This window comes from Mitsuaria sp. CC2 (assembly GCF_048957715.1).
In the GTDB taxonomy this organism is placed as follows: Bacteria; Pseudomonadota; Gammaproteobacteria; order Burkholderiales; family Burkholderiaceae_C; genus Roseateles.
This window is the reverse complement of the sequence record NZ_JARVXN010000042.1, coordinates 1-55,561: the sequence shown is the minus strand read 5'-3', so window position 1 is coordinate 55,561 and position 55,561 is coordinate 1. Positions and strand designations below refer to the sequence as shown.

Genomic DNA, 55,561 nt, shown 5'->3' with positions numbered 1-55,561 from the left:
CCGTCGTCATCGTCTGCAGCAGGTTGTTGAAATCGTGCGCGATGCCGCCGGTCAGCCGGCCCAGCGCCTCCAGCTTCTGGCTGCGCAGCACCGCCTGCTGCGCGCTGCGCGTCTGTTCGACCGCTGCGTGGATCTCCTCGCGCAGGCGGTGCTCGTTGCCCGCGCGTTCACGGCTCGCCGTGGCCAGCGCGTGCTGCACGACATCGATCTCGTCGACGCCGCCGGGAGTCTCCTCGATCGTCGCGCCGCCGCCCATGCGGATCGCGTCCTTGCGCAGACGACGCAGCGGATCGGCGATCGCCCGGCTCATGCGGCGCGCCAGGACCAGCGCCAGCACGATGAAGGCCAGCGACAGCGACAGCATCATCGCGAAGGCCGTCCAGGCGCCTTTGGCCAGCTCGGCCTGGCTGAGCCCGATCAGGACCACCCAGCCCGAATCCGGCGCGCGGCTGAAGACGGTCACGACCGACTCGCCGTCGAGCGTGCGGGCCTCCACGACGCCGCGGTCGCCGCCGCGCAGCGCGTTCAGCATGTTCGGGCTGGCCTGCTGGCCGACGCGTTTCTCCGGATCGCGGGTGCGCGCGATGACGCGGCCGTTGCGGTCCAGCACGACGCCCAGCCAGCCCTCGGGCAGCGGCTGCTGCCGGAAGATCTGCTGCATCTCGCTGACGGGGCTCCCGTAGCCGAGGTACATGGGCTTGCCCAGCACCGTCACCGGCACGCGCACGGCGAAGCTGGGCGCCCCGTTCACCGGTCCGACATAGAGGTTGGAGACCAGCAGCCGGCGCGTGGTGTCGATGCCGTCGGTGAACCCGTCCGCCCCGGGCAACGGGTGGCCCCAGGCGATCCGCGTGTTGATCAGTTGCCGGCCCTCGGCCGTCGTCAGCACGATGGTGTTGGGCGTTCCGGCGACCAGCCGGGAGGCCTCGCCGTGGAAGAGTTCCAGCCGCCCGTCGGCCAGGCTGGGCGAGACGCTGAGCGCCTGCAGCAGCGCCGTGCGCACCGCCATCTCGCGGTCGGCGACCAGGCTCAGGGCCTCGGCGGTCTCGGTGGCGGCGGACACGGCCGCGCGGCGTTCGGTGTGGAAGACGGCCATGGCCGCGACCACCGACAGCAGCAGCGTCGGCAGCACGATCAGCCACACCATCGCGCGCAGCTTCCCGCGGACGGACCCGGCGCGTGGCGCGGAAGAAGAGAGGGTCCGTCGAGGCATGGTGGGCGGATTCTAGGGGCGGGACCTGCCCCCGGCCTGACGCCGCGGGCGGCCGCCGTCCGCGGCCCGCGGCGGGCCTGGCGGGTCGCGCCGGTCCGCCGATTGCCCGGAACGCCGGATGAGGAACCCGCAATGAAACTGCTCGTCATCGAGGACGAGGGCAAGCTCGGCGACTACCTGCGCGGCGGCCTGACGCAGGAAGGCTTCGTCGTCGACCTGGTGCGCGACGGCGTCGACGGCCTGCACCAGGCCAGCGAAGGCGCGTACGACCTGGTGCTGCTGGACGGCGCGCTGCCGGGCATCGACGGCCTGGCGGTGCTGGCGGCGTTGCGTCAGCAGGACCACACGCGCGCGCTGCCGGTGCTGATGATGACGGCGCGCGCCGAGGTCGAGGACCGCGTGCGCGGCCTGCAGGCCGGCGCCGACGACTACCTGTGCAAGCCCTTCGCGTTCTCGGAGCGGGTGGCCCGCATCCAGGCGCTGCTGCGCCGCGCGGGAGGCGCGCCACCGGCGGAGACGACGGTGCTCAAGCTCGCCGACCTGGAGGTCGACCTGCTGCGGCGCAAGGTCCATCGCGCCGGGCAGCGGCTCGACCTCACGCCCAAGGAATTCAGCCTGCTGACGCTCCTGCTGCGGCGCCAGGGTCAGGTCTTGTCCCGGACCGAACTCGCCGAGCAGGTCTGGGACATGAACTTCGACAGCGAGACCAACGTCGTCGAGGTCGCCGTGCGGCGGTTGCGCGGCAAGCTCGACAAGCCTTTCGACGTCGAGCTGCTGCACACCGTGCGCGGGATGGGTTACGTGCTGGAGCAGCGCGACGCGTGAGCGGCGCCCTTGCGGCGCCACACCGCCAGCAGACCGACGCCCGCCATCAGCATCGCCCAGGTCGAGGGTTCCGGCACCGGCGCCGCGAGCTGCTCGAAGGCCAGTTGCTGCATCACCCGCACCTGCGCCTGCGAGATGCCCAGCTGCGCCGCGGCGGTCTCGTCGACGCCGAGGCTGCGCGGATCCAGGCCGGTGATCTTGCCGAAGACCGTCAGCGCCTCCAGGTAGCTGCCGTACATGCTGGCGTGATAGTTGTCGTTGGCCCAGAGCTTGACCTTGCCGGCGTCGATACCGTCGTAAGGGTTGGTGTCCGCGAAGCCCTGCGACATCGCGCGGTTCCAGGCCAGCCCCACCGGGATGACGCCGGCAATCTTGTCGGAGGCCTGATCCGCCTGCAGGTAGCCGCTGTAGACGTCCTCGGCCATCTTGTAGATCGACTGCCCGTACCAGGCGCCGCTGGGCGGATAGGTCTGGTCGGCGCGCGACCAGGTGGCCATCAGGTTGATCTTGACGTTCGCGTTCTGCGCGTGCAGCGCGTCGGCCAGCAGGCCCGAGTACTGGATCAGCTTGGCCGGATTGCCGGGCTGCGCCGCGTCCAGCGTGCTGTAACTCTGCAGCACGACGCGGTCCCAGGGCTTGTCGATCAGGCCCATCTTGGTGTTGTAGTGCAGGTCCAGCCCGCTGCCGCCGACGGTCTCCAGGCTGACGTCGTAGTTGAGCCCGGCCTGCACCGTGAAGGCCTTGAACAGCGCCGGGATGCCGCCGATGCCGGTGCCGTTGAGGTCGTTCACCGAGCCGGGATTGAAGCCCATCACCGACGAGCCGTCGGCGTAGGTGAAGCTGTTGCCGACGAACAGGATGCTTTCGGCCTGCGCCGCGCCGAAGGACAGCGCGAGCACGAGCCCGGCGAGCGGCCGCGCGAGACCGCGGGTCGGTCGAACAGGCGTCGATGCGTGGAACGTCCCTGGGAACCGGGTGGTGGATCGGATCATTGGTCTTCCTCGGTGGTAGTCGTGGTGGCGCGCGGGGACGATGCCCACGCGTCTTCCCGTTATAGGAACCGGGACGCCGTCCGGTAGGTCCGCGACCGCCCTCCCCCTAGATCGCTGTGCGGACAGCATCGATAAAGCGGTGCGCTGGCGCACGGAGTTGGGGACACATGAAACAGTGACGACGTGCGGGCCGCCAACTGCACCAGGACGACACGCAATGGCACCAAAGACACGCTCCGACACCTCGACGGGCACGGTGATTGCCATAGTGTTCCGCTGGAACGGATCTGCAGTTCCCGGAGCCTATCGATGTCCCTGTCGCTTGCCGCAAACCCTGCCGCCATGACCCCTCGCGCGAACCTGCTGCTGATGCAGTTGCCGCTCGAGGATCAGGCGCGCTGGTCCGCGCAACTCGAGACGGTGGAGCTGCTCAAGGGCCGTGTGCTCTTCGAGGCCGGCACCCCCGCCACGCATGTCTACTTCCCGATCAGCGCGATCGTCTCGCTGATCCACACCACGCATTCGGGCGACTCGACGCAGGTCGCGATGATCGGCTCCGAAGGCGCCGCGGGCCTGGCGGCGGCGATGGGCGGGGAATCCCCCGCCTGCCGCGCCGTCGTGCAGCGCGCCGGCCTGGCGTTCCGCATGCGGGTATCGCTGGTGAAGGACGAGTTGATGCGCGCCGGCCCCTCGGCCATGCTGATGCTGCGCTACGTCCAGTCCCTGATCGGCCAGATCGCGCACACGGCGGTCTGCAACCGCCACCACGCGCTCGAGAAGCAGCTGTGCCGCTGGCTGCTGCAGTCGCTGGATCGTCAACATGGGCATTGCGAGCTGTCGGTCACCCAGGAGTCGATCTCGAATCTGCTGGGCGTGCGCCGGGAAGGCGTCACCGAAAGCGCCCAGCGCCTCCAGGCCGCCGGCCTGATCCGTTACTCCCGCGGACATATCGCGGTGCTGGACCGGCCGGGGCTGGAAGCCCGGGCCTGCGAGTGCTACGCCCTGCTCAAGCAGGACTTCCAGCGCTTGCTGCCTCAGGACCCGGACGGCGGGAACGCGGCCACCTCTGCCACCTTCGCGCCCGTCGCCGTGCAGGCCTGAGGGCTCTGCATCGCTGTTCAAGCACCGCAGCGAGCCACCCGTCGGGGACGGGGGACTCGTCGACGTGTCGTGAACACGTTCGTCGCGCCTGAATGCGCCAGCTCACGCCGGCGCGTTCTTGCGCGTCTTTCCTGTCGAGGTCCGGAATCTCCGGGCACCCGCATGCCCTCGGATTCCGACGCCTCTGACCGGCCCCGAGGGACCGGTCATTCCGATCACTTCTCCGAACGGGTCCGGCGACGCGCGACGAAACCGATGGCACCCAGACCGGCGAGCAGCATCGCGTAGGTCGAGGGTTCCGGCACCGCCGAAGCGAAGTTGATCGAGCCGCCGCCCTGACGGATACGGAAGCCGTCGGCCGTCTGCTCGACCTGCGAGGACGTGTTCGAGAACGACGTCAGCGCGAGGTTCTGGGGCAGCGTGGAGCTCTGGAAGCCCGGCTGCAGCCAGTCGATCGTCAGCTTGGCGTTGGCCGACGGGCTGAAGCTCGTGCCGTCGCCCAGGGGGATGGTGGACACGGTGCCCAGCACCAGCGAGCCGGTGGCCAGCGCCACTTCGCCCGTCGCGGTTTCCGTCGGCGTGTTGCCGGAGAAGCCGAACGACGAGGTGCCGTTGTAGCCGTACAGGGTGTAGGTCAGCGAGGTCAGCGTGCCCAGCGTCGGGATGGTGCCCGGGTTGCCGCCCGCCGTCAGCGTGCCGGCGCCGCTGAACTGGATGTAGAAGCCGTAGTCCGAGTTCAGGCCGGCCGAGGGCAGCGTCAGGCCGCCCAGTTGGGCCGCGCTGATCGAGAGGTAGCCCGACTCGGTGAACGTGGCACCCGAGAAGGTGACGGTCGAGTAGTTGGACACCAGCAGGTTGTCGGCGGTGAACGCAGAACCGTTCAGGCCGGCGGCACCCGGGTCCCAGGTGAACTGGGGTAGCGCATTGGCGGTGGCACTGGCGGCAAGCAGGGCGAGAGCCAGCAGGGTACGCTGGAACGCCACGGGCTTCCGGGAGAGCAAAGGCAGGGTCATGGTGGTTGCTCCGAAAGAGAAAATCCGCACATCGCGGACATCGCAGTTCACCACCCCGTGCAGAGGGAGTCTGTTCGTCCACCCACATAAAAACTTCCCCTCTTCCGCATGTACCAGGAAGGTGCTACGAAAAGGGGTTTCCGTGCCTGAAAACACCCCGCGAACAGGGGGTGCTGCGGTGCAACAAAAACACGGAATTCTCGATGGCATCGAGGGGAGCGTCGGCCACACCGCCCCCCCTCGATGCGGCGTGAAGCGGCGTGAAGCCGCGTGAAGTGGCTCGACGCGAATTACTGCCTTGGGTGGACGCTTTTCGGAGGCATGCCCGCGCGGGCACGACCGGACAATCCGGCATCGCCTCCCGACGACGCCACGAGCCCCGCACGCCATGTCCCAGAACCGCCAGCCCACCCGTTCCGCCGCCAGCGCGGCCTTGTCCGCCACCGCCGTGTCCGGTGTGGCGGGACTGATGCTCGGACAGATCGTGCTGGCGCTGGCGCTGCACCACGGCCGTTCCGTCGAGGGGCTGGGTTACGCGCTCGTATTCCTGCTGGCCGGCGGCGCCGCCGTCGCCTGCCTCCTCACCCATCGCCACCAGCAGCGCCGACCGCGCGACGAACCCGCGCCGTGGCGCCTGTGGGTAGGCGCGCTCGCACTCGGTGCGTTCGCGTCGATGGCGGCCATCGGCTCGTTCTGAGCCGCCGCGGCGACGCCTCCCGGCGTCGCCGCGCTCAACGGTCGACGCGCTTCGTCGACCTCATCCAAAGACCTCCTTCAAAGACGTCACTCATCGACGTCTTCATCGACGTCTTCATCCTCATCCGCATGCTCAGGATCGGGCCCCGCCGACGGATCGTCGCCGCTGGCCAGGTCCTCCACATCGATGCTCGCGTCGATATCGTCCGGCGACGGCTCGCCGCTGACGCGATCCGGCGAGATGTCGGCGGCCTCGTCGTCCCGGCCCGGCGTCGCCGAGGCGCGCTCCCCGGTGCCGAATCGGTCGGTATCGCTGCCCGGATTGGACGGCGTCGCGCCGAGTTCATCCGGGTCGTCCGGACCGGTGCTCATCTGACGCTCGCCCGAGATGTCGCTGCCGCTGTCGGAACTGTCGCTCGGTCCGAGGGAATCGGTGCCGCGCCCCTTCGCCTGTGCGGGCGCCTGCGTTCCGCCGAGGATGCTGCTGGTGGCCATGGTGCTTCTCCTGTGAGACCCGGTGCGGGTCGATGCAGGAATCTGGCAAACCCCGAGCCCGAGCAGCGTTCACGACACGCGCCTCTCCCGTCTTGCCCCCTCTCCCGCCCTGCGGGAGAGGGGCTTCAGGCCGAGCGCTTCTGGTAGATGCGTTCCTTCGCGGCGATCTCGACGAACTCGCCGGCGTGCGCCGAAAAGCGCAGCGTTTCGCGCGCGCCCAGGCCGAGGAATCCGTTGCGGCACAGCGCCTCGGTGAACAGGCCTAGCGCGCGGTCCTGCAAGGCGCGGTTGAAGTAGATCAGCACATTGCGGCAGGACACCAGCTGCACTTCGGCGAACACGCTGTCGGTGGACAGGCTGTGGTCGCTGAAGACGATGCGCTCCTTGAGCGCCTTGTCCATCAGCACGTGGTCGTACGCGGCGGTGTAGTGCTCCGACAGCGAGCCGTGTCCGCCGGAGGCGCGGTGGTTCTCGGTGTACAGCGGCACCTGGTCCACGCGGTACACCCCCGCCTGCGCCTGCGCGAGCGCCTCCTGGCTGATGTCGGTCGCGTAGATCAGCGTGCGGTCCAGCAGCCCCTCCTCCTTCATGAGGATGGCCATGGAGTAAGCCTCCTGGCCGCCGCTGCATCCGGCCACCCAGAGGCGCAGCGAGGGGAAGGTGCGCAGCACCGGCACGACCTGCTCGCGCAGCGCGCGGAAGTATTCGGGGTCGCGGAACATCTCGCTGACCTGCACGGTCAGGTCGGCCAGCACCGAGCGGAAGACCTCCGGCTCGTGCAGCACGCGGCCCTGCAACTGCGACAGGTTGGCGCAGCCGAAGCGCTGCTGCCCCGCCTTCAGCCGGCGCCGCAGCGAACTCCCCGCATAGTCGCGGAAGTCGTAGTGATAGCGCGCATAGATCGCCTCCAGGATGAGCCGGACCTCGAGGTCGTCCGCATGCCTGCCGTGCCCGTCGTGGGGATGGGCGGTGTCGTGCGGATCCTGCGTCATCGTCGGGCGGTCCTCAGCGCGGCATCCACACCCGCACCAGCGAGAGCAGCTTCTCGATGTCCAGCGGCTTGGCGATGTAGTCGTTGGCGCCGGCGGCCATGCATTTCTCCTGGTCGTCCTTCATCGCCTTGGCGGTGAGCGCGATGATGGGCAGCCGCTTCATGTCGGGCCGCGCGCGGATCTCGCGCATCGCGGTGTAGCCGTCCATCTCCGGCATCATGATGTCCATCAGCACCAGGTCCACCGGCGGCATCGCGCCGGGCCCCTGCAGCGGCGCGGACAACCGCTCCAGCGCCTCGCGGCCGTTGCGCGCGATGTCGACCTTCACGCCCTTGGGCTCCAGCACCGCCGACAGCGCGAAGATGTTGCGCACGTCATCCTCGACGACCAGCACGCGCCGGCCCTCGAGCATGTTGTCCCGCGCGCGGACTTCCTTGAGCATCTTCTGGCGCTCGGGCGGCAGCTGCGATTCCACCTGGTGCAGGAACAGCGTCACCTCGTCGAGCAGCCGCTCGGGCGAGCGCGCGCCCTTGATGATGATGGAGCGCGAGTAGCGCCGCAGCTGCTGCTCCTGCTGCGGGCTCAGCGTGTGGCCGGTGTAGACGATCACCGGGGGGAAGGCGACGTCGTCCTGCGCCGCCATCTGGTCGAGCAGGTCGTAGCCGCTCATGTCGGGCAGGTTCAGGTCCATCACCATGCAGTCGAAGGTCGAGCGGCGCAGCGCCTGCAGCGCTTCGGTCGCGGTCGCCACGCCCTCGATGCGGACCTCGTCGGCGGCCAGCAGGTGGCGGATGCTCTCGAGCTGGCGCGCGTCGTCCTCGACCACCAGCACCGTGCGCAGGCGTTGGGAGAACTTGGCCTCGAGCCTGTGCAGCGCGACCTCGAGTTCCTCGCGCTTGACCGGCTTGAACGCGTAGCCGATCGCGCCGCGCTCCATGGCCTCGTGGGTGTAATCGGCCACCGAGATCACGTGCACGGGGATGTGGCGCGTCAGCGGCTCGCGCTTGAGCTGGTCCAGCACGCCCAGGCCGGAATGGTCCGGCAGGTTCATGTCCAGCAGGATCGCGCTGGGCGCGTAGCGCTGCGCGATGGACAGGCCGTTCTCGGCCGTGTGGGCCATCAGGCAGACGAAACCCATCTCGCGGATCAGGTCGCGCAGGATCAGCGCGAAGCGCTGGTCGTCCTCGATGATGAGGATCGCGCGGTCGCCAGGCACCCAGGACAGGCGGTCGTCGTCGAGCTGGGGCAGGCGCGGCTCGGGAGCGGCGGGCGCGGGCTCGCGCAGCAGGGACTCCGACGTGGCCGTCGCCTCCTCCATCGCGCCCGGGGACGGCAGCACCGCGTCGAAGGCGGGCACGGCCGGCGGCGGCTGGACGTCGCCGTGCAGCGGCGCGCGCGCCGGCATCGACGGCCGCGGACGTCCGCCGTCGACCGGCGTGTCGATCGTCAACGGCAGCACCAGGCTGAAGACCGAGCCCTGTCCCGGCGTGCTCTGCAGGTGGATGTCGCCGCCGAGCAGCCGCGCGAGGTCGCGCGAGATCGACAGGCCCAGCCCCGTGCCGCCGTACTTGCGATGGGTGCTGCCGTCGGCCTGGCGGAAGGCGTCGAAGATCAGCGCCTGCTGATGCGCCGGGATGCCGATGCCCGTGTCCTTCACGGTGAAGGCCAGGCGCCCGTCGGTGGTGGCGCCGACCTCCATGCGCACCGAGCCGCGCTCGGTGAACTTGAGCGCGTTGGACAGCAGGTTCTTGAGCACCTGGCCCACACGCGCCTCGTCGGTCTCGATCCATTCGGGCGCGCCCGGCGCGAGCTGCAGGCCGAAGGCCAGGTTGCGCTGCGCCGCGACCGGAGCGAAGGTCTGCGTCAGCTGCTGCAGCAGACGCGGCACCGACACGCGCTCGACCACCATGTCGACCTTGCCGGCCTCGATCTTGGACAGGTCCAGGATGTCGTTGATCAGCATCAGCAGGTCGTTGCCGGCCGAGCTGATGGTCTGCGCGAAACGGACCTGCTCCTCGCTGAGGTTGCCGTCCTTGTTGTCCGCGAGCAGCTTGGCCAGGATCAGCGTGGAGTTGAGCGGCGTGCGCAGCTCGTGGCTCATGTTGGCCAGGAACTCGCTCTTGTACTGGTTGGAGCGTTCCAGCGCCTCGGCGCGTTCGGTCAGCAACCCCTGCGCGGCCGTCAGCTCCGAACGTTGCAGCTCCAGCTGCCGCGCCTGCTCCTCGAGCTGGGTGTTGCTTTCCTCGAGGTCCGTCTGCTGCTTCTCCAGCCGCAGCTGCGAGTCGCGCAGCGCGTTGCCCTGCTCCTCGAGCTCCTCGTTGCTGGCGCGCAGCTCTTCCTGCTGCATCTGCAGTTCCTCGGCCTGGCGGCGGCTCTCCTCGAGCAGCGCTTCCAGCCGGCTGCGGTCCTTCGCGGCGCGCAGCGCCATCGCGATCGGCTCGGCCACGCGGGTCAGCAGCTCGCGCTCGGCCTCGCCGACGTGGTGGAGGAAACCCAGCTCGATGACGCACTGAACGCGACGGTCCAGCCCGGCCGGCGCGATCAGCAACTCGGCCGAGTCCGCCTTGCCCAACGACGAGGTGACGGGCAGATAGTCCGCGGGCAGCTTCGTCACATGCACCGGCCGGCGGTCGCGCGCGGCCTGGCCGAGCAGCGTGTCGCCGCCGCGCACCACCGGCGGCGCCGCCTCCGTGCCGGTCGCCACCGGCAGCGCGTAGCCGCCGACGCGCAGGAAGCTGCCGTCCTCATGCGCCACGTAGAAGGCGCCCACGCGCGCGTCGGTCCAGCGCGCGAGGAAGCTGGTGGCGATGTCCGCGAGCCGCTCGACATGCGGATCGCCCTGCAGCTCCACGCCCAGGCCGGCCAGGCCGGCCTTCAGCCATTCCTCGGTCTTCGCGGCGCGGTAGGCGCGCGACGTCAGCATCGCGGCGACGCCGGTCAGCACCAGCAACAACGCGGACCCACCCCACATCACGCCGACCGTCTGCTGCACCGCGGCGTCCCAGACCGCACGGCGTTCGGCGGCGCGGTCGCGCTCTTCGCGTTCCATCTCGCCCAGCAGCGTGCGGATGCGCTCCATCAGGATCCGGCCGCGATCGCCCTGCACCGTCTTCACGGCCTCCGCCGTGTCGCCCCGGCGCCGCATGACGATGGATTCCTCCATCTCCGTCAGCTTGGCCTTGAACAGCTGCTCTGCAGTCTCCAGCCGCGCCAGTTGCGGGCGGTAGTTCTGGAAACTGGCGCGCAGGCGCTCCGCAGCGGCCGGGATCGTCACCTGCGCCGTGTTGAAGGGCACCAGGTAGGTGTCGACGCCCGTGATCAGGTAGCCGCGCTGGCCGGTCTCGGCATCCTTCATCGCCGAGCCCAGCGTCTGGATCTGCTCCTGCACAGTGAGCGTGCGCGCCATCGCGTCGGCCGATTCGGACTGCGCCTGCTGCGAGCGCCACGAGAACCACGCGGTGATCAGGATGGTGATCACGGCCAGCAGGAAACCGAGCGCCGTGGACAGCGGCAGCCAGTCCCGGCGGCGCACGCCGTGGGCCAGGTGGAGGTGGGTGCCGGAAACGGCTGTCGAGGCCGCGGTGGTCGTTCTGTTGGGCATAAAGGCGGAAACGGGTCGGCCGGGTCGGGGGCGCATGCTACCGCGTGGCGCCCCCTTCCCGGCCCGCCCCGGCGCACTCGCCGGGGTCATCGATCGATGATCGCGTCCGTCTACTCGCGCGGCTCGCCGCGTGCGTTGACGGTCACGGTCGCTCCCGGCGGTCGCCGGGTCTGCATGTAGTGCTCTTGTCCCTTGAATCGATAGGTCACGTCCCAGTACTCGGGATTGCCGTTGTTGTTGCCGTTGCCGCAGCGCTGCACGTTGCGGACGTCCTTGTCGCGGTTGACGTTGCTGCCGACCACCGCGCCGCCGACTGCGCCGGCGGCCGTCGTCACGGCCTGCCCGGAGCCGCCGCCGAACTGGTGGCCCAGGATGCCGCCCAGCACGCCGCCGATGACGGCGCCGCCGACGTTCGGGCGGTCCCGCACTTCCTTCTGTTCGATCCAGCAGCGCTGCTGCTGCTCGCCCATGACGGCCCGCACGGAAACGACCTGGGCCTGATAGGTGGACTCGTCGCCGCGCCGGTAGTAGGTCGGCTGGGGATCCGGGCCGTAACGGTCGCGGCTCACCTCGCCGCCGCCGACGCGGCGCGCCGAGCTGATGCGGTCGTTCAGCCCCATGGACTCCAGCGACGGATAGCTGCCCGGCTGCAGCACGCGGCAGCGGCCGGCGTAGCCGGGATCCGCGCACACTTCCCAGCGCTCGCCGCGGACCTCGAGCGACGACGCGCGGTCATCGAAGCCGAAGTCCTTCATGGAATTCACCTGCGCGTCCGTGCTGGCCGAGCGGCCGCGGAAGCTGTCGTGCTCGTAGAACGTGATATCGGCCATCGCGTGGCCCGCCAAGACGCAGGCGGCCGCCGCGACCGCCGCCTTCATGACGGTGCGGGCCGGGCGCTTGATCGAGGGAGCGGAGGAGCGGTTCATGGCAGTCCCCATCGTGGTTGCTGTGATGCCACCACTGTGGGCCGGCGCGCGCGCCGGGTCTGTCGGGCCGTGCTGGGACCGCGTGTAGGACAACATTCCGTGGACGTCCTCAGCGTTCCGCCTGGAGCCGCGGCAGCAGCAGTTCGAACATCGTGCCCTGCCGCGCCCGCGACACGCCGATCAGCGATCCGCCGTGCGCCCGCGCGACGCGTTCTGGCTCCTGCAGGCCCGGGCCGACCTGCGCCGAGGACATGCCCGACACCGGCTCGTTGCCGCCGAACAGGTGGATGGAGGCTTCCGGCGCCAGCACCGTGTCGAAGCTGATGCGCAGCATCAGCGAGCGTTGCGCGCCGCCGTCCACCTGGATGCGGATCGCGCTGTCGCCGGCATGCGTGGCGGCCTGCATCAGCAGCTGATCGAGCGCCTGCGCCATCAGCTCGGGATCGAAGTCGCCGCTGGTGTCGCCCACCCGATCGAATTCCGGCGGTGCCCACATGACGGCCTGGTTGCTCTCGACGTCCAGGCGCTGCGCGGTCAGCGTGGCGAGATCACCGCGCACCGGGTGCACCTGCAGCAGCTCGCAGGGCCGGCGCGCCAGGCTGCCCAGGTGGTCCACCTGCCGGCCCAGCAGCGTCGCCGCGGCCTTGACCCGCTGGCCGGCCTTCTGCAGCGACGGCGACTCGGTCTGGCGGATCAGCAGTTCCGCATTGAGCATCATGACCGACAGCGGACTGCGGATGTCGTGGCTCAGCGCGCTCAGCATCAGCGCGTTGACGCGCGCCAGCCGCTCCTGCTCGACGATGCGCTCGGCCAGCAGCAGCCGCTGGCGGTGCAGGTCGGCGAAGACCGCCACCTTGCTGCGCAGCACGTGGGCGTCGACGGGCTTGTAGATGAAGTCCACGGCGCCGGCCTCATAGCCCTTGAAGCTGCGCTGCGCTTCCTGCGAGCCGGCGGTGAGGAAGATGATGGGGACATGACGGGTACGCTCCGTGCCCCGCATGAGCTCGGCGAGGGTGAAGCCGTCCATGCCCGGCATCTGGATGTCGAGCAGGGCCAGCATCACGTCGTGCGTGAGCAGCAGTTCCAGGGCGGCAGGTCCGGAATCGGCCGTCAACACCTCCAGGCCCGAATCGGCCAGCAAGGCCCTCATCGCGAGCAGGTTCTGCGGCTTGTCATCCACCACCAGCACGCTCATCTGATCCGCCACATCGTTCTCCCAATCATGATCATCTTGGTCTTGAGTCTCCGACAGCGCCATTGGGCAACCGGCGTGCCCGCGCCACCCTGGTAGATACCCTTCCCCAATCCTCGCCCAAAGATGCCTTTGGGCGAATGTCGCCTAGCGTACGATCGCGCCGCCGTGAGGTGGCTGCCATCCCCTCCGATCCCCCATTTCCAGCGCCCCGAGAGGACCCGATGAAACAGAACAGCGCCGCCGTCGAAGAACTCCTGTCCGTCCATCGCGACCAGGTCCTGGCCGAATGGCAGGCCGAGCTGGCGTCGGTGACCGGTGGTCGCGCCCTGGCCAGCGAAGGCCGCGAGACCGGCGAGCTGCTGACCGCCCTGCTTGCCGGCTTGCGCGCCGACGGCACGGACAATCTCGACGATGCCGCCTGGTCCGACGTGCGGGCGACGCTCGCCCAGCTGTCGGCCTCGCGGGCCGCGCAGGGATCGACCGCCGCCGACACCAGCCGCTTCGTGCTGGCGCTGAAGAGACCCCTCTTCTCCGGCGTGCAGCGCAAGTTCGCGGGCGACGCCGAGGGCCTGGCCGACGCGACCTGGGCGGTGTCCTCGCTGCTGGACAGCATGGCGCAGTACACCGTCACGACCTACCAGCGCAGCCGCGAGGAGATCATCGGCCGCCAGCAGCAGGAGCTGCTGGAGCTGTCGACCCCGGTCGTGAAGCTGTGGGAGGGCGTGCTCGCGGTGCCGATGATCGGCACGCTGGACAGCGGCCGCACCCAACTGGTCATGGAGGCGCTGCTGCAGCGCATCGTCGAGACCGGTTCCGCGCTGGCCATCATCGACATCACCGGCGTGCCCACCGTCGACACGCTGGTCGCGCAGCACCTGCTCAAGACCGTCACCGCCATCCGGCTGATGGGCGCGGACGCGATCATCAGCGGCATCCGGCCGCAGATCGCCCAGACCATCGTCCATCTGGGCATCGACCTGGAAGGCATCACCACCAAGGCGACGCTGGCGGACGCGCTGTCGCTGGCGCTCAAGCGCACTGGTTTCGTCGTCAGCAAGGGCCGCACCGCCGGCCCGACCGGCGGCGCCGGCAGCCTGGGCGCGGCATGACGACGCGCATCCCGATCCTGCGCATGGGCAGGACGCTGCTGGTGACCATCCAGGTCGACCTGCAGGATCAGACCGCGCTGGCGCTGCAGGACGACCTCGCCAACAGGATCCAGGACACCGGCGCCACGGGCGTGCTCATCGACATCTCCGCGCTGGAGATCGTCGACTCCTTCATCGGCCGCATGCTGGCCGGCATCTCCAGCATCGCCAAGGTGCTGGGCGCGAATTCCGTGGTCGTGGGCATGCAGCCCGCGGTCGCGATCACGCTGGTGGAACTCGGACTGACGCTGCACGGCGTGCGCACCGCGCTCAATGTCGAACGCGGCATGGCGTTGCTGCTGCAGGCCGACGGCGCCGACGACGACGCCGACCTCGCCGACGGGTCCTCCGAAGCCGACGGCGACGACGCCACCGGCCAGGGGCGCGGACGGTGACGGCGTCCGCCGCCACGTCGGGCTCGCTGCCCATCGGCAGCGAGCCCGACATCGTCCTGTCGCGCCAGCTGGTGCGCAAGCTCACGCAGGAGCTGAAATTCTCCCTGGTCGACCAGACCAAGATGATCACCGCGGCCAGTGAGCTGTCGCGCAACACGCTGGTCTACGGCGGCGGCGGCGCGATGGAATGGGCCATCGTCCAGTCGGGCGTGCGCACGGGATTGCGGCTTGCCTTCGTCGACCAGGGACCCGGAATTCCGGATCTGGAGCTGGCGATGAAGGATGGATGGACCTCGGGCAGCGGCATGGGCATGGGCCTGTCGGGCAGCAAGCGGCTGGTGAACGATTTCGAACTCGATTCCGCGCCCGGACGCGGGACGCGCGTGACCATCACGCGCTGGAAGTAGTCGTGCGCGCCTATCGACGCTTCCCCATCGACGACGCGAGTCAGGTGGGGGAAGCCCGCCGTGCCGCCCAGGCGCTCGCGACCGAGCTCGCCTTCGACGAGGAATCCGCCGGCCGGCTCGCGCTGGCGGTGACCGAACTCGGCACCAACCTGTTCCGCCATGTCGGCCCCGGCCGGCACGCCGCGCTGCTCATCGGCGTGGACGAGACGGACGGCCTCGGCGTGCAGGTGCTGTCGCTCGATCAGGGCGACGGCATGGACCTGCCGCGCTGCCTGCAGGACGGCTACAGCACCGGCGGCACGGCCGGGACCGGACTCGGCGCGATCCGCCGGATGGCCGACCGCTTCGGCGGTTTCTCCGCGCCGCAGCGGGGGACCGTCCTGGCCGCCCGCTTCGGACCGCGCGCCGACCGGAGCCGGGCTTCCGCCCCCGCCGCCTTGTCGACGGGCACCGCGCCCCCGATCAACGTCGCCGCGGACACCGCCTTCGACGTCGCCGGCCTGTCGCTGGCCGCGCCGGGCGAGACGGTCAGCGGCGACGCCTGGGCGCTGAGGTGCGACGCGGGTCAAGGTGGCGAGCGCTGGACGCTCGCCGTGGCCGACGGTCTGGGCCACGGCGTCGACGCGGCCGAGGCGGCGGACAAGCTCATGACGCTGCTCGCGCGCGCCGAGCCCGGCCACCTCGCCTCGCCCGCCGCCTTCCTGGAACGGTCCCACGATGCGCTGCGCAGCACCCGCGGCGCGGCGTCGGCGGCGCTGTCGCTGGTGCCGGGGGGACCGCTGCTGTTCGCCGGCGCCGGCAACATTTCGGGACGCCTGATCTCCGGCGTGTCGGACCGCGCGCTGCTGTCCCAGCACGGCACCTTGGGCGTCCAGATCCGCCGGCTGCAGGATGTCGTCTACGATTGGCCGCCGCATGCGATCCTGGTGCTGTTCTCCGACGGCATCGTTTCCCGCTGGACGCTGGAGGAGACGCCGGGTCTGCTGCAAGCCGATCCGGCGGTGATCGCCGGCTGGATCCTCCGCGACCACCTGCGCGGCAGGGACGATGCGACCGTGGTGGTGGTCCGCCGTCAGGATCGCGCATGACGCTCAGGAAGGACACGATGCCCATCGACGACACCGTCGCCCTGCGCGACGCGCTGACCAGCTCGCAGGCGCAGGTCGAGGCGCTGCAGGCGGAACTCGACGAGACCAATCGCGGCGTGCTCGCCCTCTACGCGGAGCTCGACACGCAGGCGCAGCAGCTGCGGCAGGCCACCGAGCTCAAGAGCCGCTTCCTGGCCTACATGAGCCACGAATTCCGCACCCCCATCTCGTCGATCCGCAGCCTGACGCGGCTGCTGCTGGACCGGGTGGACGGCCCGCTGACCGACGAACAGGAAAAGCAGATCAATTTCATCCGCACCACGTCGGAAGAATTTGCCGACATGGTCAACGACCTGCTGGACCTGGCCAAGGTCGAGGCGGGCCGCATCGACGTGTCGCCGGGCTGGTTCGAGCTGGTCGACCTCTTCGCCGCGCTGCGCGGCATGTTCAAGCCGGTGCTGGTCAATCCGGAAGTCCAACTGATCTTCGAGGAGCCGCAGGGCATCGCCCAGCTCTTCACCGACGACGCCAAGCTGTCGCAGATCCTGCGCAACTACATCTCCAACGCGCTGAAGTTCACCGCGCAGGGCGAGGTGCGCGTCAGCGCCGTGACCGCGCCGGCCGCGTCGGGCGTTCCGGGCGAGGACGAGATCACCTTCTCCGTGGCCGACACCGGCATCGGCATCGCGCCGGAGTTCCACGACGCGATCTTCCAGGACTTCATCCAGATCGGCTCGCCGATCCAGAAGCGGCTGCGCGGCACCGGCCTGGGCCTGTCGCTGAGCAAGCGGCTGGCGGAGCTGCTGGGCGGCCGCGTCGGCCTGCGCAGCGAACCGGGCGTGGGCTCGGTGTTCTCGGTGACGCTGCCGCTGCGACTGCCGGGCGCCGCCGCGGAGGTGCCCGACGCATGAGCGAGGCGCGCTTCATCGATCGTTCGCAGCATTGCGTGCTGGTGGTCAACGACGATCCGATCGGCCGTTACACGACGGTGCGCCAGCTCCACGCGGCGGGGTTCCCGACGGTGGAGGCCGCCACCGGCGCGGAGGCGCTCCGGATCGCGGACCAGGGCCTGTCGGCGGTCGTGCTCGACATCCATCTGCCCGACATCGACGGTTTCGAACTCTGCCAGCGTCTGCGCGCGCAGGTCAGCACCTTCCGGCTGCCGGTGATCCACCTGACCGCCGCCTACCTCACCGACGAGGACAAGGTACGCGGCCTGGATGCCGGCGCGGACGCCTACCTGACGCATCCGGTGGAGCCGGCCGTGCTGGTCTCGACGATCCAGGCGCTGGTGCGCACGCGCACCGCCGAGGACGCGATGCGGCGCAGCGAGGCCAAGTTCCGCGCCGTCTATGCGCAGGCGCCCGGCGGCATCTGCCTGCTCAAGGCGGGCGACGGCACCGTGCTGGACGCCAATCCGGCGATGCTCGCACTGCTCGGCCTGCAGCCCGACGAGGGCGAAGCCGTGATCGGCCGGCCCCTGACGGACTTCGTCGGCGATGCCGACCGGGCCGCCGCGCTGGCCTTTGTGACGGCGCTGGGCAGCGACGGGCTGCATGCCGAGTTCCCGCTGCGATCCCACGACGGGGCGCAGGTGCCGGTCGAATGGACCGCCTCCGCGCCGATCGAGCCCGGCGTGTGCATGGCGATGGCCGCGGACATCTCGCAGCAGCGGCGCCTCGCCCGGCAGCGCCAGGAACTGCTGGACCGCGAGCGCAGCGCGCGCGGCGAGGCCGAGGCGCTGTCCCGGATGAAGGACGACCTGATCGCGGTGCTCTCGCACGAATTGCGCACGCCGCTCAACGCGATCATGGGCTGGACGCACGTGCTGCAGCGCCACAGCCCGCCGGAGCTGCTGGTCAAGGGACTCGCCGCGATCGATCGCAACGTGTCGATCCAGGCGCGGATGATCACGGACATCCTCGACATGTCCCGCCTGAACGTGGGCAAGCTGCCGCTGACGCGCGAGCGCGTCGAGGCGGGCGAGGTGCTGCGCACGGCGGTGGCGGCGATCCAGCACACGCTCGACGAGAGCGGGCACCGGATCGAGCTGGACCTGCTCGACGAGTCCACCGTCCTGCTGGCCGACAGCGGGCGGCTGCAGCAGGTGGTCTGGAACCTGATGGGCAACGCGGCGAAGTTCTCGCCGCGCGGCAGCGCGATCACGCTGGCGATGCATGCGCAGGACGCGGGCGTGGTGGTCGAGGTCCGCGACCAGGGCCAGGGCATCGCACCCGAGTTCCTGCCGCACGTCTTCGACCGCTTCACGCAGAGCGACGCGGCGAGCAGCCGGCAGCACGGCGGACTCGGTCTGGGTCTGGCGATCGTCAAGAGCCTGGTCGAGGCGCACGGCGGCTGGGTCGATGTGCACAGCGAGGGCCGCGGCCGCGGCGCGGCCATCCGCTTCTGGCTGCCCGGCGAAGACGCGGCGCCGTCGGTGCTGGACGCGGACACGGCGTCCGGAGGCCTGACCGCCTACGGCGCCTTGAGCCCTTCCGGCACGTCCGGCGCGTCGGAGACCGCCGGCGGCTCCGGGACGCCCGGGGTCGCGGGGCCAGGCGCCGGCGACCCGCCCGCGATCCCGCTGACGGGACTGCGCGTGCTGGTCGTCGAGGACGACGTGGACGCCGCCGCGATGCTCAAGCTCATCCTTGAGGATCGCGGCATCCGCGCGGCCGTGGTCCACGGCGCCGACGACGCGCTGCGGGCGCTGGCCGACGGCGCGTTCGACCTGCTGGTCAGCGACATCGGCTTGCCGGGCCGCGACGGCTACGAGCTGATCCGCGACATCCGCGCGCTGGAGGTCCCCGGCGAGCGTCTGCCGGCGATCGCGTTGACCGCCTTCTCGCGCGACGTGGACCGGCAGCAGGCATTGCAGGCGGGCTTCGACGCGCACCTGCCCAAGCCGCTCAAGCCTCAGCTGCTGATGCGGCTGGTGGAGCAGCTCGCCGCGAGTTGATCCCGCAGGTCGCTCCTTGAACGGAGCCGGGCACGAACCCGCGCGCGTTGCCAGGCGACATACGGGGATGACATCTCCACACGCCCCACGCGTCGCCGCTCCCGACGCGCTTCCCGCCAAGCCGCGCGCCGGCGACCCCCTGCCCCCGCCGCGTCAGGCCTGGCTCCAGACGCGGCGCCGATTGCGACTGGCGGTGGACGACCTGCGTCGTGCCGTGGTCGGGCGCTGCGAGCAGCATCCGGATCGCACGCGCCTGACGATGGCGCTCGACGACGCGATCGCGGATCTGGAGGTCCTGCTGGACGGCTTCGACGGACCGCTGATCGAACTGCTCGACGCCGCGGAGAGAGCCCCGGATCGCGCCGTGCGCGACGACGTGCTGCGCCGCGTCGGCGACCATGTGGACGAGGGCCGTCGGCGCTTCGCCAGCGACGAACTGGTGGAACTGATGGACACCAACGGCTTCGTGGAACTCGGCCTGCGATCGGGGCTGGACGCCGCGCTGGCGGCGATCGCGCGGCAGCTGCATGGCCGTCCGGCCCGCTGATCCTTCCGGAGGCCCTCCAATCATGAACACTTCCAGTCTCGCCAGCACGTCCCATCTGAATTCGATAGGCCCGACAGAACCGGTTCCGAACGGAGCCATCGGAGGCGCTCAGAGCGACGATCGACGTCGACGGTTCCTGGAGTGGCTGAATAAACGCGCGAAGACGCTGGCCGATGATCTGGCCAGTCGGGGTTTCGTCCGCCGGGTGCTTGGCTGCCCGAACCACTTCAATCGTCACGATGTGAATCGAACCGCCTTCCGCACCCGCAAGTCCGGGCGGCGTGAAGCGAGCGGGCACGAATGGCTCGCCGGCAAGCTCGTCCCCTCCTCGACCGGCCCGGCGCGCGCCCCTGCCGCCTCGACACCGGTGAGCCGGGCGCGCATCGACGGCTGGGAACTGTCCGACATGCTCCGTCAGGCGTCCCCATTCAGCCCGTTCAAGCCGCAGGACAAGGTACTGGCACCGCTGCTCCGCGATGCCGTCGCCCTGCGGACGATGGAGGAGGGTCGGTTGCGCGACCTGGCGGCCGCCCGTCTGCGGGCGTCGTTGACGCAAGCGCTGTTCCAGACGGAGGGCCCGAGGGTGGTCGATGGACCGCGCAGGGCGGAACGCCAGCCGAGGCTGGGGGACGAGCGGCGCCGGGAGGTCCTTCTGCTCCTGATCTCCGACACCGATGACCGGTACAAGCCGTCCATCGCCGCCTTCCAACCGCCGCAGACGACACGCCGGCCCTGGTCATGGTTCCCGTGACGACGCCGCGCGCAGCGACAGGCCCAGCCAGAACGATCGCCCCGGCGCCGGCTCGTAGAACCGGCCGTTGCCGTCGTTGACGATGACGCTGCCGACGTAGCGGCGATCGGCGGCGTTGTCGACGCGCGCGATCAGCTCCGCCCGCATCGCCCCGACCGTCCAGCCGCGGCGCGCGCGCAGGTTGAGCACGCCGTAGCCGCCGGCCCATTCGCTGTTGATGTCGTTCACCGCGGCGCGCTTGACGCCGCGCCATTCGAACGCCAGTTCGCCGTCACGCGCGACCTCGAACGGCCGCCAGGCGAGCTCGGCATACGCGCTGCCGCCGTGGGTGCCCGCAATGCGGTTGCCGGCCGCCACCGGCACGTTCGCGGCCGGACACGGCGTGCCGGTGCAGGTCAGGAAACCGTCCCGGTAGCGCGCCTTCAGCGTCCCGAGCGCCATCTGCGCGCGCCAGCGCGGGGCAACCTCCCAGGCACCGGACAGCTCCACGCCGCCGCGCCGCGTGCGGCCGACGTTCTGGAAACTCGAGCGCCCGCCGCTGTTGGTCAGCACGCCGATCTCGTCGCGCGTCGTGACGTGAAAGGCGGTGGCGTCGAGCTCGACCGTCCCCGCGCGCCATTTCGCGCCGACCTCCTGCTGCACGCTCTTCTGCGGCCGCAACGCGGTGTTGAAACCGCCCTGCCCGTCCGCGCGGTAGGCCAGCTCGTTGAGCGTCGGCGATTCGAATCCCCGCCCCAGCGCGGCGTGCAGCAGCAAGGACGGCGTGAGCTTCCATCCCAGCCCCACGGCCGGATTGGCGTAGTCATAACGCAGCGACCCGGAGTCGTCGCCGTTGCCCAGGAAGCGGTCGCGGGCGGAGAGCGAGACCCGTCCCGCGCGCACGCCCGCGCTCGCCGTGAGCGTCGTCGTCAGCGGGAGTTCCCCCTGCGCGTAAGCCTCGCGCGTCACGGCCCGGTTCTGCTCATCGCGACGCAGCGCGCCCGTCACGCCCAGTTGCTGCGACGTCCCGGTGCCGACGAAGTTCTCGTAGCCCTGGCGGTCGTCCCGCTGGCGTTCGACATTCACGCCGGTGACCAGCGTCGCCGACCCCAGCCGCCACATCAGGCGCGCGTCGACGCCGTCGTAATCCCGGCTGAAGTCCACCACCCCGCCGCCGCTGCCCGGCGGCGTCTGCGCGCCGACGGCGATGGACTGCCACTGCGTCACCGAGCGCCGGCCGGCGTAAGCGGCCAGCACGGCTTCGGAGAGGGCGCCGGCCTCGTCGAACTGGTGCCGCCACCGCGCGCCCAGCTGCGTCTGGCTCGCGTTCTTGCGGGTGTTGAACTGCCCGGCCTGGGACGCGGTCTGATCCGGATCGGCGGCGAACTGCGCCGCGGTCAACCCGAGCGGATCCTGCGCACGCTGGTCGATGTCGCTGAGCAGCAGCAGGACCTGGTCCCGTGCGCCCGTCCAGGCCAGGCGGCCGTTGGCGAGCGTGCGCCGCGCGGCGCTGTGCGGACGGAAGCCGTCGGTCTCCATGCGCGAGGCGCCGACCTGCGCTTCCCATCCGTCGCCGAAGGGCGTCCCGGCGGTGACGCGCGCCTGGCGCAGTCCGGCACTGCCGGCGTCGAGGTCCAGCTCGGCGAAGCGTTCGCGCACGGGCGCGCTCACCAGCGCGATAACGCCGCCCGAGCTGTTGCCGTAAAGCGCCGAGAACGGTCCGCGCAGCACCTCCACGCGCGCGGCAGACGCCAGGTCGAAGTGCGTGACCTGCCCCTGCCCGTCCGGCATCGTCGCCGGGATGCCGTCCGTGTAGAGCCGCAAGCCGCGCACGCCGAACGGCGCCCGCGCGCCGAAGCCGCGCGACGACAGCTGCAGGTCCTGCGCATAGTTCTGACGGTTGTTGGCGGTGAGGCCGGGCACGCGGGCCAGCGCCTCCGAGAGATTGATCATCGGCCCCGCCGAGCGCAGCGTGTCCGCATCGATGACGGAGGCCGCATACGGCGCCTCGTCGAGCCGGCGCTCGGCCACGCTGCCGGACACGACCACAGTGGGCAGGGGCTGGGCGCCAGCGGCCGGCGCCGGCTGGCCCAAGGCCTCGCCGCACAGGCCGCTCAGCAGCCCGAGGACCGCGCTCGCGCAGGCGGTGTTTCGCATCGTTTTCATTGTTCTCCCCAAGGGCACCGGCACATCCGTTCGAACCAGCAGCCCGTTGAGCAAGCGGGGTGCCAGGTCATGCGTCGCGAGTCCGATGCTCCGACCTGCCGGTCGTCTTGCAGCACCGCCGTCGCCAGCAGCGGGATCTCCGATCACCGAACGGCTGACTGTCGTTCGCAGACTCATCCGTTGGCCGGGAGCACTTCTGCCGGCAAGAAGGCGAAACCACGAGGAGCTCCATTTCCATGACGCGAGTGACGTCTGCAGGCCATCTTCCGGACGGGAATACCGCCACTGTCGATTCTCACGCGACCCCGACGCCCGCCGACTGGAAGCGGCGGGGTTTCCTCCAGAAGCTGAAGGCACGCGTGTCCCGCCGCGTGGAGCCGTCGACGGATGGCCGGACGGGCGACGCGCGATCCGCCAAGACCAGGCCGGCCGCCCTCTCGGTGCTGCGCACCGCCGGCCACGGCGCGATCAGGACGGTACGAAAGGCGACCACGGCCGTCGGCAGGGCCGTCAATCCCGGGGATCCGACCAGCTTTGCCGCGGTGAAACGCGATTACGACCGGCTGTGGACCCGCGCGCACGAAGAAAAGATCTTCGACGACAACGAAGCCCAGGCCCTGCGCGCGCGCCTCCTCGGGTACATCGAACGGAAAGAGCGCGGTGGCTGCGAGAGCCAGAAGAAGGGCCAGGCCAAACTCGACCTCGCCTCCCTGTGCCTCCAGGGGATCGATCAGATGCGACAGAACTACGCGGAAATCCAGCGCCGCGCGTGTCGACCCGAACCGCTGCGCAGCGAACTCGCCCGCCAGGCACAGGCGGAAGCCTCGCCGGCCAGGCGCGCTGCGCAGGCACGTCAATGGCGCGGTGAGTCCCCCGCGCACCGTCTGTCCGGCAGCACGACCGAAGGGGTCGTCAACGCCGACGACGGCCTGCCGGTCTTTCGGCTCCTGGCGATCCCTCCCGCGCCGCCAGGATCGGGCGCCGTGAGGGAGGCGACGAAGGCGGCCCTCCGGGCAGTCATGGGCGCGGCGATGCACCGCGAGGTCCGCCGACAGACCGGCGTCGACCTCTGCCTCCCCCAGGCCACCGTCAGCGCCCCGCTTTGCGCCGGGGAGCCGCGCGTCGTCATCGTGGATGCGATCGCCGGATCGCCGCCGACCGATGCGACGCTTCCGGACGCCGCCACGCTCCAGCGGGCCGTCGTCGGTCAATGGATGCTGGGACACGTGAGGCCCGCCTGGAGCGACTTCGGGATCGACGCCAGCGGGCGGTTCGCCTCCCACCACACCGCCCTCTCCGCCCGCCCGCTCAGAGAGATCTGCGAGAGATCGGAGAACGCCCTGTCGGCATCCGGACTGTTCGTGACCCCGGACGGAACGTCCCCGAGCGAGCTCGCCGGGCAGCCGCTGGACGACGTCCTTCGGTCCGCCCTCCTCCGGCTCGACCCGCTTGAGATGGACAAGGCCTTCGTGCGCGCCCAGGGGGACCTGGCCACCTCCGAGCGACTGGGCAGACCGGGACAGTCCCGGGAAACGCCGCTGGGCGACGAGTCGGTCCTTGACGGCGTCGGGAACGAGCGGATGGCCCTGCTTCGGGCGCTCCAGCGGGCCGTGGCGACCGGCGACGCCTCGACGCCGTTCGAAGCGGTTCTTGCGGATGCCTCAGAGGCATTGAGGGCGATGGAACACGAACGCCGACAGGCGCAGGCGTCGCGACGCGGGATCGACCAGCCGGCCGCCCCCTCCAAGGCACGGACATTCGCGGAACGCGTCAGACACGGCGCATCGACGCTGTGGCGCCAGTTGCAACGCCGAAAGATCCGGTAGCGCGACAACGGGACGACGCGGACTGCCCCCGTTCCGGGCTCCATCCCCGGCGGGCACTCCGCTTGCTCATTGCATCGCTGCTGCCGCCCTTGCCGGGGCGGCCTCTGGATGGAGAACCCGAATGAACAAGTCGTCCCTGGTCTGCCGCGTCATCGTGGGCGCTGCCTTCTCCTGCGCCGCTGCCGCGGTGCTCGCGCTCGAGGCGCAACCCGCGACCCCGCCCGGCTACGGTCCCAACCCCGCGCTGCCCGAGCCGCAGAAGGCGCTGGTGCCGACGATCAACGTCGCCAAGGCGATCGGTTGGCCCTCCGGCGCCAAGCCGCAGGCCGCGGCCGGTCTGGCGGTCGCGCGTTTCGCCGACAAGCTCGACCATCCGCGCTGGCTCTACGTGCTGCCCAACGGCGACGTGCTGATCGCCGAGACCAACGCCCCGGTGCGCCCCGACGACGGCAAGGGCCCCAAGGCCTGGATCACCAAGCAGTTCCAGAAGAAAGCCGGCGCCACGCCCAAGAGCGCCAACCGCATCACCCTGCTGCGGGACACCAACGGCGACGGCGTCGCGGACCAGCGTTTCGCGTTCGCGGAGGGCCTGAACTCGCCGTTCGGCATGGCGCTGGTCGGCAACAGCTTCTATGTCGCCAACACCGACGCGATCGTGCGCTTCCCCTACGCGACCGGGCAGACCCGGCTGGCCGGCAAGCCGACGAAGGTCGCGGACCTGCCCGGCGGCACCATCAACCACCATTGGACCAAGAGCCTGATCGCGAATGCGGAAGGCACCAAGCTCTACGCCGGCATCGGCTCCAACAGCAACGTGGCAGAGAACGGCATCGAGAACGAACAGCGTCGCGCCGCGATCCTGGAGATCGACCTGCAGAGCGGTTCGACGCGCGTGTTCGCGTCGGGCCTGCGCAATCCGGTCGGCCTGGCCTGGGAGCCCACGAGCAAGGCGCTCTGGGTCGCGGTCAACGAGCGCGACGAACTCGGCGACGACCTGGTGCCCGACTACATCACCTCGGTCCAGGACGGCGGCTTCTACGGCTGGCCCTACAGCTGGTACGGCAAGCACGTCGACGAGCGCGTCAAGCCGCAGCGGCCCGAGCTCGTGGAGAAGGCGCTGGTGCCGGACTTCGCCGTGGGCGCGCACACCGCCTCGCTCGGATTGGCTTCCTCTGACGGCAACCAGCTGACACAGGAATTCGCCCACGGCATGTTCATCGGCCAGCACGGTTCGTGGAATCGCAAGGTGCCGGCGGGCTACAAGGTGGTGTTCGTGCCTTTCGTCGGCGCCAAGCCCAGCGGTCTGCCGGTCGATGTGGTGACCGGCTTCCTCGACGCGCAGGGCCAGGCGATGGGGCGTCCGGTCGGCGTCGCGCTCGACCGCCAGGGCGCGCTGCTGGTGGCTGACGACGTCGGCAACGTCATCTGGCGCGTCACCGCCACCGGCGCCGCGGGACCGCAGGCCGCCTTCCCGGCGGCCGCCGGCGCGGCCAGCACCCCGGCGTCGCGCTGACACGAACTACCAGGGACGGGGATCGACAGAGTCCGATGCGTCATCGCGACGGCCCGACCGGGTCGGCGACAGGCGCTTGCGGACCCTCACCATGTCGAATCCCTTCCTTGTCACAACGCCCCGGTGCCATCGCGCGGAGGATGGTCACGGCTGCGCGGAGACGCCTGAGTCCGTCGCGACGCCTCGTCACGGCGGGCAGCAGCAGCGCCAGCAGGATTTCCTTTCCCGATTGAAGGACCGGCTACGGGAGACGTTTCCCCGCCTGCGCGCAGGGTTTCGCTCCCAATCGCCGGTTCCCATGCCGCCCCCGGTGACGCTTTCAGAAGTGAAGCGCCGGCATCGGCAATGGCGTCACGCCGACTGCCCCGCCTGCGGCGATCGCATGACCTCGTTCATGGACACCGCATGGCAGTTCCTCGACGCGAACAAGGGTGGCCGGACGCCCTTGCAACAACGGGAGGTGGCCCAGGTGACCGCCTGGATGGACGACTTGCGCGGGGTCTGGTCCGCGAACAAGCGCATCCCGCAGACCCATCCGGTGGGGCGTGTGCTGGCGAGGCTGGCGGCCCGCTTTTCCTGCTGCAGTCCGGCTGTGCGCAAGCGGCGCGCACGTGCCCGTCAGGTGGAGACGATCCGAGAGCGATGGCTGCTGCCTCGCGTCATGTCCCCTGCGGTGCCGTTGCGCTGATATGGCAACATAGTTCCACATTCTTCATTTATGGCACTTTATTTCCAATCTGCTTGACCGGCATTCAGCAATAAAGTACCTTTTCGGAACGAATTGGAACTTTATTGCCATGATGACGCTTCCTGAGATTGCGGACACCCTGCGCGACGCGGCCCGGCGAAACGGGGTGACGCAGGCCCGTCTGGCCGGCGCGGCGGGTATTTCCTCCCGCACGCTCACCCATGTGCTCAGCGGACAGGAAGATTTCCGCGTCTCGACCTTGATGGCGGTCGCCCATCAGTTGGGACTCGAACTGGTGCTGGTGCCCAAGGGCGCCGCCCGGGCCGTCGCCGCCGGAGACGTCCTGGGACCGCCTGTGCGGTCGGTGGTGACCGAGGCCCTGGAAGCGCTGCACGCGCAGCGCGACGCGACCCCCGGTGCCGCCACCATGCCGGCCGCAAGGAGGCTCCCATGAACGTGAAGGTCCTGGCGATCCACCTGGGCACGATGCGCATGGGCGTGCTGTTCCAGTACGTCCTGAACGGCGACTCGGTGATCAACCGCTTCGTCGCCGACGAGGACCTCATGACGCGTGCCGGTCCGGGGACGCCGACGCCCACGCTGTCACTGTCCATGCGGGCGGCCACGCCCGAAGCGCAGGCCGCGCTGTGGCGCAACATCCGCTCGGTCAGCTTCAACGGGCGTCACTCGCCGGCGGCGGGCTGGCTGCTGCCGAGCTTCTTCCAGAACCTGCTGCCGGAGGGCGTGTTCCGCCATCACGTCGCGGAACTCCGCGACTGCGCGCCGAACGACCACTTCGAGATGCTTGCGGCCTGCGGCAAGGACCTGCCTGGCAACGTCCATGCACTCCCGATCGAGCTGACCCGCGAGGAACTCGCCCGCTACGTCACGCAAGGACAGGACGCGCTGGAGATGTCCGTCACGGCGGATCCGCTCGACGAAGGCGTCTCGCTGTCGGGCGTGCAGCCCAAGCTCGGCGTCATCCGGGACGGCGAACGCTATGTCGGGCGGACCAAGGACCATGACACCCACATCATCGCGAAGCTGCCGGTGGTGGGCCAACCGCTGCTGCCCGAAGTCGAGGAGCTCAGCCTGCGCTTGGCGCGCGCCGCCGGCGTGGACACCTGCGAGGCTGCGCTGGAGCCGCTGGAACGGCTGGGACTGCAGCACGGCTACGACCTCGGCGACGCCACGGCGGAAACCAATTTCCTGGCCGTGACGCGTTTCGACCGATCGCCGGCGGGACGCATCCATGTCGAAGACTTCGCGCAGATCCTCGGTTGCGCGCCGGAGGACAAGTACGGCCGCGGGCCGGACGGCGAGCGCATCAGCTACCTCGATCTCGCGGCGGTGCTGATGACCGAGGCGTCCATGGGCGAGCCGGCCGTGCACGAACTGCTGCGGCGCATCGTCGTCAACGAGTTGATCGGCAATGCCGACATGCACCTGAAGAACATCGGCGTGCGCTACCTCGATGGCATCACCCCGACGCTCTCGCCCGCCTACGACCTCGTGGCCTATGCGGTGTTCCACCGCCTGCGCGGCCATGCGCTCCACATCCTGCCGCCGCCTCTGCTGCCGCGGCGCGCCGCCACATCGGACGGCAGTGGCGCGCCTCTCTTGCGGCAGTCGATGTCGCCTGCACTGCTGCAGGTCTTCTGTGATCGCCTGCGGATTCCCGTCAAGCCGGCGGAAACGGCGATCACGCGCTGCGTGAAGGCGGCTTTCGCCACCTGGCCGTCGATGATCGAGGCCTCCACCTTGACGGCGCAGCAGAAGGAGCGTCTGCTCGCGCAGTTCACGGCGCATCCGCTGGTCGCATCGTTGGCGCGTCGCGCCGAACGCGCGGCCGCCAGGCTCACGCGTCCTGCTGACGCTCGTACTCCCGGCTCTCCAGGCTGAGTTCGTCGCGCCATTGGCGGTCGAGCTCGTCGCGACGCCGGCGCAGCGCCCCCGACAGCGCGCGCCAATCGACCGAAGACGCATGCGTGAGGCGCGGCAGGATGCCCTGCTCCACGTCCTGCGCATGGTGGGTGACGTAGCGGCCGAGCACACCCACCAGCGGCGCGAACTGCGTATCGTCCGCGCGCATGCGGCGCAACTGCGACATCAGGATGCGCACCACGAGATGCTCGATCTCGGCCTCGTTGATCAGGCGACGCTCGACGACGCCGATCTCCGGGCACCTGCGCACCGCCGGATAGAACACCTCCTCCTCCAGCGTCGCATGCACCGTCAGCAGCGCGCAGGTGCGGCGCACCAGCGCCTCGCAGGATTCGTGATCCCCCAGCGCCCAGAGCCGGTCGAATTGGTGGAAGGCGTGCTGCGCGCGCTGATGGTCGTCGACCAGCAGCGCCACGACCTCGTCGCGCGCCATCAGGTCCGCGCGGAAGTCGGCCTGCGGCAGGACATGCGACCTCATGCGGGTTCTCCTTGCTCCACGTGGCGGTCCATCTGCTGGCGTGCCGGCGCGGCGTGGTCGTCGTGGTAACGCTTCGGACCGTCCGGATGCACGCCCGGATCGTCGGGATGCTCGTGCGGCGCCTGGTCGGGGCCGGGCGCGGGCGGATCGGCCGGGCGATCCTCTGTCGAGCGCCGCGGCTGATCGGGCTTGGGCGAGGCCGCCCGCACCGCGGGGCGGGACGTCTCGAATGCCGGGTCGTTCATGAGGCTCATGAGGCGGGCTCCTGGGGCTTCTGTGTCCATCGTGTTCCGGCAAACGCGGTGCCGCCCCCGCGCCAGTCGCGGCGCCCGCTTCGGCAGCGCTTGCCGACAGAACGTCCGGATGGCATCAGGCGCGCCGCTTGCAAGGCGTCGCGCGACGACAAGGAACGCCATGCACCAACTGCCCCTGCCCTTCGAGGCCCATTCGATCCCGCCGAGTCCGCCGCATCCGAACGAGGTTCCCTTCGTTCCGCCGCCGCCGCACGGCCCGACGCCCGAGCCCGGCGACGATCCGCCCGGCATCATCGATCCGCCCATTCCGGGCGAAAACCCGGTGCCGGTGCGCGAACCGCCCTACATGCCGCCGCCTACGGCCGTGAACTGATCCCGCACGACGCCCGGGCGGAGGCCCGTCGGGGCGACACGCGGGCCACAGCCGGGCCGGGCGGGCGCATGCCGACCCGCACCGGACCTGGGCGGCACGGCGATTGCCATCGTCAGGGGCTTGTTTCCCTCTGTCACAGGAGTCGCCTTTGAATGCACTGCTGCTCCCGGCGCTGCGCCGGGCATGCGCCGACGGCGTGTTGGCCAGCCTGTTCTCAGGGCTGGCGCTGTTGCGCGGCAGCCGGTCCGACCATGCCCATCTGGTCGGTCGTTCCGAGTACCGCGTCGGCCGTCCGCCGCTGAAGACCTCTGCCGCTGACATCGCGCTGCACGCCGCCACTGGCATGGTGTGGGGCGCCCTTTACGACCGGCTGCGCGCGATGCGCCGCCGGCCCACGCGCGGCAACGCCGTCACCGACGCGCTGCTGCTGACGGCGGTCGCCGTGGGCGTCGACCGCGTCGTCACCCCCAGCGTGCTGACGCCCGGCGCCGACAAACGCGCCACGGCCTCGGGCACGCGGCCGCCATCGGTCGCCAGCCTGCTGCTCGTCTACGGCGCGTTCGCGGCCGGGCTCGCGCTCGGCGGCATGCATGCGATGAAGCACCCTGCGCCGCGTCGCGCGGGGGACCCGGCATGAAGTCGCTCCACCTCCAGATCCGCTTCCTGGTCCCGCTGCTGATCACCCTGACCGTCGCGGCGCTGCTGGCGCTGCCGCTGCTGGACCGCATGACGCTGCGCTGGTTCTCGCGCGACCTCAGCCTGCGCGGCGCCATGGTCGCCAAGACCCTGTCCGTCGCCATCAGCGACATCGACCCCAGCGCCCAGCGCGAACGTCTGCGCAACCTGCTGGAGCGCGGCGTGCTCGACGAGCGCCTCGTCGGCATCGCGCTGTGCGCGCCCGACGGCACGCAAGTCATGAGCACCAAGGGCTTCCCGGGCTCGCTCAGCTGCAAGGAGGCAGAAGCCAGCGCCGCGCTGAAGGATCCCCGTCTGGAGCTGACCAGCGGCGCCGTCCACATCGGCGTGTTCCCGGTCAATCCGGCGCAGCCCGACGCTGAACGCCTGGTGCTGCTGCATGACCTCAGCCTGCCTGACCGGCGCAGCCTGGACACGCGGCGCTACATGATCATCTTCATCACCGTGCTGGGTCTGGCGATCGCCGGCATCACGATGATCGTGGCGCAGTTGAGCTGGCGCGGCTGGGTCTCCGGCATGCGCGCCATCCTGCGCGGCGAGGGGCTGGTCCGGCCGCTGCTCAACACGGGCGGCTTCCGTGGCGGACCCGAAACGGCGCCGCCCGAGCTGCAGCCGCTGGAGGTCGAGATCCGCCAGCACATCCGCGAACTCGAGGACAACCTCTACCGCGAGCACGGCCCGCTGACGCCCTGGGACCCCGAACGCCTGCGCGGCCTGCTGCGCACGCAGCTGCGCGGCGACCAGGTGATCGTGGTCTCCAACCGCGAGCCCTACATCCACCAGCGCGGTCCCGACGGCATCACCGTCAGCCGGCCCGCCAGCGGCCTGGTCACCGCGGTCGAGCCGGTGATGCGCGCCTGCTCCGGCACCTGGATCGCGCACGGCAGCGGCAGCGCCGACCGGGACGTCGTCGACGCGCACGACCGCGTCGCGGTGCCGCCCGACACGCAGGACTACCTGCTGCGCCGCGTCTGGCTCAGCGAAGAGGAAGAACGCGGCTACTACCAGGGCTTCGCCAACGAAGGCCTGTGGCCGCTGTGCCACGTGGCGCACGTCCGCCCCGTCTTCCGCGAATCGGACTGGGCGCAGTACAAGGCCGTGAACCAGCGCTTCGCCGATGCGGTCGTGGCCGAGGCCCGCGGCGACGATCCGGTGGTGCTGGTGCAGGACTACCACTTCGCGCTGCTGCCCGCGATGGTCCGCGCCAAGCTGCCCAAGGCGACCATCATCACCTTCTGGCACATCCCCTGGCCCAACCCCGAGTCCTTCGGCATCTGCCCGTGGCGACGCGAGCTGCTGCAGGGCATGCTGGGCAGCACTATCCTGGGTTTCCACACCCGCTTCCATTGCAAGAACTTCACCGAGACGGTGGACCGCTACCTGGAAGCGCGGATCGAGCACGAGCACTCCACCATCAGCTACCAGGACGAACCGACGCTGGTCCAGAGTTATCCGATCTCGATCGCCTGGCCGACCGACGAGGAACGCGCCGGTTGGGCGTCCCCGGCCGACGCGCGCGCCGCCGTGTTCGAGCGCCTCAAGCTCGCGCCCGACACCGTGATGGCGGTCGGCGTGGACCGCTTCGACTACACCAAGGGCATCCTGGAGCGGCTGCACGCGGTCGAGCGGCTGCTGGAGAAGCATCCGCAGTGGCAGGGGCGCTTCGTGCTCGTGCAGGTGGCGGCGCCGACGCGCAACGCGCTGGAGGAATACCGCGAGTTCCAGGACCGTATCCACCGCGTCACCGAGCGCATCAACCTGCGCTTCGGCGAGGCTGGCTACAAGCCGGTCGTGCTGCTGGCCGAGCACCACGACCATGCGGCGCTGATGTCGCTCTACCGTGCCGCGCACATGTGCGTGGTGACCAGCCTGCATGACGGCATGAACCTGGTGTCCAAGGAGTTCATCGCCGCGCGCGACGACGAACAGGGCGTGCTGATCCTGAGCCGTTTCGCCGGCGCGGCGCGCGAGCTGCAGGAGGCGCTGGTCATCAACCCGTACCACGTCGAGGAAACCACCGACGCCCTGCACCGTGCGGCGCTCATGCCGACGCAGGAACAGCGCGAGCGCATGGCCAGCCTGCGCATGACGGTGCGCGAATTCAACGTCTACCGCTGGGCCGGCCGCATGCTCACCGACGCCGGTCAATGGCGGCTGCGCGAGCGCATCACGCGGCGCGTGCAGCGGCGTTCGCGGGAAGCCGGAGAGGAGACCATGACGCCATGATGCCGACGCGATATCTGCTCGACGCGGAGGGCCGCGCCGCGATCGCCCGCCTCATGACACGCCGCCCCTTGCTGGGCTTCGACTTCGACGGCACGTTGGCGCCCATCGTCATGCATCCGGACGAGGCCCGGCTGCCCGAGTCCACCGCGAAGCTGCTTGAGCGGCTGGCGGCGCGGCTGCCGATCGCGGTGGTCAGCGGGCGGCAGGTGCTGGACGTGCGGCACCGGCTCGGATTCAAGCCCACGCACATCGTCGGCAACCACGGGGCGGAGGATGAGTTCGACGGGCCTGACCCGCGCGTGGTCACCACGCTGGGCGCGTTCCGGGACAGGATGCTGCGCATGGAGCCCGACCTGAACCGGGCCGGCGCCACGATCGAGGACAAGGGCGCCTCGATCGCGATCCATTACCGCATGGCGCCCAATCCGGTGGCCGCGCGGGAGGCGATCGCCGCGCTCATCGCGGAACTCCCGCCAGGGGTCCTCACCGAACCGGGCAAGCGCGTGGTCAACGTGCTTGTCGACGGCGCGCCCGACAAGGGCGATGCGATGACGCGGCTCACCGCGCGTTACGGCGCCGATGCGGGCTTCTACGTCGGCGACGACACCAACGATGAGCCGGCCTTCGAGCGTGCGGCGGCAGATTGGGTCACGGTGCGTGTCGGTCCGAGACTCGATCACAGCCATGCGAGGTACTACCTCAACGAGCAGGCGGAGATCGACGACGTGCTCCGACTGATGCTTGAGCACCTCGGTGATCCGGGAGAGGGGCGACCGGGTCCCCTTTTCGGAACTTAGGGAGGGAATTTGCTTGCCGGGAGGCAAGCAAAGGAGGGAGATGGAGAAAAGGGGACCCGGTTGCCCCTCTCCTTGCTCGCGCGATGCAGTCAGGGCGCCGGTGACGGCGGCAGCGATGGTTTCAGCACGGGGGCTGCGGGTGCGGGGATGTCCTCGACCAAGGCCCTCACCCGCGGCAACGACTGCGGGTGTGTTTTCTGCAGCCAGGCGATCAAGCCCTCGCGCAGCTCGCAGCGCAGGTCGAAGGCCTTGCCCGAATCTTTCGCGCTGACGAGCACACGGATCTGCATCGTGCGCTCGGTCGTCTCGACCACCTGGACGCCGCAGACGCGGCCGTCCCAGTGGGCGGAGCCCTTGCACATGGTCGTGGCCTTCTCGCGCAGTTCGTTGACGGGCAGCGTGAAGTCGACCCAGAGCATCACCGTCCCCAGGATGCTTGAGCTGGTGCGCGTCCAGTTCTGGAACGGGTTCTCGATGAACCATTGCAGCGGGATGACCAGCCGGCGCTCGTCCCAGATCTTGAGTACGACGTAGGTCGAGGTGATCTCCTCCACCCGGCCCCATTCGCCCTGGATGATGAGCACGTCGTCGAGGCGGATCGGCTGCGCCATCGCGATCTGGAGGCCGGCCAGCAGGTTGCCGAAGACGGACTTCGCGGCCAGGCCGAAGACCAGCCCGGCGATGCCCGCGGAAGCCAGCAGGCTGGCGCCGACCTGCTTCGCCCGCGGGAAGGTCATCAGGATGAAGGCCAGTGCGGTCAGCATGACCGCCCCCTTGGCCACGCGCGCCAGCACCTTGGTCTGCGTCTGGATGCGGCGGGCGGCGAGGTTGTCCTCCACGTCCGCGGGATTGAGCAACGCCACGCCGTTGGCGACGCCGGTGATCGCGCCTGCGGCCACCGCCGCGATCGCCATGATGCACAGCACGCCCAGCAGATGCTGCACGCCGTTGATGCCGGGCATCGTGTCGGGCACGCCCTGTGCGGCGATCAGCAGGCCGATGAGCGGAAGGGCCCATCGGACCGGGTTGTCGATGCGCTGCACGACCGAGGTCAGCAGCGGCGAGAACCGCGCCAGGCGCTGCGCGATCGGTCGCAGGACGGCGTGCAGCAGCAGCGCGCCGACGATGATCACCAGCGCGCCGAGCAACAGCTGACCCCAGAGCATGAGGTCGGTATCGAGGAGGGTGAAGCGGGATTTCCAGGCTTGCATGCCGGGGGCGGGCAAGCGCCGTTCCGCCGCAGGTCTCCCGGCTGCCGCCCGCGATGCAAGCGTCGTCAGCCGCGCTCGAAGAGCTCGGTGAATCCCTCCACCTGCACGGGCCGTGCCGATGCGCCCTCATTGTCGGAGGAAGAGAGCGAGGAACTCGACGAGGGCCGCGGGAGCGCAACCATCGCCACCGGACGCTGCGGCCTAGGGCCATCCGTGCGCGCAGGGACCATGCGTGCCCCCAGCAATGCGTTCCGCATCTCAGACATCTTTTCGTCCAGGAGCAGCAGCTCCAGTCGCTTGCCGTCATACGCGGCGATGCGGCGCCGGACCGCGACCGCGGCGCCGGGGCTGCCCTTCACCTCGGCGCGACGCAGCGCCTCCGCAGCGATGTCCTCGTACGTCGACAGCACCTTGCGCAGATCGCGATCGTCCAGCGCTCCCGGACTCGCCAGCGTGGAGAAGACGCTTCCAGTCGCGAGCATGTCGCTGGTGCTTCCGACCAACGAGTCGATGCGCCTGTGCAAGTCGTTGACGTGTTCCAGCCTCAGGACGCCCGGGTCCCTCGGATCGATTCCGGAACCTTCCGCCGCGTGACGCACGTCCTCCCACAGCGCGTTCAGACGTTGCCAGCGCGGCACGAGCAGCGCATGGAACGATCGATTCATCTTTTGTTCATAAAGGTGGCGGATGTCCGGCCATGCCTCGTACGCCTCCAGACATCGCGACAAGCGGCGGGCCGCGGTCAGCAAGCTCGTCGCGTTGGCGGCGTCCGCAGTCGGATCTTTCCGGAGCTGGCGGGCCAACTCCGACACACAAAAGCACAACAACGCTCTCAGTCTCTCCCCGTGCTGGCGAGGCTGCTCAAAGCAGGCGAGGACGACATCCAGATCCCGGATCGACTGCGGACGGGACGCCTTGGACCCGGGCTGTTCTCCGGCGAGCGGCGGAAGGCTGCCTGCCGGGAGGTCGCCTGCCAGACAAGCTCTCAGCGCGGCGTGCCACGGTAATTCTTGACGCTTGTTCGGATGGAACTCCTGCGCTTCAAACAGCTGATCCAGAGCGCAACTCGAAGGTGAGATCGGAAACATGGTATCGACAGGCGCGGTGACGCTTTCAATGATCGAAGGTCTTGAGTGGCACCGCGATCCGTCCAGTGCGTCGCCGTCGGAGCACCGGGCCGGCCGCTTGCCGATTCCGGACGACATCGTCAACGAGGAGCCGTCATGGCGGACACCAAGACCAGAAGCAGTTCAGACAGCGGCCCGGCGCCGTCGCGCCGCATGCTCGACAAGTCGCCCGTGGCGCCCGGTTCGGTCGAGCCCGACGCCGCGCCGACGCACAACGACGACGCGCAGCTGCCGCATGAACGCGATCAGAGCACCGGCGGCGAGTCGACCGGCGGCATGGGATCCGGCGCGGCGGGCGAGGATCAGCGCGCCGTCATCGGTCAGGCCCATGAGGACCTGAAGCAGGGTCAGGTGGACACCGATCTGCGCTCCACGCCGGGACTCGACGCGGAGCGGCGCGACAGCCTGGTCAAGGACGTGAAGCCGTCGGATCCGTCGAAGGCTTCCTCGGATCGCTGATGTCCGTCGGAGGTGGGGCGATCCGGTTCTCATAGAACCAGGACGACGACATCGGCGGCGCAGTCGGCGTCAGACGTGACGGGAAATGCATCGACAGCGGGGGCGCCGAGGGCTGCAAAGATCGCGCCCGCGGGGAAGCGAGCCTGCCGGGCCGATCGCTCGGCGTCAGATCGCCAGCGGTCCTCGGAGCCGCCCCGCCCGACAGTCGTAGACGTTCAGCATGGAGGTCCTGCGCTTCAGCGAGTGACGCCGCGAGGACGGCCTCGTAGCGCTCCCGGATCTCCGATTTCGCCGCGCCGGCTTCGTCGGGGCTCCGGTAGCGGCGCAGTAACGCTTCCAGCTGATCCTTCAGATGGAAGTGCTCTTCGATCTGAGCGCACAAGGGCCACCAGGACGGATCGTTGCGCCGGCTGAACTGGAGGTAGTGCCAGCGCAGCTCCTCGAGACAGGCCCCTCCCAGCGCCTTGGCCGTGTCGCTGCACAGCCCTGCGAGCGTCCGATTCCAGAAGCCGACCTGCGCCGAAGCCCTGTCGTCGCCACCCGCCCTGCAGATGTCGACGATGCGCCGGACTTCGCGGATGACCGCTTGGCGGGGGACCGTCGCCTGAACGTCTGCGGCGGAGCCGGGGAAGTCGAGGCAGCCGCTGTGGTCGCTCGTCTCGGCGCGACGTTCGGGCGGCCCGCTCACGAATCCGTCGCCCAGGTCATGGCAGCCGGTTGCGGCGGTGATCGGAAAAGACATCATGGGAGGACACTCCGAAAGAGCGCCTCAGTCGAGGGCGGCGGTCCGAGGTTCCTTCACCATCGACCCGGACCGCCCCAATGAAAACGGAGCCTCTTGGGGCTCCGTCCTTGTCTCCATCACGCCTCGGGAATCTGTTCGTCAGCTGTGCTGGCGCCGCCGTTCGACCGCATCGATGCGCAGCATCTGGCGGTACTTGGTCACCGTGCGGCGCGCGACCACCAGGCCCTGGCGGGCGAGCTGGCGCGTGATCTCGGCGTCGGAGAACGGGTTCTCCGCGCGCTCGGCCTCGATGATGTCCTTGATCAGCCCGCGGATCGCGGTGCCCGAGCAGGCGCTGCCGTTGCTGCTCACGATCGCGCGCGAGAAGAAATACTTCAGCTCATAGACGCCGCTCGGCGTCGCGAGGTACTTGTTGTTGGTCACGCGCGAGACCGTCGACTCGTGGATGCCCACCTCATCGGCGATCTCCTTGAGCCCCAGCGGCTTCATCGCCATCGCACCGAACTCCAGGAAGTGGCGCTGCCGCTTCACGATCGCGTTGGCCACGTCGAGGATGGTCGAAAAGCGCTGCTCGATGTTGCGCATCGTCCAGCGGGCCTCCTGCAGGTGATTGGCCATTTCCGCATGACCCTGCTGGCGATGGCGCTGGAACAGCTCGGCGTACACCTGGTTCATCCGCACCTTGGGGATCACGGCCGGATTCAGCTGCACGCGCCACTGGCCGCGGACCTTGGTCGTCAGCACGTCCGGCACGATGTACGCGGCCTGCGTCGTCTCGTAGCGCCAGCCCGGCCGCGGATCGAAGCGACGCAGCTTCAGGCAGATCGACTCGGCTTCCGCCACGCTCACGTCCAGCAACTGCGCCAGCGACGGGATGTCGCGGGAGGCGAGCAGGTTCAAATGCTGCGAGATGATGCGTTCGGCCAGATTGCGGCTGCGCGCGTCCTCCAGCTTGGGCAACTGCAGCAGCAGGCATTCGGCCACGTTGCGCGCACCCACGCCCAGCGGATCCAGCGCCTGCACGCGCTTGAGCGCGATCTGCATCTCGTCGATGCCCACCGGCGGCTGCATCTGCGCGACCGCCGCCAGCTCTTCGAGCGAACTGCGCAGATAGCCGTCGTCGTCCACCGACTCGGCCACGATGGTCGCCAGCACCAGATCGCGCGGCGACAGCCGCAGCACATTGAGCTGGCTGCGCAGATGCTCGCGCAGGCTGGTCTGCGCGGCGGTCATCTCCAGCGCGCTGAGTTCGCCGTCTTCCGCCCGGCGCATCGAGCCGGAGCCCTCCGCGCGCCAGATCTCGCGGTCGTCCGGGAAGGGCTCCGGCGCGTCGGACATCACCGGCGACGGCGCGACCTGCATCTCCGCTTCCAGCGGTGACGAATCGTCCGAGGATTCGGTGACTTCGAGGAAGGGATTGCGCCCCAGCATGTCCGTGACCATGGTGGAGAAGTCCAGCGAGGACATCTGCAGCAGACGCACGGCGTGCTGGAGGCGAGGCGACAGCGTCTGGGTCTGTCTGTGCTCGTGCCTGAGTTCCATTGCTCCCACTTGTGAGACTCCTGTCCGGTAGAGAGTGAGGCTGCCTGCAACCGGTTCCGGAGAGTCCCCGCCGACGAGGACGGGAACAGGTTGTAGGCAGTGCCGGCGAACCGGCCTGTTGGAGCCATCAGCGCAAGGACCATGCCACCTCGCCGGAGAAGTTTCATATGGCGGAGCGCGCGCCATTCGGCGTGCCTGCCCGGACGCCGCAAACGCAGTAGGCACGGGGCCTGCCGGGAATCGGGTGCATCGACCAGCGGATCCCCTCAACGCCTCTCGATGACCCCGCGCCGGTTCGCCCAACGTCCGTGGACCTCGCCTTCCCTCAGATTCCGCGCAAGGCTTTCGGCACCGTTTACCGAACGCCGGTCCCCTCACGTCCCCATGCTTGTCGCCAACCTCCGCTCAATCGGAAAGCGCGCACCTGGGCTTCCATACTTCCACCGCCGCCGACCCTCACACTACTCCCCCGCAAGCGGGAGCGGGAGTAAAAGGCGTAGTGCCGATTCGCCCCTCTCCCGCGGTGCGGGAGAGGGCGCAAGCGGGTCAGCGGCGGTGGTACCGCTCCCTCCTGGCCCGAGGCTTGCTTGAAGCGACTGCCAGTTCCCTTCCCCCGTCATCCTTACCATCTTGCGTCCCTCCGCCCTGCCCCCGACCACGATGCGCCGCTGGGCGACGCGAGGCCTGCTATTGATCGCCCTGGTCTTCCTGCTGAAGGAGGCGAGCGCGATCGTCCTGCCGGTGCTGGTGGCGCTGATCCTGACGTTCGTGCTGGCGCCGGCGGTGCGCACGATGCGGCACCACGGCATGCCGGAGTCGCTGAGCGCGGCGATGCTGGTGACCACGCTGGTGGGCTGCACGGTACTGAGCGTGGCCCTGCTGGCCGAGCCGGTGGCGCAATGGTGGCAGCGGGCGCCGACGGCGGTTTCGCAGGCGCTGAACCAGGTGGACAAATGGCGCGCGGCGATTCCTGGCTTCGGCCCGCCGGGCGAACGTCGGAGTTCGAGTCGCTCCGCGCCCACGCCGCCGCCGGATCCCGTGCGCGAACGTATCGCCAGCGAAAGCGTCGCCCTGACCGCCCAGGCGGTGGGCGTCGGGCTGAAGTTCATGGTGTCCACCGCCGCGACCACGATCCTGCTGTACTTCCTGCTCGCCTCCGAGCACTGGGTGCTGTCGCGCTGCATCGAGCTGCTGCCGCATCGCCCGCGACTGCGGGCGGTGGTGCTCGGCGGCCTGCGCGCCGCGCAACGCGACATCTCGCGCTACGTCGCCTCGGTCAGCGTCATCAACTTCGGCGTGGGCCTGATCGTGGCGGGCGCGATGTGGTTCGTGGACCTGCCCAATCCCGGCTTCTGGGGCGCGCTGGCGGCGATCTTCAACTTCATTCCCTACCTCGGACCGCTGATCATGTGCGGGCTGCTGCTGGTCGCGTCGCTCGCGGCCTCGCTCGGCGACTCCGGCGTCGCTGCGCTGGCCGCCCCGGTGCTGTCCTACCTCTGCATCCACGCGATCGAATCCAATTTCGTGACCCCGCTGGTGGTCGGCAAGCGCCTGTCGATGAACCCGCTGTCGGTGCTGCTCTCGGTGATGTTCTGGGGCTGGCTCTGGGGCGTGGCCGGCGCGGTGCTGGCCGTGCCGCTGCTGATCTGCCTGCGCAGCATCAGCCAGCGCAACCGCCGCATGCGGCCGGTCGCCGTCTATCTGCGCGGCAGCGACCGCCCCTGCACGCCGTTGAGCACACTGCTGAAGCCGCCCCCGCCTCGCCCCCCGTACGCGCCCGTCGCCGTGCCCGTCGCCGTGCGTGTCGCCGTGCCGGTTCCTCCCCACGTTCCCCAGCCCTCCGCCGACGCCGTTGCCCCCGTGGTGCCCCGTCCGAACGCCCTTGAACAGCACCGCCCATAATCTGCCGCCGCGACGCGCCGGCCTCCGCGTCCGCGCCACCGGCCTCTGGCCGCGGTGGTTCCCCCGTTTCCCGGCGCTGTCCTCCGCCGGTCCTTCCTCCGACGCCCCGCCCATGCCCCTGCCGATCCGTTCCCGCCTGCTCGTGCTCGTCCTGTCCGTGATGCTGCCGGGCATCATCGCGGCGCTGTGGGTCAGCTGGCAGACCTGGAGCGACGAGCGGGAGGCCACCGTGCGCCACATGCGCGACAGCACGCGCGCGCTGTCCATGGTGGTCGACAAGGAACTGGCCCGCCGCGCCGGCATCGCGCGGGTGCTGTCGTTGTCGCAGATCCTGGACGCGTCGCCGCAGATCCCGCCGGACGACCTCGCGATGCTGGAGCTGCAGTCCCGTCGCGCCATGCAGGGCCTGTCGGGCTGGGTGGAGTTGAACGCGCCCGACCGGACGCTCTTCAGCACCCGGCTGGCGCCGGGGCGGCTACCGGAGACGGCGGCCATCCCGCCGGTGACGGCCGCCCCCGCAACGACCGCCACGGCCGCGATGGCCCCGGAGATTGCCGGGACCGCCGGCACGGCCGGAACGGCGGGCGCCTCGGCGACGGCACCGTCCGTCCCCTCCCTGGTCGCGGCCGCCGGCACCGCCGCCGCGGCCACGCCGCCGCCCGGCCTGCCCACCACCACCGCCGCGTCGCGGCCGGTGCCGGTCCGCGAGGGCGTCCCGCTGGTCGAACAGGCGGCGGTGGGCGACCTCGCCCCCGACCCGGCGACCGGCCAGTTGCGAGCGCAGATCATCCAGCCGATCGAGCGCGGCGGCCATGTCTGGCTGAACATGAGCATCACCGTGCTGCCGCAGGAACTGCAGCAGATCATCGACGGACAGCGCCTGCCGCCGGACTGGACCGCCTCCATCGTCGACGGCCACGGCAACGTCGTCGCCCGCCACCCGGGCGGCATCAGCTACGCCGGCCGTCCCAGCACCGACGACCTCAAGCGCCTGATGGCCACGCGCGACGAGGCGCAGTTCGAATCCGTCAACCTCGACGGCAAGCCGGTGACGGGCTACTTCAGCAAGTCGCCGCAAGGCTGGACGGTCATCACCGCGGTGCCGCGCGACAGCGGACCGGGCGGCTTCGGCGCGCGCGCCGCGCTGCAGCCGATCGCCATCGGCGCGCTGCTGCTGGTGCTGTTCGGCATGTTCGGCGCGCTGTGGATCAGCCGGCGCATCTCCGGCCCGATCCACGCGCTCAACGAGATCGCCAACGAGCTGCGCGCCGGTGAGCCGGTGCGCGCGCGCAAGACCGGCATGGTCGAGTGCGACGAGGTCGCGCTGGCGCTCGAAGATGCGAGCGCCGCGATCCACCAGGGCCGCTACGAACTCGAGGAACGCGTCAACGAGGCGATCGACCGCACGCGCGAGGCCGAGCAGCTCAGCTCGCGTTCGCAGCGCACGGCGGCGCTGGGCCGGCTCACCGGCGGCGTCGCGCACGACTTCAACAACCTGCTGGGCGTGATCAGCAACAGCGCCCACCTGATCCAGCGCAGCCCGCACGCCGAATCGCTGGCCATGCCGCTGGGCGCGATCATGCGTTCGGTCGACGTCGGCAGCCGCCTGACCCAGCACCTCCTGCGGGTCGCGGGCCGGCAGCCGGTCCACCCGCAGGTGGTGGACCTGCGCTCCACGCTCGGCGAGATGAAGGAACTGCTCGTCACCGTGCTGGGCAAGCGCATGCAGCTGGTGATGACCATGGCGCCGGACCTGCCGAGCGTGCGCGTGGACCCGTCCGAACTGGAGCTCGCCCTGATCAACATCTCGCTGAACGCGCGCGACGCCACCAACGGCATGGGCGAGATCACGATCGACGCGGGCCGCGCCTCGCCCGGCGACGTGCAGGACCTGGCGCCCGGCGAGTACGTCGCGATCAGCGTCACGGACCGCGGCCCGGGCATTCCCGACGACCTGCTGGCGCGCGTCTTCGAGCCCTTCTTCACCACCAAGACCGTCGGCAAGGGCACGGGACTGGGCCTCAGCCAGGTGCTGGGCTTCTGCGTGCAGGCCGGCGGCACGGCGCGCATCGCCAGCCAGCTCGGCGCCGGCACGACCGTGACCCTGCTCCTGCCGGCGCAGACGAGCGCGCGCCTCGTGCCCGACGGCGCGCGCGTCGACGGGACCGTGCGCACCCGCGACGACGGCCTCGTCAACGGCCTGGCCGGCGTGCGCGTGCTGCTGGTCGAGGACAACGAGGAACTCAACCGCGTCACCGTGGGGCTGCTGCGGAGCTTCTCCTGCGAGGTGCTCAGCGCCAAGGATGCGGATGAGGCGCTGCATCTGTTCGGCAGCGGCGCGGCAGTGGACATCGTCCTCTCCGACGTCGTGATGCCGGGTTCGATGGACGGCCAGGCGCTGGCCCGCGAGCTGCGCGCGCGGCGCCCGGGCCTGCCCATCGTGCTCATCAGCGGTTTCAGCGAGGCGTTGACGGCGGAGTCCACCTTCACCGTGCTGCGCAAGCCAGCGTCGCCGCCGCAGATCCTGGAGGCGCTGCGGCGCGCGATGGGACTGCCGACGGGTACGTGACTTGCTGATTCATGGCATTACCACTCCCCCGATCGGAAAGGACTGCCATGGACAACAAGGACGTCATCGACGAGCTGAACACGCTCATTGAAACCTGCAAGGACGGCGAGTACGGCTTCCTGAGCTGCGCCGAACACGTCAAGGGCGCGAGCCTGCGCGAAGTCTTCGCGCAGCGCGCCGCGGAATGCCGCCAGGCGGCCTCGGAACTGCAGCAGCTGGTGCGCCAGCACGGCGGCACGCCCGAGGACGACGGCACCGCTGCCGGATCGCTGCATCGCGGCTGGGTCGCGGTCAAGGGCACGCTGACCGGCTACAGCGACAAGGCCATGCTCGAGGAATGCGAGCGCGGCGAGGACGTGGCCGTCGCGCGTTACCGCAAGGCGGCTCAGAAGGACCTGCCCGCGGGCGTGCTGGAAGTCGTCCAGCGCCAGCTGGCCGGCACCCTGCGCAACCACGACCAGATCAAGCTGCTGCGCGATCAGGCGAGAAACGCAGAGAAGGCGTAAGGCCTCCCCTGCAACCACAAACGCGCCCTCGGGCGCGTTTTTTCGTGGATCAGGTAGCGCTCAGCGCTGGTGTTCCCTGGCTTCTTCACGCTGCTTCTTGCGTCCCTGCATGAACCCGGCGACCACGCCCAGCACCAGCTGCGTGATCTCCGGTCCGATGCGGCCACGGATCGTCGTCGGCATCAGGCCCCACAGCACCGTCAGCAACTGCAGCGTCCCCAGTTCGGGACGTCCGGGCCGCTCCGATCCCGGATCGCGATGGTCGCCATGCGCGGCGGGACGCGCAGCGCTCGCGGGACCGCTGTCGTGATCGGCCCCGGTCAGGCTTCGGAAAAGGGCCTGCAGCCCCGCCATCGACGAACGTCCACGGGGCTGTCCGTGATGATGATCCCGCGCGCGGCGATGCCGCTTGCCGCGCAGCAGGCGCCAGAACAGCCAGCTCGCGCCGGTGCCCAGCGCCGGCAGCAGCCAGCGGCCTGGCGTCATCACCGCCTTGCTGCGTTGCTGCAGCGCATCCCAATGCAGCTGGAACTCCAGGTCTCGCCGAACGACGCGCAGCTCGGCCATCTCGATGCGCAGCGTCAGCGCCTCGATCGACTCGGCCGCGCCTCCGGGGTCGGGGACGTCGGGGATGCGTCGGGGATCAGGACGGTCGTGCGGTGCGGCCATCGGGACTCGGTGCTTCGGGATCCATCGGATCGTTGAACAGCCAGTGGAACTGGCGGCGGGAGGCGGGCAGCGCCAGCATGGGCGTCAGCGCCTTCATCGCGGCCGCGACCCAGACCAGCAGCAGCAGGTTGATCACCAGCACGCCGGCGAAGGCCCAGGGCCAGGTGAGGCCGACATGGACCGCGATCGCGACCAGCAAGGCCCACAACGCCAGCCAGGCGGTGGCCCCGGCGATCGCCGCGACCACGCCCAGGATGACGAGGCTGACCAGCCCGTGTCTGGCGCGCTGCAACTCCAGCGCCAGCAGGAGCAGGCGCCCGGAGAGCATGCCGCGCGCCGCGCGGGCCATCCCCTGCACGTCGCCGAGCCAGGTGGCGCCGACGGGCGGGCCCTCGCCCGAGGGCGAAGGACCGGTCGCCGTTCCCGCCGTGGCACCGGTCGCTCCTCCGGGTGCGGGCCCGGAAGACGGCGGTTGCCGAGGTGGCGGCGGAGGCGGGAACGGAGGCGGAAACGACGGCGAAGCGTGCGGCAGGTCGCTCATGGGCGCGCCGCGGTCAGCGCGTCAGGCGCGCGATCAGCAGGCCGACCGCCAGCGCGGTGCCGACCGCCATCAGCGGATGTTCACGCACGTTCGCACGCATCGTGTCGCACCACTCGTTGCCGGTCAGACGCAGCCGCTCGGCGCGGTCGTGGATCAGTTCGTTCGTGTCCTCCAGGCTCTTCTGCAATTGCTGCGCCTTGGGCGCGGCTGCGGTGGCGAGGCGGTCGATGGTGGCGTGCGCCTTGTCGGCGGCGCGGTTCACCAGGTCGGCGGCCGCGGTGCTCGACGGCGTCGTGCCGTTGACCAGCTTCGCAGCATCGTCGGCGGTCGTGAACGGCACGGCCTTGTCGCTCTTCTCGTTGTTGGGCGTGGTGCTCATGGGATGGTTCCTTTCGTCGTGCGCAGTGGCAGCAAGTGCATGGATCGGTGCAGAGGGGATGGCAAGCGGCGTGCCGCCCGGGCGGCGATCAGCGCGGCAGCGGCGGCTTCGGATGCGCGTCGAGTCCGCGGTGAGGCGATTCCGCCACCTGTGGCCGGCCGCCTTCGGGCTCCAGCATCTCCTCGATGATGAAGTGGCCGTAGTACTGCGCGCGCTCGGCGCGGTTGCGGCGCGCGATCTCGGCGATCTCGCGCGCCTGCTCGTCGTTCTTCGCCTTCACGACGAGGAAGTGGTACCCGCGTTCCGCCAGTTCGCCGTGGCTGCGCAGCAGGTTGATCTCCTGCCCGATCGCGGCCAGCGGACTCGCGCGCTTCAGATCGCGTTCGACCAGTTCGACCATCTCTCGGTCGCCGATCGCGTGCAGGTCGGCGTCGGCGATGCCGTGCGCGCTGAGCGCCGCACGCGCCTGTCCGGCGTCCGGCGCGCCGGGAAAGCTGATCACCAGGTGATCCACCGGCTTGTGCACGCCGAAGCTGGTGGGACGGCTGTCGTCTTCTCGGTCGTTGTCCTCGGGACTGTCGGGCGCGCCCGGACGGATGCTTGTGGCCATGGAATGCTCCTGGAAGTGACGGGGAGTCTTCCCCGGCAAGGCAAGCCTCGTACCCATCGCGTACGCCGTCTTTCCCGCACGCGAAGCGTCGGAAAAAGAAGGCCCGCCAAGATGTCACCGGGATTGACGCGCGGGCCATCCACCGGTTACACCGGGCAGGCCGAATGACCCGGTGCCGACTGCGTTGAAGCCGCCGCGACCCGCGGGGAAATCCCCAGGGTTGGGGAGGACTTCGGGCACGACGATTGCCATATCTCGCGACCAACTGGATACGAACAGGGAAGGAGCGAACGATGAACGACGGTCTCACGTCGGTGCTGTACGTCGAAGACAGCCCGCTCAACGTCATCGTGATGGAGGCGATGTTCGAACAGCGCCGGGACCTGCGGCTGCACGTTGCCGAGGCCGGCATGCCCGCCTGGCGGCTCAGCGCGCAGCTGCAGCCCTCGCTGCTGCTGGTCGACCTCCACCTGCCCGACTGCCACGGTTCCGATCTGCTGAAGTTGCTGCGCATGCGGCGCGGCTGTGCGCAGGTGCCCGCGATCGCGGTCACCGCCGATTCCGATTTCGACGCGCTGGGTTGCGGTTTCATGGAGCTGTGGGCCAAGCCGCTGGATGTGCGCAAGACCTTGGCGCGGCTGGCCGAGCTGCTGCCTCCGCCACGCGGCACGCGCCCGACGGACGCGGTGGTCGGCCAAGGCGACCAGCGGGGCCTCCACCCCGCGCACGGCCACGGACAGGTGCAAGGGCCAGGGCAAGGACAGGTCCAGGGCGACACCCAGCCCGCCGCCTTGCAGACCGGCGTCATGATCGATCCGGCGTGCGATGGCGCGCGACGCGAGCCGGGCCTCATGGCGCGGCACAAACAGTCGCTGGCGCCACGCCAGACCGACTACGGTTGGGTGCGCTGAGCGCTTCGCGGAGACGATCCCGTGACTGCCTGGCTCGACGCCCCCCTCACCACCCTCTCCCTCCACGACCTCGATTTTTCGCGTGAGCGCCCCCCGGGCTCCTCGCGGACCTCGCTGCGTCCGGCGGTCTTCCTCGACAAGGACGGCACGCTGGTCGTGCCCGACGACGCGACCATCCACGATCCGTCCCGTCTGCGGCTGATGCCGGGCGCGGGCGAAGCCCTCGCGCGCCTGAGCGCCGCGGGCCTGACCCTGGTCCTGGTCACCAACGAAAGCGGCATCGCGCGCGGCGCCTTCACCCGCGTCCAGTTCGCGCGGCTTCAGGGCGCGCTGCTGCGACGGCTGAAGGACGAGTTCGGCGTGGTACTGGCCGACGTCGCGGTCTGCCCGCACGCCCCCGATGTCCAGGGCCGCCCGGCCTGCCTGTGCCGCAAGCCGGCGCCCGGCATGCTGACGCGCGCGGCGCGCGCGCACGGCCTCGATCTGGCCCGCTCGTGGATGGTCGGCGACCTGCTCGACGACGTCGAGGCCGGCCATCGCGCCGGCGCGACCGGACTGCTGCTCGACACCGGCGGCGAGACGGTCTGGCGCCGTTCGCCGTTGCGCGAGCCGGCCGGCGTCTTCAGCGACTGGCCGTCGCTCGCCGACCACCTGCTGCGCGAGGCGGCGTCGGGATCGGGCCCGATGTCGACGCCGATGGACGACGTGCCCGGCGACCCGTCGCGGCTGCCGGCGACGATCGCTTCGCTGGCACCGGCGCAGGCGCAGGCGTAGCGATCTCCACGCGGGGCTGCGTCCGCAACAGCCCCATCAGACGCCGCTCCGCGGCGCTCAGGCCCGTGACGGCAGGCGGCGTGGCCATCCAGCGCTGCGACGGCAGCGATGCCAGACGGTCGGACTGCCCCCATTCGAGCACCGCCGGATGGATGTAGGACTTGCGGCAGACCGCCACGGTGTTGCCCAGTCGCGCGGCGACCTCCTTCACCGTCTGCTTCAACGCGTCGAGGGGCGCCGTTCCCGCGCGCGCATGGTCCGCCAGCAGATCCAGCGCCAGCACGCTCGCGTGCCAGGTCCGGAACACCTTGGCGCTGCAGGTCGGCCCGCCGGCCGTGGCCAGCCAGTCGTTGACGTCGGAGGCGTCGATCCGGTGCGGGTCGCCCGCCTCGTCCTCGTAGCCGAAGAGCTCCTGCCCGGGGAGATCGCGGCAGCGGCGCACCAGCGCCGCGACGCGGTCGTCGCGCACCGCCAGTTGATGGCGCACCCCGCTCTTGCCGGGGAAGCTCAGCAGCAAGGCGTCGCCCTGGACCTTCACGTGGCGGCACAGCAGCGTGCTGAGGCCGTAGGAGCCATTGCTGCGCGCGTACTCCCGGTGGCCGATGCGCATCCAGGTGCGGTCGAGCAGTCGCACCAGCGCCGCGATCACGCGTTCGCGGTCGAGGGCGCGATCGCCGTCGTCCGGACGCAGGCGGCGCTGCACCTGGCGACGCAGCGGGGGCAGGCGTTGCCCGAAGTCCATCAGCAGCCCGAACTTGTTCTCGCCGCGCAGCGCCATCCAGTCCGCGTGATAGCGGTACTGCTTGCGGCCGCGCGCGTCGCGCGCGGTGGCCTGGATGTGGCCGTCGTCGCGGGCGCAGATCCAGACGTCTTCGTACGCGGGAGGGATGGCCAGCGCGCGGATGCGCTGCAGCGTCGAGGCGTCCCGCACCGGACGTCCATCGCCGTCGACATACCGGAAGCCCTTGGCCGCGCGCTTCCGGCGCAGTCCGGGTTCGCAATCAGACACCCAACGCAATGGCATACGAGCCCTCCTGCCTTTCACAAGGCAGGCCGCATGCCAAGGCCGCCGACCCTCCCCCCTGCTCTCCCGCAAGCGGGAAAGGGAGTCTCAACGCCGCACTGCCGCGAACGCGGAGTCAGCCGATGCTGGTGGGGCGGTCTCTCTGATTCGGCGGTCTCTTTTACTGCGCCGCCTCGTCGGCTGCCGCCGCGTCTTCCGCCGCGTACTCCTTCAGCCGGTTGTAGAGCGTCTTCAAGCTGATGCCCAGCACTGCCGCCGTCTGTTCCTTGTGGTGCTTGTAGTGCTGCAGCGTGGCCAGGATGAAGGCTTTCTCCACCTGCGCCATCGAGCTCCCCAACGGCATCGTGATCGAGGGGCCGGAAGCTTCCGCCGACGTTGCGAACGACGGCGCGGGCGCTGCTGCCGGCACGCCGACGCCGAGGGTGGTGACCGTTGCCGCGCCGGCGGCAGTTCCTGTGGCCGACCCCGACAGCGAGGCTGGCGGGACGCCTTCGCCCTTGGGCAGCCATTGTTCGTCCACCACGTCGGCCGCCGCCATCACGTACGCGCGCTGGACCGCGTTGCGCAGCTCGCGCACGTTGCCGGGCCAGTGGTAGGTCTGGAGCTGGGCCAGTGCCTTCGCGGTGAAGCGCTTGTTCTTGCCTTCCTTGGCCGCGATCTGGCGCAGGAAATGGTCGGCCAGCAGCGGCACGTCGTCGAGGCGGTCGCGCAGCGGCGGCATCTCGATCGGGAACACGTTGAGGCGGTACAGCAGGTCTTCGCGCAGCTTGCCGGCCTGCACCGCCTGCAGCAGCGGACGGTTGGAGGCCGCGATCACCCGCACGTCGGCATCGAGCGTCGTCGTCGAGCCCACGCGCATGAAGCGGCCGGTCTCGAGCACGCGCAGCAGCTTGACCTGCAGCTCCATCGGCATCTCGGTCAATTCGTCGAGGAACAGGGTGCCGCCGCTCGCCCGCTCGAAGAAGCCTTCGTGCTGCTTGTCGGCGCCGGTGAAGGCGCCCTTCTCGTGGCCGAAGATCTCGCTCTCGATCAGGTTGGGCGAGATGGCGCCGCAGTTCACCGCCAGGAACGGCTTCTTGCGGCGACGGCTCAGGTCGTGCACCGTCTGCGCCACCAGTTCCTTGCCGGTGCCGCTCTCGCCGTTGATGAATACCGACACGCTGGTGCCCGCCACGCGCGAGATCTGGTCGTAGATCCGCTGCATCGGCTGGGTGCGGCCCCACAGCAGGCCGAAGTGGCCGGTGTTGGCGAGGTTGGCGTTGAGCTCGGTGACCTCCGCCTGCAGCGCGGCCGGCTTCATCACCCGCGACAGCACGCCTTGCAGCTGCCGGATGTTGATCGGCTTCACCAGGTAGTCCGCGGCGCCCAGCCGCAGCGCCTGGATCGAGGTGTCCAGGCTGGCGTGGCCGGTGATCAGCACCACCTCCGAGTTGGCCACCAGCTGCGGGTCCTGGAACAGCTCCATGCCGTTGCCGTCCGGCAGTTGCAGGTCCAGCAGCACCACGTCGGGCTGCTGCAGCGCGATGTGCCGCCGGGCATCGCGCAAGGTGTGGGCCACCGACACGGTGAATTTTTCGCTCGCAATCAGTTCCTGCAGGGTGGCGACGGAATCGACATCGTCATCCACGATCAGCGCATGGGTCACCGGTACATCCTTCGTTGTGGGGTCACTTCTTCAGGTTGGTCGTTTCGTGAACTAGGTCAACCAACCTCGTCTAACTCATTCTTGCAGCAAGCGGCCCGTTTGCGACCCCCTTGACAGCTCGATTTGAAAAAAATTCCGGTCGACGCCGGTCGACCTGCGTCCGCATATAGACGGCATGCGAACAACACGCCCCACAAAAGGACACCGGCAGCGGTCCGTGGACCATGCCGGTGTCGGCCTGCGGTCCGCGGGACCGCCGGAGGGGACGTCGGGCTCAGGCATCCCGGCGGCGGCGTTGGACCCATCCCACCAGGGCCAGGGCGACGACCAGGGTGAAGAAGTTGCGGATCTCGAACGACGCCCCGGCGGGCTCGGAGTCGGTGTCGATGACGGAGGACGGGCTCGGCGACGCAGAGGACGTCGGGGCCGGCGCCTGGCCCTGCGGGGCGGGCCGCACGCTGGCGGGAACATGGTGGGGCTGGCCGTTGGCCGGGGCCGCGGCCTCCGGTCGGACCAGCGCCGCGAGCCTGGCACCCTCCAGGAAACTGCCGGAGCTTTCCGCGTGGGCCGCGGTCGCGGCCAGCATCAGCGGGATCGCCCAGGCGAGCTTGTGCAGGTGCATGAAAAACCTCCTGTGATGGGAACGGGTGCGCGCCCGGACATCCGTCCGGCCGCGCGGTCGCCGAGCTTCCACGCGCGGCTCGCGACAGGAGGCAAGCACCGTGCCCGCGAAAACGTTCAGTGACGATTTTGTGCAGGTTCCGGGGACAGCGCGGACTGGCTCTGCGCCGGTTCTTCAACAGGAGACGCCGCCTGGCGGGGCATCACCACCAACCGCAATAGGCGGGCGAGACGTCGCACCAGCCGCGACCGAAGCCTTGGCCAAAGCCGCCGAACCCGCCGAACCCGCGGCCGCCCAGGGCGCTGCCGAGGAACGCCCCGACCCCCGATGCCAGTCCGTTCAGACCCAACCCCAGCGCCAACCCCACGCCACCGCTCACCAGAGGGTTCGCTGCCCCGCCCAAGGGCGAGAACGAAGCGTTGAGCGTGGCGTGGACGTGGGGTTGGACACCATAGGGATTGAAGGGCAGGAACGCCGACGCGCCGTAGAAGGGGAAGAATTGCGGGGAGGTCTGCGGGAAGCATTGGTACCCACCCAGCGCCAAGGCGGACGCGAGCGCAGACCACTGCGGACTCCACTGCGGAAACCAGTGCGGAGAACACTGCGGCGACTGTTGCGGCTGCCAGGCGAATCCCCCTGCCTGCGCGGGAGGAGGCGCCGACGACATGAGTTGAGCGCCGTCGCGCCGCGGCCTCGCGGCCGGTTCGTCGAAGGAATTCCTGAACTGGTCCAGCGAGCGCGCGTCACGAGCTTCCCGGAACTGGCGCTCCGCGTTGGCGCCGACCGCGCCGCCGTGGCGCCCCGACGCACGAGGGTCGCCGTGATCGCTCGCGCCGCGTTGCATCGCGTCGTGTTCCTCCGTGGAAAGAGGAGCGTTCCAGGCCAGGGGTATCGCCGCCCCACCAGCGTACGGACAGGTCATCGGGTTCCTTTCTCTTCCAGGACATCGCGTGCCCGTCGCAAGGCGGGCCGAGTCCTGGGAGTCCGCCGAGGACACGAATGGGTTCAGGCGATGTGGACGTCGCGGCGCAGCGCTTCACCCGGCAGCACTCCCGGCACGCGGGCGGCGGCGGCGATGGTCAGCGGCAAGTCGTCGGCGGCCACGACCACACGGGCGCCGGCGGCCAGCGCCGCGAGTTCGCCGATGGAAGCCACCGGCGGCAAGACCTGGCCCCTCGCCGGCATGGCCGCGCGGAGTTCCGCGAGCGCAGCCTCCTCGCCTGGGACGGCGCACAGCACCACCGCCGTGTCGTCGGACCAGGCATCGAGCAGCACGTCGGCCGCCGCGGCGAAGGCCGCGGGGGCGCACGGGCGAGCCCCGCCGCCCGGACAGACCAGCACGTAGCGCTGACCGAAGCCCAAGCCCGCTTGCTGCAAGACGTTCCGCATCTGGTGGCTGTCCTTGGGCAGCAGCCGCAGACGGGGCCGCTCGTCGGCGGTGTGCATGCCGACGTGCGCCACGAGGGCCAATTGGCGGCGCGTGTCGTCATGCCCGGCATCGGCCCGGTCGTCGGTGATCCGCAGTTCATCGCTGAGCAGCCCGTGCGCCGGTGCGCGCACGTGGGCCAGCGTCAGCGGGATGCCCGCCATCCGACAGAGCAAGGCGGCCGGCAGCGCGCTCTGGTCGGCCGGCGAGAACAGCACCGCCGCATCGAAGTGGCTGCGGCGCAGCTTGCGCACGAGGTGCATCTCGGCGTCGCCGCGCATGGTGGGCGGCTCGGCGTCCAGCGCGGCGGCGCCGCTGGCCGTCCACGGCGCGTTGAACGTGATGAGGTCGTCGACCGCCTGGAGATGCGGCCGCAGCGCCAGCGCCTCCGGCGCCGCCAGCAGCGTCAGCTGCGTCCACGGCATGGTCTCGTGCACCGCGGCGAAAGAGGCGGTCGAGGACAGCACACCCGCGACACCGTCCAGCCGGATCAGCAGCACGCGACGCACATTGCACCAGCGGCGATGGCGCTCCTCGGCCTGCGTGAGCGTTTCTCTCGGCGACGTCGCGCCGTGCGCGGGCAGGTCCCCCGCGACTGCCTCCGAGAGGCTGGGCGCGGGAGCACGCTGCTCAAGGGACGTCGCGATCATTCCCTCTCTCCGGCAAGCGGCATGCCGGACGGAGAACCAGCGCAGGCGCGGGTTTCCGGGTGATCGGGCGCTTTCTTCCGAACCGGTCGGCCCGGGCGGCCTGCGCCCGGGCCGACGGCGTCACTTCGTCCTGGAGGACGACGATGCGCTCGAGCCGCCAGCACCCGTCGAGGCGCTGGAACCGGGCAGGCCAGCGCCTGTGTCGGACGACGAGCCAGGCAGGCCGGAGGCACCGATGGCGCCGGAGGATGTGGACAGCCCCGGACTTACGGAACTGCCTTGCGCCCCCGGCTGCGAAGACTGCGGCGAATGCTGCTGCGTCGACGGCGAATGCTGTTGCGTCGACTGTTGCGACGACCGGTCCGAGCGCCACTTGTTGAAGTCTTCGGAGAACTTCTGGTACCGGTCCTGGCGCCAGCTGTGATAGTCGTTGTCGAGGTTCCTGACCTGCTCCGCGCGCCATTGCTGGTAGTCCGGGTCGTGGTGCGTCTGCGGCTGCGCGTGCTGGCCGTAGTCGCCGCGGCGGCCCGAGTCCTCGCGCCATCCCTCATGACGAGGCCCCTGATCGCGGTAACCGCCCGTGCTGCCCTGGCCGTAGCCGCCGGACGGGCCGTAGCTGCTGCCCTCATTGCCGGAGCCGCTGTAGCCGCCGTAGTTGCCTGAACTGCCGTAGTTGCCTGAACTGCCGTAGTTGCCTGAACTGCCGTAGTTGCCGGAGCCGCCGTAGTTGCCGCTGTAGTTGCCGCTCATCGAGCGCTCGCGGTCGCCGCCCCACCCTTGGCCTTGATAGCCGCCGCGGTAACCGCCCTGGCTCTGCATGTCGCCGTGGCTGCGGTAATCCTGGCGGTAGTCGTCGCGTCCGGCGCCGTAGCCGCCATACCCTCCGCCATGGCCGCCGGCTTCAGCGCCACCGCCATAGCCGCCGTAACCGCCGCCGCGCAGTTCGTCGCGATCGGTCTGGTAGCTCGACCCTTGACGGTTCGATCCCGGATAGGCCGACTGCTGATCGTCACGCGAGCGGTCGTACGTCGGGCGGCCCGTCTGGGCCCCGTCATGCGACCGGTCACGGTCGCCTTGATCCCATGCGTTGTCCTGGCGCTGATCTTGTCTGCCTCGTTGTCCATACTGGCTCATGATGCTTCCTTTCAGGCCGAAGCGGACCCTGGGCGGGCCCGAGGCCGGTTGTACAAAACCGGTGGTCCGGACTTCCGGATCCGGGTATCAACGGGCAAGCTCCATGCCGCATGGCGTCGATCAGCGAACGTCGAGATCGCCCTGTTCATCGGCCCATGCGCACGTCAGCCCTGTCGCAGCGCGCGTGCGGCGATCTCGGCGGCCTGCTCCCGCAGGCTGTGACGCTTGGCGAAGGCCCAGCTCAGTTCGGCCCCCATCAGGAACACCTGGGTCGAGTAGTAGACCCACAGCATCATGACCACCAGCGAAGCCGCCGCGCCGTACGCCGAGCTCACGCCGCTGCGACCGATGTAAAGCCCGATCAGCGACTTGCCCAGGCTGAACAGGGCCGAGGTGATCAGCGCGCCGACCCAGACGTCGCGCCAGCGCACCGGCACGTCGGGCACCCACTTGTAGATGACGGCGAACATCACCGTAATGAGCGCGTAGGCCAGCGTGCCGTTGAGGATCTGGGCGAGCAGGACGAACTCGGTGCCCAGCCAGGGCGTCCACCATTTGCTGATCGCGGCGAGCGCGGCGCTGGCCACCATCGAGATCATCGACAGGAAACCCAGCCCGAGGATCAACCCCAGCGACAGCAGGCGCTTGCGCAGCAGCGTCACCAGGCCCTGCCACACCGGTCCGCTGCGCGGCATCGGCGCCTTCCAGATCCGGTTGAGCGAGTTCTGCAGTTCGGCGAACACCGAGGTGGCGCCCACCAGCAGCACGACGGTACCGATGGCTGCAGCCCATCCGCCCTCCTCCGGCCGGTTCACGCGCTTGAGCAGGTCTTCGACGGCCATCGCGCCGTCGGCGCCCAGCAGGCCGGAGAGCTGTTCCATGACCTCGCCGCGCGCGGCCTGCTCGCCGAAGACCAGGCCCGCCACGCTGATGACGATCAGCAGCAGCGGGGCGATCGAGAACAGCGTGTAGTAGGCCAGCGCCGCGCCCATGCTGGGCGCGTTGTCGTCACTCCAGCCCTGCGCGGCCTCGCTGACGATGTCGATGGCTTCCTGGACGGCGTGAGGCAGCTTGGGCATGCAGGACGGCCGCGGGCGGCGGCGATCGGAAAGTCGACGATGACGGGATCCTTTGTCGAGGCAAGGGAAATTCCCGCGCGACGCGGATGTGCGGGACAAGCGCCCGACGCCATCGGGAAGAGCGCAGGGACGGTCCGGGCGGCGGCACGGCGTTTGCCTTGAACCCCCTATCCCAACCCACCAGGAGACCCTCATGGCAAGCACCACCATCGCTTCCGACCGCGTCGAAGGCACCAAGGTCTACAACGGCAACGGCGACAAGCTGGGCTCGATCGACAACCTCGTCATCGACAAGCGCTCGGGCCTGGTCCGCTACGCGGCCCTCGAGTTCGGCGGCTTCATGGGCATCGGTACCGACCGCTATCCGATCCCCTGGAACATGCTGAAGTACGACACCAGCCTGGACGGCTATGTCGTGCCGCTTCGCGAGGACCAGCTCGAAAAGGCCCCGCGCTACGCCCAGACCGACCGTCCCGAGTACTCCGACGAGTACGGCCGCAAGGTTTACGACTACTACGGCGTGGCCTGGATGTAAGCGCCCCGCGCCTTGCCGGCGGGCAAGGACCCTCGATCCTGCAATGAAGAACGCCCCGGAGTGAACTGCACCCCAAAGGTTGGACGCCAATCCAACCGATGGGGTGTTTTTCATGGCGAAGTACAGCGAGAGCGTGAGGCTCAAAGTGGTTCGGAAGTACCAGGCTGGGGGCCTGGGCTGTGCGGCATTGGCCAAGCTCTTCGGAGTCGACGTAACG

The 55,561-nt window shown here is 69.8% G+C and carries 52 protein-coding genes and 1 pseudogene (1 of these 53 cut by a window edge); 27 read left to right on the top strand and 26 right to left on the bottom strand.

The window, feature by feature from the left end:
- Positions 1-1,213: the 5' portion of an ATP-binding protein gene (locus PV762_RS26745; protein ID WP_421038040.1), read on the bottom strand. Its footprint begins 1,070 nt before the window's first position; the window shows 1,213 of its 2,283 coding nt (coding positions 1-1,213); the start codon lies at positions 1,211-1,213; its stop codon lies beyond the left edge, outside the window.
- A gap of 132 nt (positions 1,214-1,345) precedes the next feature.
- On the opposite strand from PV762_RS26745, the gene PV762_RS26740 reads away from it, so the two are divergent.
- On the top strand, positions 1,346-2,038 hold the full coding sequence (locus tag PV762_RS26740; protein ID WP_421038039.1) for a heavy metal response regulator transcription factor: 693 nt from the start codon (positions 1,346-1,348) through the stop codon (positions 2,036-2,038).
- Here the strand turns inward: PV762_RS26740 and PV762_RS26735 are convergent.
- Complete coding sequence (locus PV762_RS26735; RefSeq protein ID WP_421038038.1) at positions 2,011-3,030, bottom strand: DUF4886 domain-containing protein; 1,020 nt, start codon at positions 3,028-3,030, stop codon at positions 2,011-2,013. The genes PV762_RS26740 and PV762_RS26735 overlap by 28 nt on opposite strands.
- A 309-nt stretch (positions 3,031-3,339) precedes the next feature.
- Between PV762_RS26735 and PV762_RS26730 the strand changes: the two genes are divergently transcribed.
- Entirely contained in the window at positions 3,340-4,131 is a 792-nt protein-coding gene (locus tag PV762_RS26730; protein ID WP_421038037.1) for a Crp/Fnr family transcriptional regulator, read from the top strand.
- Between the two features lie 215 nt (positions 4,132-4,346).
- Here the strand turns inward: PV762_RS26730 and pepA are convergent, their stop codons facing one another.
- The gene (gene pepA, locus PV762_RS26725; RefSeq protein WP_421038036.1) at positions 4,347-5,144 is read right to left on the bottom strand and encodes a flocculation-associated PEP-CTERM protein PepA; all 798 of its coding nucleotides are present in this window, start codon (positions 5,142-5,144) and stop codon (positions 4,347-4,349) included.
- Between the two features lie 388 nt (positions 5,145-5,532).
- Between pepA and PV762_RS26720 the strand changes: the two genes are divergently transcribed.
- A complete protein-coding gene (locus PV762_RS26720) occupies positions 5,533-5,841 on the top strand; it encodes a hypothetical protein (protein ID WP_421038035.1) in 309 nt (102 codons plus the stop codon).
- 86 nt (positions 5,842-5,927) lie between these two features.
- On the opposite strand, the gene PV762_RS26715 is transcribed toward PV762_RS26720, so the two are convergent.
- From PV762_RS26715 to PV762_RS26695, 5 genes are all read right to left on the bottom strand, one after another.
- Positions 5,928-6,335 carry a hypothetical protein gene (locus PV762_RS26715; RefSeq protein WP_421038034.1) on the bottom strand — a complete coding sequence of 136 codons (408 nt, stop codon included), beginning with the start codon at positions 6,333-6,335 and terminating at the stop codon, positions 5,928-5,930.
- A 125-nt stretch (positions 6,336-6,460) separates the two neighbouring features.
- Positions 6,461-7,327, bottom strand: a complete 867-nt coding sequence (locus PV762_RS26710; protein WP_421038033.1) for a CheR family methyltransferase — start codon at positions 7,325-7,327, stop codon at positions 6,461-6,463.
- 13 nt (positions 7,328-7,340) lie between these two features.
- A complete protein-coding gene (locus PV762_RS26705; protein ID WP_421038032.1) occupies positions 7,341-10,928 on the bottom strand; it encodes a response regulator in 3,588 nt (1,195 codons plus the stop codon).
- 110 nt (positions 10,929-11,038) lie between these two features.
- Positions 11,039-11,854 (bottom strand): beta/gamma crystallin-related protein, encoded by an 816-nt coding sequence (locus tag PV762_RS26700; protein ID WP_421038031.1) that lies wholly within the window; start codon positions 11,852-11,854, stop codon positions 11,039-11,041.
- Between the two features lie 109 nt (positions 11,855-11,963).
- The gene (locus tag PV762_RS26695; protein ID WP_421038030.1) at positions 11,964-13,061 is read right to left on the bottom strand and encodes a hybrid sensor histidine kinase/response regulator; all 1,098 of its coding nucleotides are present in this window, start codon (positions 13,059-13,061) and stop codon (positions 11,964-11,966) included.
- Between the two features lie 209 nt (positions 13,062-13,270).
- Between PV762_RS26695 and PV762_RS26690 the strand changes: the two genes are divergently transcribed.
- The 8 genes from PV762_RS26690 (at position 13,271) to PV762_RS26655 (ending at position 20,344) form a co-directional block, all read left to right on the top strand.
- Positions 13,271-14,158 (top strand): STAS domain-containing protein, encoded by an 888-nt coding sequence (locus PV762_RS26690; protein ID WP_421038029.1) that lies wholly within the window; start codon positions 13,271-13,273, stop codon positions 14,156-14,158.
- Complete coding sequence (locus tag PV762_RS26685; RefSeq protein ID WP_421038028.1) at positions 14,155-14,592, top strand: STAS domain-containing protein; 438 nt, start codon at positions 14,155-14,157, stop codon at positions 14,590-14,592. Before PV762_RS26690 ends, PV762_RS26685 begins: the two co-directional genes overlap by 4 nt.
- Positions 14,589-14,999 carry an anti-sigma regulatory factor gene (locus tag PV762_RS26680; protein WP_421038027.1) on the top strand — a complete coding sequence of 137 codons (411 nt, stop codon included), beginning with the start codon at positions 14,589-14,591 and terminating at the stop codon, positions 14,997-14,999. The genes PV762_RS26685 and PV762_RS26680 overlap by 4 nt, the downstream gene beginning before the upstream one ends.
- 2 nt (positions 15,000-15,001) lie before the next feature.
- Entirely contained in the window at positions 15,002-16,087 is a 1,086-nt protein-coding gene (locus tag PV762_RS26675) for a SpoIIE family protein phosphatase (protein ID WP_421038026.1), read from the top strand.
- Entirely contained in the window at positions 16,084-16,998 is a 915-nt protein-coding gene (locus PV762_RS26670; protein ID WP_421038025.1) for a sensor histidine kinase, read from the top strand. Before PV762_RS26675 ends, PV762_RS26670 begins: the two co-directional genes overlap by 4 nt.
- The gene (locus tag PV762_RS26665) at positions 16,995-19,046 is read left to right on the top strand and encodes a response regulator (RefSeq protein WP_421038024.1); all 2,052 of its coding nucleotides are present in this window, start codon (positions 16,995-16,997) and stop codon (positions 19,044-19,046) included. The genes PV762_RS26670 and PV762_RS26665 overlap by 4 nt, the downstream gene beginning before the upstream one ends.
- 67 nt (positions 19,047-19,113) lie before the next feature.
- The gene (locus PV762_RS26660) at positions 19,114-19,593 is read left to right on the top strand and encodes a hypothetical protein (protein ID WP_421038023.1); all 480 of its coding nucleotides are present in this window, start codon (positions 19,114-19,116) and stop codon (positions 19,591-19,593) included.
- Positions 19,594-19,615: 22 nt separating this feature from the next.
- Complete coding sequence (locus PV762_RS26655; protein WP_421038022.1) at positions 19,616-20,344, top strand: hypothetical protein; 729 nt, start codon at positions 19,616-19,618, stop codon at positions 20,342-20,344.
- Here the strand turns inward: PV762_RS26655 and PV762_RS26650 are convergent.
- Positions 20,330-22,480 (bottom strand): TonB-dependent receptor family protein, encoded by a 2,151-nt coding sequence (locus PV762_RS26650; RefSeq protein ID WP_421038021.1) that lies wholly within the window; start codon positions 22,478-22,480, stop codon positions 20,330-20,332. The two genes, PV762_RS26655 and PV762_RS26650, sit on opposite strands and share 15 nt — an antisense overlap.
- A gap of 245 nt (positions 22,481-22,725) precedes the next feature.
- On the opposite strand from PV762_RS26650, the gene PV762_RS26645 reads away from it, so the two are divergent.
- From PV762_RS26645 to PV762_RS26625, 5 genes are all read left to right on the top strand, one after another.
- Positions 22,726-24,315, top strand: a complete 1,590-nt coding sequence (locus PV762_RS26645) for a hypothetical protein (protein ID WP_421038020.1) — start codon at positions 22,726-22,728, stop codon at positions 24,313-24,315.
- Positions 24,316-24,436: 121 nt separating this feature from the next.
- Positions 24,437-25,828, top strand: coding sequence for a PQQ-dependent sugar dehydrogenase (locus tag PV762_RS26640; RefSeq protein ID WP_421038019.1), 1,392 nt, complete (start codon positions 24,437-24,439; stop codon positions 25,826-25,828).
- Positions 25,829-25,919: 91 nt separating this feature from the next.
- Complete coding sequence (locus tag PV762_RS26635; protein WP_421038018.1) at positions 25,920-26,516, top strand: hypothetical protein; 597 nt, start codon at positions 25,920-25,922, stop codon at positions 26,514-26,516.
- Between the two features lie 109 nt (positions 26,517-26,625).
- Positions 26,626-26,970, top strand: coding sequence for a helix-turn-helix domain-containing protein (locus PV762_RS26630; protein ID WP_421038017.1), 345 nt, complete (start codon positions 26,626-26,628; stop codon positions 26,968-26,970).
- Positions 26,967-28,418: a type II toxin-antitoxin system HipA family toxin gene (locus PV762_RS26625; RefSeq protein WP_421038016.1), complete on the top strand. Its 1,452-nt coding sequence runs from the start codon at positions 26,967-26,969 to the stop codon at positions 28,416-28,418. Before PV762_RS26630 ends, PV762_RS26625 begins: the two co-directional genes overlap by 4 nt.
- On the opposite strand, the gene PV762_RS26620 is transcribed toward PV762_RS26625, so the two are convergent.
- Positions 28,375-28,938 (bottom strand): hemerythrin domain-containing protein, encoded by a 564-nt coding sequence (locus tag PV762_RS26620; protein WP_421038015.1) that lies wholly within the window; start codon positions 28,936-28,938, stop codon positions 28,375-28,377. The two genes, PV762_RS26625 and PV762_RS26620, sit on opposite strands and share 44 nt — an antisense overlap.
- Positions 28,935-29,192, bottom strand: a complete 258-nt coding sequence (locus PV762_RS26615) for a hypothetical protein (RefSeq protein WP_421038014.1) — start codon at positions 29,190-29,192, stop codon at positions 28,935-28,937. The genes PV762_RS26620 and PV762_RS26615 overlap by 4 nt, the downstream gene beginning before the upstream one ends.
- A gap of 160 nt (positions 29,193-29,352) precedes the next feature.
- On the opposite strand from PV762_RS26615, the gene PV762_RS26610 reads away from it, so the two are divergent.
- The 4 genes from PV762_RS26610 (at position 29,353) to otsB (ending at position 33,284) form a co-directional block, all read left to right on the top strand.
- Positions 29,353-29,565, top strand: a complete 213-nt coding sequence (locus tag PV762_RS26610; RefSeq protein ID WP_421038013.1) for a hypothetical protein — start codon at positions 29,353-29,355, stop codon at positions 29,563-29,565.
- A 148-nt stretch (positions 29,566-29,713) separates the two neighbouring features.
- Positions 29,714-30,202 carry a hypothetical protein gene (locus tag PV762_RS26605; RefSeq protein WP_421038012.1) on the top strand — a complete coding sequence of 163 codons (489 nt, stop codon included), beginning with the start codon at positions 29,714-29,716 and terminating at the stop codon, positions 30,200-30,202.
- A complete protein-coding gene (locus PV762_RS26600) occupies positions 30,199-32,487 on the top strand; it encodes an alpha,alpha-trehalose-phosphate synthase (UDP-forming) (protein WP_421038011.1) in 2,289 nt (762 codons plus the stop codon). The genes PV762_RS26605 and PV762_RS26600 overlap by 4 nt, the downstream gene beginning before the upstream one ends.
- On the top strand, positions 32,484-33,284 hold the full coding sequence (gene otsB, locus PV762_RS26595; RefSeq protein WP_421038010.1) for a trehalose-phosphatase: 801 nt from the start codon (positions 32,484-32,486) through the stop codon (positions 33,282-33,284). The genes PV762_RS26600 and otsB overlap by 4 nt, the downstream gene beginning before the upstream one ends.
- A gap of 89 nt (positions 33,285-33,373) precedes the next feature.
- Here the strand turns inward: otsB and PV762_RS26590 are convergent, their stop codons facing one another.
- Positions 33,374-34,495 carry a mechanosensitive ion channel family protein gene (locus PV762_RS26590; protein ID WP_421038009.1) on the bottom strand — a complete coding sequence of 374 codons (1,122 nt, stop codon included), beginning with the start codon at positions 34,493-34,495 and terminating at the stop codon, positions 33,374-33,376.
- Positions 34,496-34,560: 65 nt separating this feature from the next.
- Entirely contained in the window at positions 34,561-35,706 is a 1,146-nt protein-coding gene (locus PV762_RS26585) for a hypothetical protein (RefSeq protein WP_421038008.1), read from the bottom strand.
- A gap of 12 nt (positions 35,707-35,718) precedes the next feature.
- On the opposite strand from PV762_RS26585, the gene PV762_RS26580 reads away from it, so the two are divergent.
- Positions 35,719-36,081 carry a hypothetical protein gene (locus PV762_RS26580; RefSeq protein ID WP_421038007.1) on the top strand — a complete coding sequence of 121 codons (363 nt, stop codon included), beginning with the start codon at positions 35,719-35,721 and terminating at the stop codon, positions 36,079-36,081.
- On the opposite strand, the gene PV762_RS26575 is transcribed toward PV762_RS26580, so the two are convergent.
- Both PV762_RS26575 and rpoN read right to left on the bottom strand, forming a co-directional pair.
- A complete protein-coding gene (locus PV762_RS26575; RefSeq protein ID WP_421038006.1) occupies positions 36,032-36,826 on the bottom strand; it encodes a hypothetical protein in 795 nt (264 codons plus the stop codon). The genes PV762_RS26580 and PV762_RS26575 overlap by 50 nt on opposite strands.
- 138 nt (positions 36,827-36,964) lie before the next feature.
- Positions 36,965-38,368, bottom strand: a complete 1,404-nt coding sequence (gene rpoN, locus PV762_RS26570; RefSeq protein WP_421038005.1) for an RNA polymerase factor sigma-54 — start codon at positions 38,366-38,368, stop codon at positions 36,965-36,967.
- A gap of 630 nt (positions 38,369-38,998) precedes the next feature.
- On the opposite strand from rpoN, the gene PV762_RS26565 reads away from it, so the two are divergent.
- The 3 genes from PV762_RS26565 (at position 38,999) to PV762_RS26555 (ending at position 43,345) form a co-directional block, all read left to right on the top strand.
- The gene (locus PV762_RS26565) at positions 38,999-40,270 is read left to right on the top strand and encodes an AI-2E family transporter (protein ID WP_421038004.1); all 1,272 of its coding nucleotides are present in this window, start codon (positions 38,999-39,001) and stop codon (positions 40,268-40,270) included.
- Positions 40,271-40,382: 112 nt separating this feature from the next.
- The gene (locus tag PV762_RS26560; RefSeq protein ID WP_421038003.1) at positions 40,383-42,839 is read left to right on the top strand and encodes an ATP-binding protein; all 2,457 of its coding nucleotides are present in this window, start codon (positions 40,383-40,385) and stop codon (positions 42,837-42,839) included.
- Between the two features lie 47 nt (positions 42,840-42,886).
- Complete coding sequence (locus PV762_RS26555; RefSeq protein WP_421038002.1) at positions 42,887-43,345, top strand: ferritin-like domain-containing protein; 459 nt, start codon at positions 42,887-42,889, stop codon at positions 43,343-43,345.
- 60 nt (positions 43,346-43,405) lie between these two features.
- On the opposite strand, the gene PV762_RS26550 is transcribed toward PV762_RS26555, so the two are convergent.
- The 4 genes from PV762_RS26550 to PV762_RS26535 all read right to left on the bottom strand — a co-directional run bounded on the left by PV762_RS26550 (position 43,406) and on the right by PV762_RS26535 (position 45,544).
- Complete coding sequence (locus PV762_RS26550) at positions 43,406-44,014, bottom strand: hypothetical protein (RefSeq protein WP_421038001.1); 609 nt, start codon at positions 44,012-44,014, stop codon at positions 43,406-43,408.
- A complete protein-coding gene (locus tag PV762_RS26545) occupies positions 43,989-44,363 on the bottom strand; it encodes a hypothetical protein (RefSeq protein WP_421038000.1) in 375 nt (124 codons plus the stop codon). The genes PV762_RS26550 and PV762_RS26545 overlap by 26 nt, the downstream gene beginning before the upstream one ends.
- A gap of 205 nt (positions 44,364-44,568) precedes the next feature.
- On the bottom strand, positions 44,569-44,934 hold the full coding sequence (locus PV762_RS26540) for a DUF883 family protein (protein ID WP_421037999.1): 366 nt from the start codon (positions 44,932-44,934) through the stop codon (positions 44,569-44,571).
- A gap of 88 nt (positions 44,935-45,022) precedes the next feature.
- Positions 45,023-45,544, bottom strand: a complete 522-nt coding sequence (locus PV762_RS26535; protein ID WP_421037998.1) for a hypothetical protein — start codon at positions 45,542-45,544, stop codon at positions 45,023-45,025.
- 293 nt (positions 45,545-45,837) lie between these two features.
- Between PV762_RS26535 and PV762_RS26530 the strand changes: the two genes are divergently transcribed.
- Together PV762_RS26530 and PV762_RS26525 are read left to right on the top strand one after the other, a co-directional pair.
- On the top strand, positions 45,838-46,455 hold the full coding sequence (locus tag PV762_RS26530) for a response regulator (RefSeq protein ID WP_421037997.1): 618 nt from the start codon (positions 45,838-45,840) through the stop codon (positions 46,453-46,455).
- A gap of 21 nt (positions 46,456-46,476) precedes the next feature.
- Positions 46,477-47,064 (top strand): annotated as a pseudogene (locus PV762_RS26525) (D-glycero-alpha-D-manno-heptose-1,7-bisphosphate 7-phosphatase); the annotation flags it as partial.
- 13 nt (positions 47,065-47,077) lie between these two features.
- On the opposite strand, the gene PV762_RS26520 reads toward PV762_RS26525, so the two are convergent.
- From PV762_RS26520 to PV762_RS26490, 7 genes are all read right to left on the bottom strand, one after another.
- On the bottom strand, positions 47,078-48,253 hold the full coding sequence (locus PV762_RS26520) for a DNA topoisomerase IB (RefSeq protein WP_421037996.1): 1,176 nt from the start codon (positions 48,251-48,253) through the stop codon (positions 47,078-47,080).
- A gap of 160 nt (positions 48,254-48,413) precedes the next feature.
- Positions 48,414-49,898, bottom strand: coding sequence for a sigma-54-dependent transcriptional regulator (locus PV762_RS26515; RefSeq protein ID WP_421037995.1), 1,485 nt, complete (start codon positions 49,896-49,898; stop codon positions 48,414-48,416).
- 274 nt (positions 49,899-50,172) lie between these two features.
- On the bottom strand, positions 50,173-50,520 hold the full coding sequence (locus tag PV762_RS26510) for a hypothetical protein (protein ID WP_421037994.1): 348 nt from the start codon (positions 50,518-50,520) through the stop codon (positions 50,173-50,175).
- A 202-nt stretch (positions 50,521-50,722) separates the two neighbouring features.
- Positions 50,723-51,364, bottom strand: coding sequence for a hypothetical protein (locus PV762_RS26505; RefSeq protein WP_421037993.1), 642 nt, complete (start codon positions 51,362-51,364; stop codon positions 50,723-50,725).
- 161 nt (positions 51,365-51,525) lie between these two features.
- Positions 51,526-52,596, bottom strand: coding sequence for a glycosyltransferase family 9 protein (locus tag PV762_RS26500; RefSeq protein WP_421037992.1), 1,071 nt, complete (start codon positions 52,594-52,596; stop codon positions 51,526-51,528).
- Positions 52,597-52,716: 120 nt separating this feature from the next.
- Positions 52,717-53,730, bottom strand: a complete 1,014-nt coding sequence (locus tag PV762_RS26495; RefSeq protein ID WP_421037991.1) for a hypothetical protein — start codon at positions 53,728-53,730, stop codon at positions 52,717-52,719.
- Between the two features lie 164 nt (positions 53,731-53,894).
- On the bottom strand, positions 53,895-54,809 hold the full coding sequence (locus PV762_RS26490) for a YihY/virulence factor BrkB family protein (protein ID WP_421037990.1): 915 nt from the start codon (positions 54,807-54,809) through the stop codon (positions 53,895-53,897).
- A 193-nt stretch (positions 54,810-55,002) separates the two neighbouring features.
- On the opposite strand from PV762_RS26490, the gene PV762_RS26485 reads away from it, so the two are divergent.
- Complete coding sequence (locus tag PV762_RS26485) at positions 55,003-55,344, top strand: PRC-barrel domain-containing protein (RefSeq protein WP_088404154.1); 342 nt, start codon at positions 55,003-55,005, stop codon at positions 55,342-55,344.
- Positions 55,345-55,561 lie beyond the last annotated feature (217 nt).

What these genes read in the sequence shown, in the direction of transcription:
- PV762_RS26740 (WP_421038039.1), top strand. Translation starts at nt 1,346, where the DNA reads ATGAAACTGCTCGTCATCGAGGACGAGGGCAAGCTCGGCGACTACCTG.
- PV762_RS26735 (WP_421038038.1), bottom strand. Translation starts at nt 3,030, where the DNA reads ATGATCCGATCCACCACCCGGTTCCCAGGGACGTTCCACGCATCGACG.
- PV762_RS26730 (WP_421038037.1), top strand. Translation starts at nt 3,340, where the DNA reads ATGTCCCTGTCGCTTGCCGCAAACCCTGCCGCCATGACCCCTCGCGCG.
- pepA (WP_421038036.1), bottom strand. Translation starts at nt 5,144, where the DNA reads ATGACCCTGCCTTTGCTCTCCCGGAAGCCCGTGGCGTTCCAGCGTACC.
- PV762_RS26720 (WP_421038035.1), top strand. Translation starts at nt 5,533, where the DNA reads ATGTCCCAGAACCGCCAGCCCACCCGTTCCGCCGCCAGCGCGGCCTTG.
- PV762_RS26715 (WP_421038034.1), bottom strand. Translation starts at nt 6,335, where the DNA reads ATGGCCACCAGCAGCATCCTCGGCGGAACGCAGGCGCCCGCACAGGCG.
- PV762_RS26710 (WP_421038033.1), bottom strand. Translation starts at nt 7,327, where the DNA reads ATGACGCAGGATCCGCACGACACCGCCCATCCCCACGACGGGCACGGC.
- PV762_RS26705 (WP_421038032.1), bottom strand. Translation starts at nt 10,928, where the DNA reads ATGCCCAACAGAACGACCACCGCGGCCTCGACAGCCGTTTCCGGCACC.
- PV762_RS26700 (WP_421038031.1), bottom strand. Translation starts at nt 11,854, where the DNA reads ATGAACCGCTCCTCCGCTCCCTCGATCAAGCGCCCGGCCCGCACCGTC.
- PV762_RS26690 (WP_421038029.1), top strand. Translation starts at nt 13,271, where the DNA reads ATGAAACAGAACAGCGCCGCCGTCGAAGAACTCCTGTCCGTCCATCGC.
- PV762_RS26685 (WP_421038028.1), top strand. Translation starts at nt 14,155, where the DNA reads ATGACGACGCGCATCCCGATCCTGCGCATGGGCAGGACGCTGCTGGTG.
- PV762_RS26670 (WP_421038025.1), top strand. Translation starts at nt 16,084, where the DNA reads ATGACGCTCAGGAAGGACACGATGCCCATCGACGACACCGTCGCCCTG.
- PV762_RS26665 (WP_421038024.1), top strand. Translation starts at nt 16,995, where the DNA reads ATGAGCGAGGCGCGCTTCATCGATCGTTCGCAGCATTGCGTGCTGGTG.
- PV762_RS26660 (WP_421038023.1), top strand. Translation starts at nt 19,114, where the DNA reads ATGACATCTCCACACGCCCCACGCGTCGCCGCTCCCGACGCGCTTCCC.
- PV762_RS26655 (WP_421038022.1), top strand. Translation starts at nt 19,616, where the DNA reads ATGAACACTTCCAGTCTCGCCAGCACGTCCCATCTGAATTCGATAGGC.
- PV762_RS26650 (WP_421038021.1), bottom strand. Translation starts at nt 22,480, where the DNA reads ATGCGAAACACCGCCTGCGCGAGCGCGGTCCTCGGGCTGCTGAGCGGC.
- PV762_RS26645 (WP_421038020.1), top strand. Translation starts at nt 22,726, where the DNA reads ATGACGCGAGTGACGTCTGCAGGCCATCTTCCGGACGGGAATACCGCC.
- PV762_RS26640 (WP_421038019.1), top strand. Translation starts at nt 24,437, where the DNA reads ATGAACAAGTCGTCCCTGGTCTGCCGCGTCATCGTGGGCGCTGCCTTC.
- PV762_RS26635 (WP_421038018.1), top strand. Translation starts at nt 25,920, where the DNA reads ATGTCGAATCCCTTCCTTGTCACAACGCCCCGGTGCCATCGCGCGGAG.
- PV762_RS26630 (WP_421038017.1), top strand. Translation starts at nt 26,626, where the DNA reads ATGATGACGCTTCCTGAGATTGCGGACACCCTGCGCGACGCGGCCCGG.
- PV762_RS26625 (WP_421038016.1), top strand. Translation starts at nt 26,967, where the DNA reads ATGAACGTGAAGGTCCTGGCGATCCACCTGGGCACGATGCGCATGGGC.
- PV762_RS26620 (WP_421038015.1), bottom strand. Translation starts at nt 28,938, where the DNA reads ATGAGGTCGCATGTCCTGCCGCAGGCCGACTTCCGCGCGGACCTGATG.
- PV762_RS26615 (WP_421038014.1), bottom strand. Translation starts at nt 29,192, where the DNA reads ATGAGCCTCATGAACGACCCGGCATTCGAGACGTCCCGCCCCGCGGTG.
- PV762_RS26610 (WP_421038013.1), top strand. Translation starts at nt 29,353, where the DNA reads ATGCACCAACTGCCCCTGCCCTTCGAGGCCCATTCGATCCCGCCGAGT.
- PV762_RS26600 (WP_421038011.1), top strand. Translation starts at nt 30,199, where the DNA reads ATGAAGTCGCTCCACCTCCAGATCCGCTTCCTGGTCCCGCTGCTGATC.
- otsB (WP_421038010.1), top strand. Translation starts at nt 32,484, where the DNA reads ATGATGCCGACGCGATATCTGCTCGACGCGGAGGGCCGCGCCGCGATC.
- PV762_RS26590 (WP_421038009.1), bottom strand. Translation starts at nt 34,495, where the DNA reads ATGCAAGCCTGGAAATCCCGCTTCACCCTCCTCGATACCGACCTCATG.
- PV762_RS26580 (WP_421038007.1), top strand. Translation starts at nt 35,719, where the DNA reads ATGGCGGACACCAAGACCAGAAGCAGTTCAGACAGCGGCCCGGCGCCG.
- PV762_RS26575 (WP_421038006.1), bottom strand. Translation starts at nt 36,826, where the DNA reads ATGATGTCTTTTCCGATCACCGCCGCAACCGGCTGCCATGACCTGGGC.
- rpoN (WP_421038005.1), bottom strand. Translation starts at nt 38,368, where the DNA reads ATGGAACTCAGGCACGAGCACAGACAGACCCAGACGCTGTCGCCTCGC.
- PV762_RS26560 (WP_421038003.1), top strand. Translation starts at nt 40,383, where the DNA reads ATGCCCCTGCCGATCCGTTCCCGCCTGCTCGTGCTCGTCCTGTCCGTG.
- PV762_RS26555 (WP_421038002.1), top strand. Translation starts at nt 42,887, where the DNA reads ATGGACAACAAGGACGTCATCGACGAGCTGAACACGCTCATTGAAACC.
- PV762_RS26550 (WP_421038001.1), bottom strand. Translation starts at nt 44,014, where the DNA reads ATGGCCGCACCGCACGACCGTCCTGATCCCCGACGCATCCCCGACGTC.
- PV762_RS26545 (WP_421038000.1), bottom strand. Translation starts at nt 44,363, where the DNA reads ATGGCCCGCGCGGCGCGCGGCATGCTCTCCGGGCGCCTGCTCCTGCTG.
- PV762_RS26540 (WP_421037999.1), bottom strand. Translation starts at nt 44,934, where the DNA reads ATGAGCACCACGCCCAACAACGAGAAGAGCGACAAGGCCGTGCCGTTC.
- PV762_RS26535 (WP_421037998.1), bottom strand. Translation starts at nt 45,544, where the DNA reads ATGGCCACAAGCATCCGTCCGGGCGCGCCCGACAGTCCCGAGGACAAC.
- PV762_RS26530 (WP_421037997.1), top strand. Translation starts at nt 45,838, where the DNA reads ATGAACGACGGTCTCACGTCGGTGCTGTACGTCGAAGACAGCCCGCTC.
- PV762_RS26520 (WP_421037996.1), bottom strand. Translation starts at nt 48,253, where the DNA reads ATGCCATTGCGTTGGGTGTCTGATTGCGAACCCGGACTGCGCCGGAAG.
- PV762_RS26510 (WP_421037994.1), bottom strand. Translation starts at nt 50,520, where the DNA reads ATGCACCTGCACAAGCTCGCCTGGGCGATCCCGCTGATGCTGGCCGCG.
- PV762_RS26505 (WP_421037993.1), bottom strand. Translation starts at nt 51,364, where the DNA reads ATGCAACGCGGCGCGAGCGATCACGGCGACCCTCGTGCGTCGGGGCGC.
- PV762_RS26500 (WP_421037992.1), bottom strand. Translation starts at nt 52,596, where the DNA reads ATGATCGCGACGTCCCTTGAGCAGCGTGCTCCCGCGCCCAGCCTCTCG.
- PV762_RS26495 (WP_421037991.1), bottom strand. Translation starts at nt 53,730, where the DNA reads ATGAGCCAGTATGGACAACGAGGCAGACAAGATCAGCGCCAGGACAAC.
- PV762_RS26490 (WP_421037990.1), bottom strand. Translation starts at nt 54,809, where the DNA reads ATGCCCAAGCTGCCTCACGCCGTCCAGGAAGCCATCGACATCGTCAGC.
- PV762_RS26485 (WP_088404154.1), top strand. Translation starts at nt 55,003, where the DNA reads ATGGCAAGCACCACCATCGCTTCCGACCGCGTCGAAGGCACCAAGGTC.